Origin of the sequence: Rhodoplanes tepidamans (genome assembly GCF_030813915.1) — a bacterium.
GTDB classification, from domain to species: Bacteria; Pseudomonadota; Alphaproteobacteria; order Rhizobiales; family Xanthobacteraceae; genus Rhodoplanes; species Rhodoplanes tepidamans.
Map to the genome: position 1 here is coordinate 57,672 of NZ_JAUSUJ010000021.1, position 56,450 is coordinate 114,121.

Here is a 56,450-nt window from a genome sequence, read left to right on the forward strand (position 1 = left end):
GTGCGGCAAGGACCACGCCTTCATGCCGATCGCGGTGCGGGTGGTCAGCGAGCAGGCCTTCGCGGCCTGGGTCGAGGATACCAAGAAGAAATTCGCCATGGCCCCCGCGCCCGTGCCGGCGGCCGTCACGGTGGCCGCGACCGTCGAAGCCGACGTCCCCGCCGCCGACTGAGCCGGTCCGTCGCGCTCGGCTCGCGCGCGGCGGCAGCCAAGACCTTCTCGAGGATTCGGACCATGGACGCGACCGTAACGGCTCACGACGCTCACGATGCCCACGGCCACCCGACCGGCTGGCGGCGCTTCGTCTACTCGACGAACCACAAGGACATCGGGACCATGTACCTGGTGTTCGCCATGATGGCCGGCGTCATCGGGGCGGTGTTGTCGATCGGCATGCGGCTCGAGCTGCAGAGCCCCGGCATGCAGATCTTCGCCTCGGCCCACACCTTCAACGTGTTCACCACGGCGCACGGCCTCATCATGGTGTTCTTCATGGTGATGCCGGCGCTGATCGGCGGCTTCGGCAACTGGCTGGTGCCGCTGATGATCGGGGCGCCCGACATGGCGTTCCCGCGGATGAACAACATCTCGTTCTGGCTGCTGCCGGCGGCCTTCACGCTGCTCCTGATGTCGCTGTTCGTCGAAGGCGAGCCGGGCGGCATGGGGGCCGGCTCGGGCTGGACCATATACGCGCCGCTCTCCACCATCGGCCATCCGGGGCCGGCGATCGACTTCGCCATCCTGTCGCTGCATCTGGCCGGCGCCTCGTCGATCCTCGGCGCCATCAACTTCATCACCACCATCCTGAACATGCGCGCGCCCGGCATGACGCTGCACAAGATGCCGCTGTTCGTGTGGTCCGTGCTGGTGACCGCGTTCCTGCTGCTGCTGGCGCTCCCGGTGCTGGCCGGCGCCATCACGATGCTGCTCACCGACCGCAACTTCGGGACGACCTTCTTCGCGCCCGACGGCGGCGGCGATCCGGTGCTGTTCCAGCACCTGTTCTGGTTCTTCGGCCACCCCGAAGTCTACATCATGATCCTGCCGGGCTTCGGCATCATCAGCCAGATCGTCGCCACCTTCTCGCGCAAGCCGGTGTTCGGCTATCTCGGCATGGCCTACGCCATGGTGGCGATCGGCTTCATCGGCTTCATCGTGTGGGCCCACCACATGTACGTGGTCGGCCTCTCGACCGGGACGCAGGCCTATTTCGTCGCCGCCACGATGGTGATCGCGGTGCCGACCGGCATCAAGATCTTCTCCTGGATCGCCACCATGTGGGGCGGCTCGATCGAGTTCCGCACCCCGATGCTGTGGACCTTCGGCTTCATCTTCCTGTTCGTCATCGGTGGCGTCACCGGCGTCGTGCTGGCGAACGCCTCGGTCGACCGCGCCCTGCACGATACCTACTACGTCGTCGCGCACTTCCACTACGTGCTGTCGCTCGGCGCCGTCTTCACCATCTTCGCCGGCTGGTACTACTGGTTCCCGAAGTTCACCGGCTACATGTACGAGGAGTGGCTCGGCAAGCTGCACTTCTGGGTCACCTTCGTCGGCGTCAACATGGTGTTCTTCCCGCAGCACTTCCTCGGGCTGGCCGGGATGCCCCGCCGCATCGCCGACTATCCGGACGCCTTCGCTGGTTGGAACATGGTGTCGTCGGTCGGCTCCTACATCTCCGGCTTCGCGCTGCTGATCTTCTTCTACGGCATCTTCCGCGCCTTCCAGCGCAAGGAGCACGCGGCCGCGAACCCGTGGGGCGCCGGCGCGACGACCCTCGAATGGACCTTGTCGTCGCCTCCGCCGTTCCATCAGTTCGAGGTGCTGCCGCGGATCCGCTGACCGGGATCCCCCGCACGGGGCGGCGGCGCATCGCCGCTCCGTCTGCCCGGGCGCGGTTCGCGCGGGCGACGTTCGCCGATCAACCGACCGCCGCGGCCCCCCGGCACGGCGACCAAGAGGTTTACGAATGTCCCTCGCCACCGACGGTGCCGACCTGTCGCGTCCTCTGCCGGTGCCGGTGCGCGCCGCGGTAGAGCCGAGCCTCGCCGAGGTCAAGGACTACGTCGCGTTGATGAAGCCGCGCGTGATGTCGCTCGTCGTGTTCACGGCGCTGGTCGGCATGCTGGTCGCTCCCGACCGGCTGCATCCGGTGATCGGGTTCGCGGCGCTGCTGTGCATCGCGGTCGGCGCGGGCGCCGCCGGCGCCCTCAACATGTGGTGGGACGCCGACATCGACCGGGTGATGACGCGCACGGCGCGGCGCCCGATCCCGGCCGGCCGGGTGACGGGCGGTGAGGCGCTGGCGTTCGGCACCACGCTCGGGGTCGGCTCGGTCGCGGTGCTCGGTCTGGTCGCCGGCTGGCTCGCCGCCGGGCTGCTCGCCTTCACGATCCTGTTCTACGCCGTCGTCTACTCGATGTGGCTGAAGCGCGCGACCTCGCAGAACATCGTCATCGGCGGCGCGGCCGGCGCGGTGCCGCCGATGATCGGCTGGGCCGCGGCCACGGGCGGCTTGGCGGTCGAGCCGGTGCTCCTGTTCCTGATCATTTTCTTCTGGACGCCCCCGCACTTCTGGGCGCTGTCGCTGTGGCGCAGCGAGGATTATGCCCGCGCCGGCATCCCGATGCTGCCGGTGGTCTCGGGCGTGGCCGAGACCAAGCGGCAGATCCTGCTGCACGCGATGCTTCTCGCGCCGATCGGCGTCACGCCCTGGCTGTTCGGCGGCGCCGGCCCGCTCTACGGTCTGGTGGCGTGCTACGCCGGCGCCCGCATCCTCTGGCTGTCGTTCCGCCTGTGGCGTGCGGCCGATGCGCAAGCGACCGACCGTCTGGCCAAGCGGCTGTTCGGCTTCTCGCTGTACTACCTGTTCGCCCTCTTCGCCGTGCTGCTGGTCGATCATTGGGTTGCGCCGTTCGTCGCCGCAGGCCTCGATGCGATCGGGCTCGGAGGCGTCGACCTGGCCGGCTTCGGCCTGGGAGGTGCGGCATGAGCGGCCGGCCGCTGCAGCACGACGATGGGGTCGTCCTCACCCCGGAGCAGCGGCGGCGCCAGCGCGCCCGCTCGGTCGCCATCGCCCTGGTGCTCGCCGCCCTGGTGGTGCTGTTCTACGCCGTCACGCTGGTCAAGCTCGGCCCGGGCGTGATGAACCGGCCGCTGTGAGGATCCCGTGACCACGGCGACGCCCCCGATCCTTCCCGAGCCGAAGCCGGCGCCTTCCACGGCCTCGGTCGCCGGTGCGACGCGCCGGCGCGACATCGGCGTGGCGCTCGCCTGCGGCGCCTTCGTCGGCCTGATGGTCGGCGCGGCCTACGCGGCCGTGCCGCTCTACGACTGGTTCTGCCGCGTCACCGGGTTCGGCGGCACCACCCAGATCGCCGCCGCCGCGCCGGCCGAGATCCTCGACCGCCGCATCACGGTGCGGTTCGACGCCAACATCGCGCGCGGGCTGCCGTGGCGGTTCGAACCGGAGCAGACCAAGGTCGAGGTGAAGCTCGGCGAGGTGGTGACGGTCTACTATGCCGTCACCAATCTGGCGGCGCGCGAGACCGTCGGAACCGCGTCCTACAACGTCGCACCGACGACGACGGGAGCCTACTTCTCGAAGATCAACTGCTTCTGCTTCACCGAGCAGCGGATGAAGCCGGGCGAGCGGCGCGAGATGGCGGTGGTGTTCTTCGTCGATCCCAAGCTCGCCGGCGACCGCGACCAGGACGACCTCGACACCATCACGCTGTCCTACACGTTCTACCCGACCCGCGAGCCGGCGACGGCGCGCGCGAGCGGCTCCTGACCGCACATCGAGGCGGCGGCGCCGCGATCCCGAACGAGACGACCGGAACCCGAGACGACCGGAACACGGAGACGAGCATGGCCGAGGCCCACGTCAAGCAGCACGACTACCATCTGGTCGATCCGAGCCCGTGGCCGGCGGTCGGCTCGCTCGCCGCCTTCGTCATGGCGGTCGGCGCCATCTTCTGGATGCACAACTCGTTTGCCGCGGCACCGTGGATCTTCGCACTCGGCGCCGCCGGGGTGCTGTTCACCATGGCGGGCTGGTGGCGCGACGTCATCAAGGAGGCGGAGCACGGCGGCTTCCACTCCAAGGTCGTGCAGATCTCGCACCGCTACGGCATGATCCTGTTCATCGCCTCGGAGGTGATGTTCTTCGTCGCGTGGTTCTGGGCCTACTTCAACTCGGCCCTGTTCCCCGACGCGGCCAACATGACCGCCCGCACCGAGCTGTTCGGCGGCGTGTGGCCGCCCAAGGGCATCGAGACCTTCGATCCGTGGCACCTGCCGCTGCTCAACACGCTGATCCTGCTCACCTCCGGCACCACCGTCACCTGGGCCCATCACGCCCTGCTGCACGGCGATCGCGAGGGCCTGAAGTGGGGCCTGATCTGCACGATCGCGCTCGGCCTCACCTTCTCGATGGTCCAGGGCTTCGAGTATGCCCATGCCCATTTCGCCTTCTCGGGCAACATCTACGGTGCCACCTTCTTCATGGCGACCGGGTTCCACGGCGCCCACGTCATCATCGGCACCATATTCCTGATCGTCTGCCTCGGCCGGACCTATGCCGGTCACTTCACCCCCACCCAGCATCTCGGCTTCGAGTTCGCGGCGTGGTACTGGCATTTCGTCGACGTCGTGTGGCTGTTCCTGTTCGCCTGCATCTATGTGTGGGGATCGGGCGGCGCCGGCGCGCATTGATCCGCATGGACGAGCGCACCGACCATCCGGCCCACCCGGCCGTGTCGAATCCGCTGGCGGCGGGCCTTCGGGGCCGCTGCCCGCGATGCGGACAGGGGCGACTGTTCTCCGGATTCCTGACGGTGCGGCCCACATGCGAGGTCTGCGGGCTCGACTTCGCCTTCATCGATTCCGGTGACGGGCCGGCCTTCTTCGTGATGTCCTTCTCGGGCTTCGTCGTGGTCGCCGCGGCGCTGATCACCGAGATCATGGTTCAGCCGCCGTTCTGGGTTCACGCGGCGCTGTGGCTGCCGCTGATCCTGATCACCACGCTGGCGCCGTTGCGGCCGTCGAAGGGCCTGATGATCGCGCTGCAGTACCGCCACAAGGCGGAGGAGGGCCGCTTCGGCCCCGGGGACATGCCGTGACGGTCCGCTCCGCGTCGCTCGCCGCGCCATCCCCGCTGCGCCGCCTGGTCGTGCCGGCGCTCGTCTCGCTGGTCGGCGTCGCCATCCTGATCGGGCTCGGCGTCTGGCAGCTCGAGCGCATGGCCTGGAAGCGCGCCCTGATCGCCACCCTGACCGAGCGCCTGGCGGCCGAGCCGGTGGCATTGCCCCCCGCCGCAGCCTGGCCGGGGCTGTCGCGCGAGGCGAACGAGTTCCGCCGCATCCGGGTCAGCGGCGATTTCCTCCACGACAAGGAGGCGCTGGTCTACGCGATCGGCTCGGGCTCTCGCACCGCGCCGAGCGGACTCGGCTACCGGGTGTTCACCCCGCTGCGGCTCGCCGGCGGCGCCACCGTGCTGGTCGACCGCGGCTTCGTGCCGGACGCCGACAAGGCGCCCGAGGCCCGCGCCGCCGGTCAGGTGAGCGGGCCGGTCGAGATCGTCGCCCTGATGCGCTGGCCGGAAAGCCGGCCGATGTTCGCGCCCGCCGACGATCCCGACCGCAATGTCTGGTTCGCCCGCGATCCGGCCGCCATCGCCGTGACCAAGGGGCTGACCATCCCGGCCTTCTATCTCGATCTCGAGCAGCCGGCGCCGCCGGGGGGCCTGCCGCGCCCGGTGCTGCTGCGGCCGAACCTGCCGGACAACCACCTGCAGTACGCGATCACCTGGTTCAGCCTCGCGCTGGCGCTCGCCGCCATCTTCGTGGTGTGGGCGTTCGGCCGACGGAAGGACACCGCGTAGGTCGCGGAACCGCGTAGGTCGCGGAAGCGGGGCAGGGGTTCGGAAGTGCATGCTTCATTGCGCGCAATTATTTGCGTTTTATCCGTCTGGTTGTGAGTCGCCTAATGCCTTGGGGCGATACTGCGCGCCGAGAGGTGCCGCATGTCCGGACTGTTCATCCGATTTCTCGACGATCTTCGGGCCGCGACGGCGATCGAGTACGGCCTGATGGCCGGCCTGATCGCCCTCGCCATCATCGCAGCCGTCGGCACCACGGGCGAGCAGCTGCTGGCCGCCCTGCACGTGCTTCTGGACTATTTCGTCAGCCTGGGATTCTGACGCCGCCGAGCGCCGCCGGGGCGATCGTCCATCCTCCGCCCGACCGAGTTGCATTATGTTGACTGAGTCACGTATGTTGAGGCTGTCGGCATCGATATGCGGGCGTTGAGACATGAGCACCACGGGCCCCGGGGATGAACGAGCCAATGTCGCGGTGGTCGGACTCGGCGGAATCGGCGGGGTGGTGGCCGGCCTGCTCGGCCGGGCGGGGCGGCACGACATCGTTGCTTGCGTACGCCGGCCGTTGGACCGCCTCACCGTCGAGCACCCGGACGGAGCCTTCGACGTCGCGCTGCGTGGTCTCGTCGAGCCTGCAGCGGCGAACCCGGTCGACTGGGTGATCTTGTGCACGAAGGCGCACGAGACTGCTTCGGCCGCGCCGTGGCTCGCCCGCCTCTGCGCCACGCGGACCCGAATCGCCGTCCTCCAGAACGGCATCCATCCGGTCCGCCGGGTGGGACCGTTCGCCGGACCCGCCCGGGTGGTGCCCACCGTCGTTTATTACAACGGCGAGCGCCTGGCGTCCGCCGGGGTGCGGATGCGTCGCGCCGGCCCGTGGGACCTCGCGATCGGCGACGACGGCGACGGTCGTGCGCTGGCGGCACTGCTCGACGGCACGGGGCTGCGGCTGCTGATCACGCCCGACCTCGCGACGCTGGCCTGGAAGAAGCTTCTCCTCAACGTGACGGCCAACCCGATCACGGCCCTGACGATGCAACGTCAGTCGGTGTTGCGGCGGGACGATGTCCGGGCGCTGTGTCTGGCCGTGCTCGAGGAGGCCGCCGCGGTCGGCCGCGCCGACGGCGCCGATCTCGCCGCCGACGAGCCGGTGCGCGCCTTCGCGTATCTGATGAACTATCCGCCCGAAGCGGGAACCTCGATGTACTACGACCGATTGGCCGGGCGCGGTTTCGAGGTCGACGCGCTCACCGGCGCGGTGGTCGCCGCGGGCGAACGCCATGGAGTCCCGACGCCGCTCAACCGGGCCTTCCTCGCCCTGCTGCGGGCGATCAGCGACGCGGCTTCGAACGCCGGCGTGACGCGGGCGGCGGGGTGAGCTCGGTGCGTTCGGCTTAGATCCGCGTGCCTCAGAAATCCTTCAGCAGGCGCTCGATGTAGTCGAGCTCGAGCTGCGGGCGCAGCGGGTCGGCGAAGCGGCGGCGCAGCTCCTCGAGGATTCTCCGGGCCCGCTGGACGTCGATCTCGCCCGGCACCTTGACGGTGGTGTCGTCGCCGTAGTCGCGGCCGCGCAACGGGCGGCCGAGGGGATCGGTGTCTTGCTGGGCGCGCATCTGGCCGCGCCCCGGCCGGCCCGGGCCGGGGCCCTGGCCCATCTGCTGCTGGAGCTGCTGGGCGAGGCCCTGGGCGCCCTTGCGGAGCGCGTCGAGCGCCCGGCCCTGGCTGTCGACCGCGCCGTCCGAATTGCCCTGGCCGAGCTCGCCGGCGGCGTCGCCCATCGATTCCTCGGCGCGGCCGAACTGGTCGCCGCCCGGCTGCTCGCCCTGGCCGTCCTGCGGCTGGCCGAGGCCCTTCTGGCGAAGCTGCTCCATCAGCTTCTTGAGCTGGTCGCGGAGCGCCTGCTGGTTCTGCTGGAGCTGGCTGTAGTCGCCCGGGTCGCCCGGCTGCTCGCCCTCCGGCGGCTGGCCGCGGCGGCCGCGCTGGCCCCGCTGCCCGCGCTGGTCCTGCCCCTGCTGGAAGGTGCGGTCGCGGAGCTGCTGCTGCTTGCGGATCATGTCGCCGAGCTCGTCGAGCGCCGACATCATGTCGTCGTCCATGTCGCCCTGCTGGCCGGGACGGGCCATCTGCAGGTTCTCCATCATGGACTGGAGCTGGTCGAGGAGGGCGCGGGCGGCGTCGCGGGCGCCGGAGCGGGCGAGCTGCTCCAGCCGGTCCAGCATGCTCTGCAGATCCTGCGAACGCAGCTCCCGCGCGTTGCGGTCGAGCGGCCGCGCCATCTGCGGGTTCTTGCGGAGTTCCTCGGCGAGCGCCTGCATGAACTGCTGCATGGCGGCCCGCAGTTCCTCCATCAGCTTCTTGAGCTCCTCGTCGCTGGCGCCGCGCTCCAGCGCCTGGCGCAGCGCCTCCTGGGCATTGCGCAGACGCTGCTCGGCGTCGGCGACGTTGCCGTCCTCGAGCTGGACCGCCATCGCCCACAGCTCGTTGACCACCTCGCGCAGGTCGTCGTCGGTCTTCGCGCGGGCGAGCGTGTAGAAGATCGAGCGCAGGCCGACATAGGTGCCGGCCTCGGGAGTGAAGCGGTCGGGCGCGATGGCCAGGGCATCGAGCGCCACCGCGACGGTGTCGCGGCTGTCGGCGTCGAGCGCCAGATTGCGGCGCTGCTCGATCAGGGCGCGGGCCAGCGGCTTGACGAACAGGCGCTCGGGCAGGCGCAGCTCGACGGGCTCGCTGCGGCCTTCGTTGCCGCCCTCGTCCTTGCCGGTCAGCGTCAGGGTGACCTCGGCACCGGCCCAGGGGTTCTCGGTGAGATCCTTGGTGGTCTGGCCGACGCCGTTGCGGGTGCGGGCCTGCGGCAGCGTCAGGGCGAAGTCGGGCGGATCGAACAACGGCCGTGCGGCAGCGCCCGGCTTGGCGGTGACGGCGGCCCGCGCCTCGACCACCCCGTAGTCGTCTTCGAGTCTATAGCTGAGCTGGAGCGACCCCCGCGCCTGCGGCTCGGGATCCTTGGTGAGCGCGATCGTCGGGGCCCGGTCCGGGGTGGCGACGAAGCTCCAGGCGAGGTCGTGGCCGGTGCCGCGCACCGTCGCGGTGCCGCGCTCCTTGATGGTGAAGCGGCGCTCCTCGGCGCCGGCGGGCGCCTTGGTGGCGGGGTCGGGGGCAGCCTCGACGAGGCCACCCGTGGTCGAGACGTCGAGGCCCGCCTGGCCGCTCGCCCGGATCACCAGCACGCTGCCGGCCGGCACGGTCACGGAGGCCGGAATGCCGGCCTGGGCGGTTTCGCCGGGGCGGACGCCGGGCAGGATCACGGGCGGACGGCCCGTGTAAACGGGGGGCGACACCCAGGCGTCGAGCCGGAAGTTGCTGGGCACCACGGCGCTCTGCCAGTCGAACGCCGCGGCGAACCGCCGCGTGCGGTCGCCGCCGGCCGAGACGAAGGATACGGCGACCAGCAGCAGCACCAGCATGCGGACCGCGAAGGGGTCGCGGCCCATCAGCCGCGGCGCCGGCACGCCGACCTTGAAGGCCCGGGCGGCGGCGAGCGAACGCTCCACATGGGCGCGCCAGAGAGCGAGTGCCCACGGGTCCTCGGCCGGGGTGGCGATGGTATCGGCGGCGGCCGTCGCCGGCCGGTGGGCGAGGCCCGATTCTCGGTCGAGGCGGGCGAGGCCGACGGTCCGATCCGGAAACCGCAGCCGCGCCAGCGGCACCAGCGCCGCGATCAGCAGCCCCACGAAGCCGAGCAGGCCGATCGCCCGGCCGACCGGCGGCAGCCACAGCCACAGCCCGAGCCAGGAGGCGGCCAGGAAGGCGCCGACCACGGTGGCGAGCAGCGCGACCGCGGGCCACAGCCGCTCCCACAGCAACGCCCAGCGGGCGCGGGCCAGCGCCGCGCCGAGCGTGTCGGCGGTGCGGTCGGGCGTGGACGCGGCGGGCGTGTCGGCGGCTTGCTTGTCGGGGGCTGGGGTCTGATCGCTCAAACGGCTCTCCGGGGGTGTCGCCTCTCGGCTATAACACGCGACAATCCAGGCTGGCATGCGGGCGCGGCCGAAATGCGTCGGATCACGGCATTGTCAGGCCTTGCCCAGCGAGTGGTCAGGCAAGTTACGGGCCGGGCAGAGGCAGCACCCGCATCCGTGCTCTCGCCGGGTCGATGGACGGGAGCGCGCCGCGCACGAGATCGGGCTCGGCTTTTCGGAGCGCTGCCAGGATCATTGCACCGATGGCACCCGGCGTGAGCAGGTCGCTGCGGACCTGGACGACGCTGGGACGTCGTCGCCCAGATCCGGCCAGCACGGCTCCGAAATCCAGATCGCTGGTCAGCAGGACGTGGTCGTGATCGGCCGCCCATTGCAGCACCTCCTCGTCCGGTGCCTTCCCGGGCCCGATCTCGGACCAGTGCTGCGCTGGATACCCGGCCTTCTGGAGGAACCGCGTCCAGGCCGGCGAGAGATTCATGTCGACCAGGAATCTCATCGGCTGGCGGTCAGGTCGACCTCGCGCTCCTCGGCCCGCCACGCGGCATAACGAAGCGCTTCGAGTACGTCCTCGCGCTGGAGATACGGATAATCCGTGAGGATCTGATCGATGCTCTGGCCGGCAGCGATCTGCCCGACGATCGTGCCGACCGTGACCCGGAGGCCGCGGATGCAGGGCTTGCCGCCCATGACGGCGGGATCGCGCGTGATGCGGGTGAGCTGATCCATCGTGGGTTCCGTGCGCTCGCCGGACCTGCCGCGAAGATTAGCTCAAACCCTCGTCCGCCGCATCCCGCTCGCGAAATCCTCTACAGCCAACCCGGCAGCGTGTCGCGGGCGATGATCTCCTCGACCGCGAGGCGCGGGCGGACGACGGCCCAGTCGGCCTCGTTCACCAGCACCTCGGGGACGAGCGGGCGGGTGTTGTAGGTGCCGGCCTGCACGGCCCCGTAGGCGCCGGCCGTCATCACGGCGATCAGGTCGCCCGGCTTCGGCTCCGGCATGTCGCGGTCGAGCGCCAGGAAGTCGCCCGACTCGCAGACCGGGCCGACCACGTCGGCGACGAGGCTCGGCGTGCCGGCTGCAGGCGCGACCACCGGCCGCAGGGCGTGAAAGGCGTCGTAGAGGGTCGGGCGGACGAGGTCGTTCATGGCGGCGTCGACGATCACGAAGGTCTTGGCCTCGCCGCGCTTCACGTAGATCACCCGGGTCACCAGGATGCCGGCATTGCCGACCAGCAGCCGGCCCGGCTCGAACAGCAGCCGGCAGCCGAGATCGCGCGTCGCCTCCTTGACCACGGCCGCGTAGGCCTCCGGGTGCGGCGGCTCGTCCTCGCTCTCGTCGTAGGGAATGCCCAGACCGCCCCCGAAATCGATGTGCGAGATGGCGTGGCCGTCGGCCCGCAGGGTGCGGACGAAGTCGGCCAGCAGCGCGAAGGCGTCGCGGAACGGGCCGAGCGCCGTGATCTGGCTTCCGATATGCATGTCGACGCCCTCGACCCGTACGCCGGGGAGGCGGGCCGCCCGGGCGTAGACGTCGCGGGCGCGAGAAATCGGGATGCCGAACTTGTTCTCGGCCTTGCCGGTCGAGATCTTCTCGTGGGTGCCGGCATCGACGTCCGGGTTGACCCGCAGCGAGATGCCGGCGCGCCGGTCCTTCTGCGCCGCGATCGCGGACAGCAGGTCCAGCTCCGGCTCGGACTCGACGTTCACGCACAGAATGCCGGTGTCGACCGCGAGCGCCAGCTCGTCGGCGGTCTTGCCGACGCCGGAGAACATGATCCGCTCGGGCGGGATGCCGGCCGCGAGCGCCCGCTTCAGCTCGCCGCCCGACACCACGTCGGCGCCGGCGCCGAGCTTTGCGAGCGTGCGGATCACGGCCTGGTTGGAGTTCGCCTTCATGGCGTAGCAGATCGTCGCCGGGACGTCGGCGAAGGCCTCGGCGAACACCCGGTAGTGCCGGGTCAGGGTGGCGGTCGAGTAGCAGTAGAACGGTGTCCCGACCGCCTCGGCGATCCGGACGAGATCGACCGCCTCGGCGTGCAGCACGCCGTCGCGATACTGGAAATGGTGCATGGGCGCCTCGGGCGGGAGCGGTGTCGGCGCGGCATCATGGCGGGCGCGCCCCGGCCGGGGCCGGGACGGGTGTCGCGACGTGCAGGCGCGTGCCAGCGTTTAGTTCAAAGCCGCTCAGTTGAGAAGCGGATCGAGCGGGAAGCTGCGCTGACGGGCCGGCGGCAGGGTCATCTGCTGCTGTTGCGGCGTCATGTCGGGCACCAGCGTCGGTGAGCGCCAGCCCTGCTGCTCGGCGGCCGGCGGCGGCGGGGCCGCCTGGGCGGAGGGCGGTGGGTCGAGCGAACTCTTGCGGCCGCAGCCGGCGAGACCGAGCGCGCCAGCCAAGGCGACGATCGTCAGCACCCTGATCATGTGCGTCCGGCTCACGACCCTGTCGCCCCCACCTGTCGCCCCCATGGGTCCCCACTCCGTGCGGCGAAACGCCCGCCGCCACGCAGGAGAAACTGCGGCGGTCGGTCACCATTGCCGACCCTACAGCATCTGGACGCGAAATTCGGGCCTTTTCAGGAGGCCGAGGGCGTTTTCGCCGCGACCGTGTGATCCGTGCATCAGCTCTCCCGACGCATCTGACGCCGGAACCGCATCTCCCGGGTGCGGTTGTCCCAGCGCAACCGCTTCGAAGCTGTAAGCCATTGAGGAGGCATCGGAATGCCGTCGACCACCAACCTGATCCGCGCCGGGGTTCTGGCCCTGGGCGTGACCGCTCTCGCCGCTCCCGCGCTCGCCCAGACCGGCAATCCCAACAATCCGACCGGCTCCGAGGTGCCGAACAACGTGCCGCCGAAGGGCAACATCGGCACCAGCGGCTCGACCGGCGGCGTCGGCCAGCCGGGGGTGGCCCCCCGTGCCCCGATGGGCACCACCGGGGCAGGGTCGGGGACCAATTCGCTCGGCGATTCGCAGCGTCCGAGCACGATGCCGCCGGCGGCGACCGGTGCTCCGGCCGAGAACCTCGGTGCGCGCGGTTCGAACGCTCCGAGCAACGTGCCGAACCCCGGCCCGAAGGGCAATATCGGCGGCAACTGATCGACTTCGCCGCTGTTCGAGCGCGAGCCGAACGGCAGGGCCGGCCCCGGGCAACCGGGCGTCGGCCTTGGCGTGTCCGGGGCCCTCAGGTCTCGGCGGCGAGCCGGTCGAGCCAGCCTTGCGCCTGCGCCCGGACATTGTCGGGGGCGGTGCCGCCATAGCTGGCGCGGCTCTTCACGGCGCTGTCGACGGTCAGCACATCGAATACCGCGGCCGTGATGCGCGGCTCCACGGCCTGCATGGCGTCGAGCGGAAGCTCCGCGATGTCGAGGCCGGCCTTCTCGGCGGCCTGGACGATGCGGCCCGTGACGTGGTGGGCGTCGCGGAACGGCATGCCGAGCACCCGAACGAGCCAGTCGGCCAGGTCCGTCGCGGTGGCGTAGCCGGCCCCGGCGGCGGCGCGCATGCGCGCGGCGTCGGGCGTCATGTCGCGCACCATCCCGGCCATGGCGACGAGCGACAGTTCGAGCGCCGCGAGGGCGTCCATGGCGCCTTCCTTGTCCTCCTGCATGTCCTTCTGGTAGGCGAGCGGCAGCCCCTTCATCACCATCAGCAGCGCGGTCAGCGACCCGCAGATGCGGCCGGTCTTGGCCCGCACCAGCTCGGCCGCGTCCGGATTGCGCTTCTGGGGCATGATCGACGAGCCGGTCGTGAACGCGTCGGTCAGCTTCAGGAAGCCGACCAGCGGCGACGTCCAGATCACGATCTCTTCGGCGAAGCGCGACAGGTGAACCGAGGCGATCGCCGCGGCCGCGAGCGTCTCGAGGACGAAGTCGCGATCCGAGACGGCATCGAGCGAGTTCGCGGTGGGACGAGAAAAGCCGAGCGCCGCCGCGGTCTTGTGGCGGTCGAGCGGGAACGAGGTGCCGGCCAGCGCGGCCGAGCCGAGCGGGCACTCGTTGAGCCGCGCCCGAGCGTCGGCGAAGCGGCCGCGGTCGCGGCCCGCCATCTCGACATAGGCGAGCAGGTGGTGGCCGAACGTCACCGGCTGGGCGGTCTGCAGATGCGTGAAGCCCGGCATCACGGTGTCGGCGTTCGCCAGCGCCTTCTCGGCGAGGGCCTGCTGGTAGTCGGCCAAGAGCGCGTCGATGCCGTCGATGGCGTCGCGCACGAACAGCTTGAAGTCGGTCGCCACCTGGTCGTTGCGCGACCTGGCCGTGTGCAGCCGGCCGGCCGGCTCGCCGATCAGCGTCTTGAGCCGCGATTCCACGTTCATGTGGATGTCTTCGAGGGCGCGGCTGAATTCGAAGCTGCCGGCCTCGATCTCGGCCAGGACGGCGTCGAGCCCCTTGGCGATCGCCTCCGCGTCGGCCGCCGAAATGATGCCCTGATCGGCGAGCATGCCGGCATGCGCCTTGCTCGCAGCGATGTCCTGCCTGTACAGCTTGCGGTCGAAATCGATCGAGGCATTGATCTCGGCCATGATCGCGGCGGGCTCGCTTTCGAACCGGCCGCCCCACATCTTGTTGCTCATTCCGCGTTCCTAGCAGTGTCCGCCCATGGCCGATGATCCCGTGACGACGTCCGAGACCCCGGAGACCGCGCCGCCGCCGCCGCGCCGGCCGCGAAAAGCCCTGCTGGTCGGGCTCGCGCTCGGCGTCGCCGTCGCGGTCGGCGCCGGGGCGGTATACGGCCTGTCGGGTTTCGGGCGCAATCCGCAGCCTGTCGCCTGCGCCCCCGCGCTCGATCTCGCCAAGCGCGTCGCGCCGCTCGCCCGCGGCGAGGTGGCGGCCGTGGCCGTCGCCGACACGCCGAGATCCCTGCAGCACCTCGCCTTTGTGGACGGGACCGGGACCCCGCGGACGCTCGCCGACTGGAAGGGGCGCACCGTGCTCCTCAACCTGTGGGCGACGTGGTGCGTGCCGTGCCGCAAGGAGATGCCGGCGCTCGACGCCCTCCAACGCCAGGCGGGAAGCGAGCGGTTCGAGGTGGTCGCCGTGAACGTGGACACCCGCAATCCCGACAAGCCGCGGGTGTGGCTGAAGGAGGTCGGGATCGACGGGCTCGCCTACTACGCGGATCCGAGCGGCAAGGTCCTGCGCGAGCTCGGCGCCTTCGGGTTGCCGACCACCGTGCTGGTCGACCCGTCGGGCTGCACGGTGGCGACGCTGGCCGGGCCGGCCGAATGGGCGAGCCCGGATGCGCTCGCTCTGGTGAGGGCGGCGCTGGCCCGCTGACGGGCCCGTGGCGTCGCCCGTGGTCAGTAGACCAGGACGGGCGCCTTCCCGATCAGCGACCGGTCGCCGATCTGGCCGACGAGGAAATCGGCCACGTCCTCCCGCGAGACGAGCCCGTTGCGCCACTGCTTCTTCTCGACCAGGACGCGGTACTCCCGCGTTCGATGGCCGTTGGTCAGCACCCCGGGGCGGGCGATCGTCCAGTCCAGCCCGCTCTCCTTGATCAGCCTCTCCTGGCGGCTCTTGTCGTCGTAGGCGCGGCCGAAGACCAGGACGAACGGCCCGTACTGGATCAGGTTGATGCTGCTGCGGCTTTCTCCCGCCCCGAACCCGGTGACGCTGATCAGGCGCCGGACGCGATGCGTCTCCATCGCGGCGATCAGGTGCTTCGTCGATTCGGAGAAGAGGCGGACCGGCCCGATCATGTCCGCGAGGCCGATGCCCAGCGCCTGGATCACGACGTCCATGCCCTGGACCGCCGCCGCCACGTCGTCGCGCTTCAACGCATTGCCCCGCACGATCTCCAGCCCGGGGGCGGGCTTGATTCTCGGCGCCGACCGGGCGAAGGCGCGGACCTCGTGCCCGGCAGCCAGCGCCTGAATCATGGTTTCGAATCCGATGCCCTTGGACGCACCGACGATCAGGACACGGGCCATTCCGGGATCCTTCGACTGGACGCAGCGGATCGTGCCGGACGCCGCGAGGCGGCGCCTACGGACACCCTGCTGTAATGACGTAGGCGGCCGGTCGGATCACCGCCTGCGCGCCGGACTCCGATCAATTTCACCCGATGCCGGAACCGGCCGAGGACGTTCCTCCGGCATGCCGGCGGCCTGTGTGCTTCACCGCCTTCGAGAACAAGCGATCCGGTGCGAGCGCACGTCATGCATCGCTCGGGTCCGTTCGAACACGATGCGTTCTCGAAGAGCCTGACCGCTCCACCGCGGCCAGCGGCGAGCCGGACGCAAGCGCCGGCGGCCGGCCGTCGGCATGGACGCTAGACGGTAATGTCGAGCGCGCGGCCGACGCCGGCGGCGACGTTGGCGAGCCGCTGCCCGTTCTCGGCGGCGGCCTCGACCAGCTTGGCGATGTCGGCTTCCTGCTGGGCGTTCATCTTCATCATCTTGGCCGCGACGCCGATCTGGGCCTCGCCGGTCCTGGCGCCGATCGCCGCTCCCGCAACTGCCGTGGTGTCCATCGCGTCCCTGCCTTGTTCTGGGCGGCGGCGGCGGCGAGGCCGCGCCGGAGAATGAGAATCGTCGCGACCGTCAGGCCGACATGTCGAGCTGCGTCTTGGCGATCTTGGCCTGCAGCTCCGCCTGGACGCGCACCGCGGCGCGCTTCGCCGCGATCTCGCCCATGCCCGTGCCGAGCGTGGTCGCCGTGTCGGCGAACGTGTAGCTGACCGCAGCCAGGTTGGCCGCGACGTTGCTGTTGAACGCCTTCTGCTTGGCGCGCCAGTTCGTCACCTGCGAATACGCGGTCGGCGTCGACACCCAGTTGAACTGTGACGAGACGATTCCCATCGGTCCGCTCCTCGGCCGGAATCCTAGGCGTCCGGCCGTTAACGAACCGTCACCAGGCGCGAGAAGACCGCGGGGCAGCCCTGCTATTTCACCACGCCCGAAACGCAGCACGGGCGCTTGCGGGGCGCCGGAATGCGGCTCTTGAGGTAGCAGCGCGGGGCCGGGCCGACATAGCCGGCGCGCAGGAATGTCCACGCCCGGCAGCGGCTCTCGCCCTCGCAGGCGGCCTTGCAGGTCTGCCAGGAGGCGTCGGCGGTGAGGTCGAGGGTCTGGTAGTCGCCGCCGGCCCGGTCGATGCCGATCTCGGCGCCGCCGTCGTTCGATTCGATCACTCCGGCGCCCTTGACGCCGGAGGCGCAGCAGGGGTCGGCGACCCGGGGCTGCACCTGGGCCTTGAGCCGGCAGACGGCGCCGTGCTCGGCGGTCGGATAGGCGAAGCTCCAGGCCCGGCAGCGGCCGTCGCGCTCGCAGCGGGCGGCGCAGACGGCCGGATCGGCGTTGCGGACTGCGAAGGTCGAATAGTCGCTGCCCGGCCGGTCCCAGCCGACCTGGGCGCCGGCGGGACGGTCGGCCCACGCCAGCAGGGCGAGAGCGACGGCGGCGGCGAGACCGAGAAGACCGCAGCGGCGGGCGGACAGACGGGAAACGGCCGACACTGTGCCTCGCGTCATCGTCGGTCGCCCCGCTCGAAGGCCATGACTCGCCCGGCTGCTCCGGGTCGAGATCTAGCGCAAATGCCGTCGGCCGAACAGGCGGCCCGGCCGCGGGAGGCGGGGCGCCGCCGTGCCGCTCAGGCGGTCAGCGGCACCACCGTGGCGCCGAGCGCGCCGACGAGATCGGCCGGCTTCATCTCGACCTGCAGGCCGCGGCGGCCCCCGTTCAGCACCACGGTCGGATGTTCGAGGGCCGTCTGCTCGACGAAAACGCGAACACGTTTCTTCTGGCCGAAGGGCGAGATGCCGCCGACGTGGTAGCCGGTGATCCGCTCGGCCTCGGCGGGCGGCAGCATGTCGGCGTGCTTCGCCCCGGCCGCGGCCGCGAGCTTCTTGAGGCTGACCTCGTGGTCGGACGGCAGGACGACGCAGACCGGCTCGCGATCGGCCCGCGCCATCAGCGTCTTGAGGACCCGGGCCGGATCCAGGCCGAGCGCCTCGGCCGCCTGCAGACCGATGCGCGGGGCGTCCGGATCGTAGTCGTACTCGCGCAGCGAGAAGGCGATTCCCGCTTTCTCCAGGGCCTGGGTGGCCGGCGTTCCCTTCGCCATGCTGTCCCCCGACGAGATGCGTGCGTCAGTAGGCGTACTCGTTGAACACCGGGTCGACCGAGCCGCCCCAGGCGCCGTGGAACTTGTCCAGCAGTTCCTCGGCCGGGGTGCGGCCGCGCTCGGCGATCTGCTCGAGCGGCGCCAGGTAGCGTGTCTCGTCGCGCCCCATCCAGTCCTGCCGGTTCCGCCGCGCCAGACCGGCACGGGCGAGCGCCAGGGCTTCGCGTGCCAGCGCGAGCACGCTGCGGCCGGCGATCGTCGCGGCGAAGCCGAGCCGCGGCACCTCGTCGCGAAGCATCTGGCGCTCCTCGGCGGTCCAGCCCTTCACGATCTCCCAGGCTGCGTCCAGATTGGCGTCGTCGTAGAGCAGGCCGACCCAGAAGGCCGGCAGCGACGGTAGGCTCCGCCACGGCACCGCGTCGGATCCGCGCATCTCGAGGTATCGCTTGAGCCGCACCTCGGGAAAGATCGTCGAGATATGGTTCGCCCAGTCCGACAGGGTGGGGCGCTCGCCCGGCAGCTCGGCCAGCTTGCCGTCCAGGAGGTCACGGAAGGAGCGTCCCGCGACGTCGATGTAGCGGTCGCCGCGCTTGACGAAGTACATCGGCACGTCGAGCGCGTAGTCGACCCAGCGCTCGTAGCCCATGCCGGGTTCGAACGCCCAGGGCAGCATGCCGGAGCGGTCGGCGTCGGTGTCGCGCCAGATCTCGGAGCGGAACGAGAGAAAGCCGTTCGGCTTGCCCTCGGTGAACGGCGAGTTGGCGAACAGGGCGGTCGCTATCGGCTGCAGCGCCAGAGAGACGCGCAGCTTCTTCACCATGTCGGCTTCCGACGAGAAGTCGAGATTGGTCTGCACCGTGCACGTCCGGTACATCATGTCGAGGCCGAGCCTGCCGACCTTCGGCATGTAGCTCGTCATGATGCGGTAGCGGCCCTTCGGCATCACCGCCATCTCGGTGCGGGTCCAGGTCGGCGCCATGCCGAGGCCGAGGAACCCGATGCCGAGCGGCGCCGCCACCTCGCGCAGCTGGGCGAGATGCGCCTGCAGCTCCGAGCAGGTCTGGTGGATGGTCTCCTCGGGCGCGCCGGAGAGCTCGAACTGGCCGCCGGGCTCGAGCGAGATCGCGCCGCCCTTGGTGACGTCGACGAGCCCGATGATGTGGCCCGCCTCCATGATCGGCTCCCAGCCGAGAATCATCTGCATGCCCTCGAGCAGGGCACGGATGCCGCGCGGGCCCTCGTAGGGCAGCGGCTCGTGGCGGGCGATCGTGAACGGGAACTTTTCGTGCTCGGTGCCGATCCGGAACCGGTCCTTCGGCTTCTCGCCGGCTGCGAACCACGCGACCAGCTCGTCACGCGACTGGAGCGGCGTCATATCGATCACGTCACGAGCCATGGAACGTCCCGGTGGGCAGAGGCGCGGCGACCTTACACACCCCGGACGAAAGAGCAACGTGCCGGAGCTGCACCCTTTTTCGGGGTTGCATGCCGGCCGGACCGCCCACCTCGCGGCGCGGCCCGGCCGGGCGCCGCAAGGTAACCGCATTTCCGGGAAAAATTTTTCCGGCCCGAAACTTGTGCTAGACGGGACCGATCGAGACCGGATGAAGCGGAGCAGCGAGCCGATCGTGACGCGTGCGAGACAGGACCGGCCTGTGTCCCGCCCGGCGGCGGCGCGCCGCCGTGCGCCGTGCGTATCGGCGGTCGTTCTGCTGGCCGGCGCCCTGCTCGGCGGATGCGCCCAGAATCTCGACCTCGGCATCCTCTACGCGGCACCCGGCAAGTACGACTATCTCCGCTGCCAGGATCTGCCCGCCCGGCTCGCCGGCGCGGTCGCCCGCGAGAAGCAGCTCAACGACCTCATCGCCCGCGCCAACCAGGAGCCGGGCGGCCAGGTGGTCAGCACCGCCGCCTACTCGGCCGACCTCGCCCAGGCCCGCGCCGAGCAGAAGATGCTGCGCCAGACCGCCGTGGACAAGAACTGCGGCTCGATCGAGCCCGGCGCCCCGGCGCCGGCGGGAGCAGCGGCACCGGCACCCGCGCCTGCCGCCGTGCAGCAGCGGCGGTGAGATCGAGGCCCGTCTTCCGGGCTCGCCGCTGCGCGGCACCCCGGAAGGGCCGCGGTCAGGGCTTGCGGCTCAGCAGGAACACCGCCTGCTCGCCGAACAGGTTCCAGAACCACCAGGGGGCGTCGATCTTCAGGGCCGTGCCCCACGGGTCGAGCGCGACGGCGCGCTCCATGCGGGCGCCGACCAGCGCGCACATGTCGTTGAAGTCCTTGATGGTGCAGAAGTGGATGTTGGGCGTGTCGTACCACGTCTCGGGCAGGTTCGCGGTGCGCGGCATGCGGCCGTAGAACAGGAGCTGCAGGCGGATGCGCCAGTGGCCGAAGTTCGGGAACGACACGATGGCGTGCCGGCCGATCCGCAGCATGTGCTCGATCACGTCACGCGGCCGCCGCGTCGCCTGCAGGGTCTGTGACAGGATCACATAGTCGAAGGCGTCGTCCGGATAGCTGGCGAGATCGGTGTCGGCGTCGCCCTGCACGACGGCGAGACCCTTGGCGACGCACTCGTTGACGCCCTCGCGCGACAATTCGATGCCCCGCCCGTCGACCCCACGCGCCTCCAGGAGGCGCAGGAGCTCGCCGTCGCCACAGCCGACGTCGAGGACGCGGGAGCCCGGCTCGACCATCTCCGACACCTGGAGCAGGTCGACGCGGGCGCCGCCCGGGCCGCGGACGGTCTCGGCCATGGTGAGGTCGCGCGGCGCGCGGGACAGCATCACGGCGACATCCTCACGATACGATCCTCACAGCGATCTCTCCTCACCTGACGATGCCCCGGGCGCGGCCGGCCGAATCGAGGAAGCCGCGCACGATCCCGAGCAGCTCCGGCTCGTCGAGCAGGAAGGCGTCGTGGCCCTTGTCGGTCTCGATCTCGGCGAACGAGACACGGGCCCCACCGGCGTTCAGCGCGTGCACCACGGCGCGCGACTCCGAGGTCGGGAACAGCCAGTCGCTGGTGAAGGAGATCACGCAGAAGCGCGTGCGGGTGCCCTTGAAGGCCTTGGCCAGCACGCCGCCGTGATCGGCGGCGAGATCGAAGTAGTCCATGGCCCGGGTGAGATAGAGATAGCTGTTGGCGTCGAAGCGCTCGACGAAGGTCGAGCCCTGGTGGCGGAGATAGCTCTCCACCTCGAAATCGGCCTCGAACGAGAAGGTCGGGTTCTCGCGGTCCTGGAACCGGCGGCCGAACTTCCGGTGCAGCGCCGTGTCGGACAGATAGGTGATGTGGGCGCCCATGCGGGCCACCGAAAGGCCGCGCCGCGGGCTGGTGCCTTCGACGAAATAACGGCCGTTCCGCCATTCCGGGTCGGCCATCACGGCCTGCCGGCCGACCTCGTGGAAGGCGATGTTCTGGGCCGAATGGCGCGTCGCGGTGGCGATCGGCAGCGCCGAGAAGACACGCTCCGGATAGCTCGAGCACCATTCGAGAACCTGCATGCCGCCCATCGACCCGCCGACCACGGCGAACAGCGAGTCGATGCCGAGATGGTCGAGCAGCATGGTCTGGGCCCGCACCATGTCCTTGATGGTGATGACCGGGAAGTCGAGCCCGTAGGGTTCGCCGGTCAGCGGGTTGGTCGAGGAGGGCCCCGACGTGCCCATGCAGCCGCCGACCACGTTCGAGCAGATGACGAAGTAGCGGTCGGTGTCGATCGGCCGCCCGGGGCCGACCATGATGTCCCACCAGCCGCCCTTGCCGGTCACCGGATGAACGTTGGCGACGTGCTGGTCGCCGGTCAGCGCGTGGCAGATCAGGACGGCGTTGCTCTTCTCGGCGTCGAGGCTGCCATAGGTCTGGTAGGCGATCTGGAACGGCGAGAACGCCACGCCGCAATCGAGCTGCAGCGGCTTGCGATGGTCGAACACGGCGAGCTGCGAGCGCGGATGGTCGGCTTCGCGCACGAGAACCGGCAGCTTGGTCTCGGCCTTCTTCGTCTCGGCCTTGGCGGGGGTCGTGCTCATCGCGGTGGGGACGGGCCTCCCGAGGATGTCGCACCCGAGGGGTGCCCGCCCGGGTGTCGCAACTGGTCGAGCCGGCCATGGTCGGCGGAAACCGGGGTTTCGGCAACCGGATTCCGCCGCCGCGCGGCGCCCGGACGCGACACGGGCCGGGCTTAAATAGGGCGGAGCGGCGTCCTGTCAATGTTTTCTTTGCGTTCGCACCGGCAGCAAATTATCAACCACCTCCGTGAGATGGGCGGAAAGCCCGCGCCCGGAGACCGCCATGGAAGCGAAAGCCCCCGTCCCCTCGCTCGCCGCCCTGCGGGCCGAGATCGACCGCATCGACGAGGCCATGCACCGCCTGCTGATGGAGCGCGGCGACATCATCGCCCGGCTGATCGAGGTGAAGCGCACGGCCGAGACCGGCTCGGCGTTCCGGCCGGCCCGCGAGGCCGAGATGATGCGCCGCCTGGTCGAGCGCCACCGCGGAATTCTGCCGCTCGACACGGCCGAGAGCATCCTTCGCGTGATCATCGCGACGTTCACCTACGTGCAGGCGCCGTACCGCGTGCACGCCGACCTCTCGACCGGCGAGGCGGCGATGCGCGACAGCGCCCGCTTCCATTTCGGCTTCACGGTGCCGTTCGAGGGGCATCTCGGCGCCGCCGGCGTGATCCGGGCGCTCGACGGCGCCCATGGCGACCTCGGCCTGGTGCCGGCGGCCGGAACGGCAGCCGGGGCCTGGTGGGCCGCCCTGGAGGCGGCGGACGCTCCGAAGATCATCGCCCGGCTGCCGTTCGTCGAGCGCGCCGACCACCCGGCCGGCCTGCCGGTCTTCGCCATCGCGCGGCCGCACCCGGACGCGCTGGTCACCGAGGTGCGGCTGCACAGCGTCCGCGTCTCGGGCTGGAGCCTGAAGGCTGCGCAGGCGGCCGGAATGCTCGCAGAGGTTGTTTCTGCGCCGGACGGCGCCTTCGATGGGGCAGCGCTCCTCGTATCGGTCCCGGCCGGCCGCACCATCGACGAGGTCGTGGCGGCCCTGATCGGGGCGGGGGCCTCGGTACGCTCGCAGACCCTCGTCGGCGGCCACGCGACCCGCTATACCGTCTCGGCGGAAGGCGCCCTGGTTCCGACCGGGCACTGACCGACCGCGCCATCCGAGTCGCCGTGCCCGCCTGGGCGGGCATCCACGCGCCTTCCTCCTCCGCGGGACCGAAGTCGTGGATGGCCGGGACGAGCCCGGCCATGACGGCCGCCAGAACGACCGCATTCTGCTGAAGGTCCTTTGTGATGTCCCTGTCCCGTCCGCAGCCGCGTCCCGGCGTCCTGTCGATTTCCGCCTACGTGCCCGGCAAGAGCGGCGCCCCCGGCGTCGCCAAGGTGTTCAAGCTGTCGTCGAACGAGTCGCCGATCGGCCCCAGCCCGCGCGCCCTCGAGGCCTACAAGGGCGTCGCCGCGCATCTCGAGGACTATCCGGACGGAGCGGCGACCCGGCTGCGCGAGGCGATCGCCGGCGTGTACGGGCTCGATCCCGACCGCATCGTCTGCGGGGCCGGCTCCGACGACCTCCTCAACCTGATCGCCCGGGCCTATCTGGCCGACGGCGACGAGGCGATCCACTCGCAATACGGCTTCCTGGTCTATCCGATCGCCACGATGGGGACCGGCGCCAAGCCGGTCTCGGTGCCCGAGAAGGACCTCACCACGGACGTGGACGGCATCCTCGCCGCCGTCACGCCGCGCACCAAGGTCATCTTCCTCGCCAACCCCAACAACCCGACCGGCACCTACATCCCATACGACGAGGTGAAGCGGCTGCATCGCGGCCTGCGCCCGGACATCCTCCTGGTGCTCGACGCCGCCTATGCGGAATATGTCGGCCGCAACGACTACTCGACCGGGCTCGAGCTCGTCGCCGAGAGCGAGAACGTCGTGATGTGCCGGACCTTCTCGAAGATCCACGCGCTCGCGGCGCTGCGGCTCGGCTGGATGGTCGGCCCGGCCCACGTGGTCGACGCCGTCAACCGGGTGCGCGGGCCGTTCAACGTCAATGCCCCGGCGATCGAGGCCGGGATCGCCGCCGTCCAGGACGCCGAGCACATCGAGCGCTCGCGCGCCCACAACGATCGATGGCTGCCCTGGCTGACCGAGGAGATCGGCAAGCTCGGCCTGACCGTCACGCCGAGCGTCGCCAACTTCCTGCTGATCCACTTCCCGGGCACCAACGGCAAGACTGCGCAGGCCGCCGATGCGTTCCTCACCACGCGCGGCTTGGTCCTGCGCGCGGTGGCGAGCTACGGGCTGCCCGGGGCGCTGCGCATGAGCATCGGCACCGAGGAGGCCAACCGCCTCGTGGTGCAGGCGCTCGGCGAGTTCATGGCCGCATGAGGCTTCGGCTGGATCGGACACGCGGCCGCTGAAACAGCTCCGTCGTGCCCGGCCTCGTGCCGGGCACCCACGTCTTTCGGACGTGGTTTCGACAAGATCGTGGATGGCCGGGACGAGCCCGGCCATGACGAAGGTTGAGCGAGAATGACCACACCCCTCTTCAATCGCATGGCGCTGATCGGCGTCGGGCTGATCGGCTCCTCGATCGCGCGGGCGGCGCGCGCCCAGGGGGTCGTGCGCAGCATCGTCGCGACGGCCCGTTCCGGGCCGACGCGCGCCCGTGTCGCCGAGCTCGGCATCGCCGACCGGGTGGTCGACACCAACGCCGCCGCCGTCGACGGCGCCGACCTCGTCATCCTGTGCATTCCGGTCGGCCAGTGCGGCGCCGTCGCCGCCGAGATCGCGCCGCGCCTCGCGCCGGGCGCGATCGTCTCGGACGTCGGCTCGGTGAAGGCGGCGGTCGTGAAGGACGTGGCGCCGCATATCCCGGCCGGGGTCCATTTCGTGCCGGCCCATCCGGTCGCCGGCACCGAGAACTCGGGGCCCGACGCCGGCTTTCCCGAACTGTTCATCGACCGCTGGTGCATCCTCACGCCGCCCGAGGGCACCGATCCGGCCGCGACCGACAAGCTCGCCACCTTCTGGAGCGCCATCGGCGCCAATGTCGAGACGATGACGCCCGAGCACCACGACCTGGTGCTCGCCATCACCAGCCACCTGCCGCACCTGATCGCCTACACGATCGTCGGCACGGCCGACGAGCTCGGCCGCGTCACCCGCTCCGAGGTGCTCAAGTTCTCGGCTGGCGGCTTCCGCGATTTCACCCGCATCGCGGCGTCCGACCCGACCATGTGGCGCGACATCTTCCTCGCCAACCGCGACGCCGTGCTGGAGATGCTCGGCACCTTCGGCGAGGATCTCTCGAAGCTCACCCGCGCGATCCGGCGCGGCGACGGCGACACGCTGTTCGACCTGTTCACCCGCACGCGGGCGATCCGCCGCGGCATCGTCCAGATCGGCCAGGACTCCGATGCGCCCGACTTCGGCCGTCCGCATCAGCGGAAGCTGCCGCCGCTGCCGCGGCCCTACATGGCGGAAGGGGAGTAGCCGCTGTCGTCGAGCTTGGCCGTTCGCGGTCCGGCCGTCACCAGGAGTATCGGAGGCCGGCCGTGCCCGCGAAGGTGCGGCTGTGGCCGGCGACCTCGCCGTCGAACTTCGCCATGAGCGCGAAGCCGTTGGCGAAGCGCATCTCGGCGCCGGCCGAGACCAGGGCGAGGTCGCGCGCCGGCGTGGCGCCTTCAACCACGAAGCCGGCGCCGGGGAGCGCCTGGAACGCGACCGCGAGGGTGGGATCGCTCACCCGGTCGTGCGCCCAGGCGAGCTTGCCGCGCAGCGCCAGCGCGGCGTCGGGCGTCACCGCCACCACGGTCTCCAGCCGCGCGCCGGCCTCGGTGCGCAGCGCCGTCGCGGTGCGGTCCGCGTAAGCGAGGCCGAAGCCGTCGCCGCTCGGATCGCTCTCGCCGACGCCGGGCATCACGAAGGCCTGGGCCTGCACGGCCGCGTAGGGGGTGACGCCGGCGCCGAGCCATCCGAGCCGCCAGCCGGCCTCGGCGCGGCCGCCCCAGCTCTGCGCCTCGTAGCGGCCGGTGAGCCGGCTGCCGCCGAACGTCGTGCGGTCGGTCGACACCCAGTGCTCCGCGAAGGCCAGCGAGGTCGCCAGATAGGCGGGACCGGACGTGGAGGTGCCGTAGACGCCGGCCTGGACCGCATCGCTGCTGCCGCCGCCGAGCCCCTGGGCGAGGCTCCAGCTCGTGCCGCCGCCGCCGAGCGCGAAGCCCAGCGTGGTGAACGGCGTCACCCGGTAGTCGCCGCCCGCCGCGAAGCCGGCGGCGCGGGCCGACAGGTCGTGGCTGCCGACCATCGCGTCGCCCTCGATCCGGCCGGAGCCGCCATAGGCCGAGCCCCAGACGCTCCAGCGCGGTCCGCTCGAACCCGCGGCCGGCGCCTTCGCCAGCGCCGCGAAGGCCGCCGTGGCGGGCGAGCGCGGCGCGTCGGCGGCGGCGTAGCCGAGCGCGCCGCCCTGGCTCGCGCCGATGCCGGTCCCGGCCCGGCCGTCGACGAACGGGTCGGTCATCAGGCCCAGGAAGGCCGTCATCATCTGGAACGCGCCCTGCGGCGCGCCGGTCGCGGCCTCGCCGGAGAGCTGGGTCAGAGCCTGGGCGAGAGGCTGACCGGTGAGGCCGACCACGGAGACGAAGCCGGGCGGCAGCGCGCCGCCGGAGTTGAAGTACCGGCTGAGCGATGCTGCGACGGCCGCCTGGTTGCGCGACAGGCCGGTGGCGCTGTCGAGCCCGAGCATGAGATCGAGCGACACGCTGTTCGGCGCCGAATAGTCCAGCGCGGCGATGAAGCCTGCCGGAAGATTGCTGGTCACCAGACTGTCGAACGTGCCGCTGCGGCTGCCGGCGGTGAGGATCGTGTAGCTCTTCGTCACGTAGCTGCCGGCGGCGAAATAGGCCTGCACGGTGCCGGCCAGCGTCGCCGCGCCGCTGACCACGGCCTGCGACGCCGAGGTCGGGTCGAGCGCGACCTGATAGATCGCGCCCGCCGTGAAGCCGAGATTGCCGGCGACCGTCATGGTGGTGCCGGCGGTTCCGGTGCCGGGCGCGAAGACGCCGCCGCTGTTCACCGTGACACTGCCGGCCGTGCCGGTGCCGGCCAGCGTGCCGCCGGCGTTCACGCTGGTGGCCGAGCCCGTGATGACGCCGCCGGATCCGAGGTACAACACGCCGCCGTCGATCGTGGTGGCACCCGTGTAGGTGCTGGCGCCGGTCAGCATCTCGACGCCGGCCGCGAGCGTCAGGCCACCCGAGCCGGTGAGATCGCCGGCGAACGTGGAGGACGCGTTCGACAGCGTCAGAGTCTTGCCGCCGAGATCGACGGTGCTGCCGGCGACGCCGGCCAGCGTCGTGATGGTGGCGCCGGCCGTGGTGGCGGAGATGTCGAAGGTGGCGCCGGCGGCGATGCCGACGCCGCTCGACGCCGCGATGCTGCCGGCCCCGCTCAGCGCCAGCGTGCCGGCGTTGATGACGGTCGCGCCCGTGTAGCCGTTGACGGCGGCGAGCGTCAGCGTGCCGGCGCCGGCCTTGGTGACGCTGCCGGTGCCGGTCAGGCCGGTCGCGAACGTGACGGTGTTGCTGTTGGTGTCGAAGGTGCCGCCGTTGGCGCCGATGGCAGCGAGGCGCGCCGAGATGTCGGTCGAGGTGCCGGTCGCCCATTGCAGGCCGCCACCGTCGAGCGTGATCGGGCCGGTGCCGAAATTGTTCGCGGCGCTGAAGTTGATCAGGCCGCCGAGGACCAGGGTGCCGCCCGTGTAGGTGTTGGTGCCGGTCAACGTCAGCGTGCCCAGCCCCGCCTTGGTCAGCATGCCGTTGTTGATGATCGTGCCGGACAGCGTCAGGTCGAAGCCGTTGGTGTCGACGACGCCGCCGAGCGCCAGCAGCGAGATCGTCTTCGCGGTGCTGAAAGAACCGTCGAGCTTGAGGGTGCCGCCGTTGAAGATGACGTACTGGTCGAGGCCGAGCGCCGTCAGCGCCGCGTCGCTGCCGGCCGACACGGCGCCGCCGGTCGCGACGATGATGTTGGGACCGATCCAGCCGGTGCCGACGTTGAGACCGGAGGTGATCGGCGTGCTCACTGTGCCGACGATGGTGTTGGTCACCGTGTCGAACACATAGGCACCGTTGCCGTTCGACACATAGATCCGCGAGCCGTCCGGCGCCGCCGTGACGCCGGTTGCGTTGGGAGCCGACACCGTGGCGACGATGGCATTGGTCGCCGTGTCGATGACAAAGAGCTGGTCTAACTGGTTGTTGACGTAGACGCGGGTGCCATCACGGGAGATGGTGACGCCCAAGGGTGCACCGCTGAGCGGGATGATGGCGACTACCGACTGAGTTGCGACGTCGATGACCGAGACAGAGCCGCCTTGGCTCGCGACGTAGATTTTGGTGCCGTCCGGCGACGACGCGATGCCGCTCGGGCTGCTGCCCACGGCAATCGTGGCGACGACGGTCCGGGTCGTCGTATCGACGACCGACACGCTGTTTGAGTTCAGGTTTGCCACATAAAGGCGGTTGCCACCCGACGAGACGGTGACGCCGTACGGGCCCGAGCCGACCGGGATCGGGGAGCCGACGACCTGGTTGGAGGCCGTGGAGATCACCGAGACCGAGTTGCTGTCCACGGCGGAGGCGTAGACATATTGTCCGTCGGGGCTGATTGCGATCCCATAGGGTCGAAGGCCCACCGATATCGTCGTGACGATCGCTCCCGCCGCCACGTCCAGGACCGTGACCGTGTTGGTCCCGGCGCTCACCAGATAGGCGTATCGGCCGTCCGGCGAGAACACGGCATTCTGCGGATAGCGTCCGACCGTGATGACCGAGCCGATGGTCGTGTTGGTCAGGGTGGAGAACGCGATGATTGCGCCAGGGTCGGTATTTATGCCGGTGAGCAGGCCGTAGGCGTCGATCCCGGCGCGGGCTGGGCTCGCCAGGATCAGACAGCCAAGCGGCACAAGAACGACCCCCAGCCGCCGGTGCGCGCGGCGCCGCGATCGTCCCGGGCTGCCGGCCGCGCGGGAGAGGCGGCGGTCGGCGAGGCCGAGACAGGCGGGACGTCGCGGGAGTCGGGGGGCCACGGTGCGGTCCTCTGCGGATGATCGAGCAACACAGCGTAACGAACCGGCGGAGGCGCGATGTGCCGAGCGTCTCAGCGACGGATTTGGTTTCCGCTTGTTGCCGGTCCGCCACAGCGGTCGGACGCGCGGTTCGATCCGGCGGCGTGACGATGCCGGCTCCACGATGCGGCTGCCGGCGCGGTCAAATTTCCGGACTGTTTCGCGCGTGATATGATGACGACACGAGTTGAAGTGCGACGAGGCCACGCGCCCCGGAACATGCCCGCGACCCAGACGAGAGTCCGCTTGGAAGAACCCCCGAAGAGCGAGTGCTTCCGTGGCGCTTCGGCGCTCGCCGCGATGCGCGATGCGACCGTCGAGCTGTGCGATGTCACGACCCTGACGGACCCGGAGGTCTTTCGGTTCTCTTCGCGGGCGATAGCGATCGGCCAAGCGCTGCTTCTCGACTCGGTCTCGACCGGCCTCCGCTATGTCCGCACGCCCGCCCACATCGCCCGCGGCGACATGGATCACTATCTCGTCTCCCTCTGCCTCGCGGGCGAGATGCAGTTCGCCTCCGGGCGCCGCCACGTCACGGTGCGGCCGGGCGACATCTGCCTCGTCGACATGGCCCAGCCGAACCGGACCTGGCTGACGGAGGCGGACCATGCGGGATCCCGGATCGCCACCGTCGTGCTGCCGCGCGCCGTGCTGGCGCCGCGGCTCGCGCATCCGGATTCGGCGACCGCGTCGGTGCTGCGGCACGACGACCGCCGGGCGCAGCTTCTGGCCGGCCAGATCGCGGCTCTGCGGCAGCACCCCGCGCCGCCGGCGGGCGACGTCTCGGACGCGGTCGAGGCGATGGCCGAGATGGTCGCGGCCGCGGTCGGCAGGGCCGCCGACACGGCCGAGGCGGCCGCGCGGGCCGACCGCCATCTGCTGCTCGCGGCGATCAAGCGCCGCATCGAGGCGCATCTCGAGACCGACGACCTGACCGCCGGGACGCTCGGTCGACAGTTCGGGCTATCCCGCGCCAGCCTCTACCGCCTGTTCGAAGGCGACGGCGGGCTGACCCGGTACGTGCAGGACCGGCGCCTCGCGCGCGCCTTGAAGCTCCTGGTCGCGCCGGACATGCGCCACGAGCGCCTGATCGATCTCGCCATCGATCTCCGGTTCAGCAGCGACACCACCTTCGTGCGGGCGTTCCGCCGGCAATTCGGCGTGACGCCGGGCGAGATCCGAGAGATCTCGCGCGCCTGGCTTCGCGACGCCGGCAGGGCGCCCAAGCCCGCCGAGGTGCTCCGCAAGCTGGGCCGGGCCTGAGCCCGGCCGCGACCCGCGGGCCGACCACTCTCGAGCCGGCCACGCCGATGCCGCAACCCTGACCAAAGAAGCCGGGAAACCGGGCGGGACTCATGCTACAGCGCGGGCGACGGGTCGCGCCGGGCGAGCGTGGCGACGATCGGGAGAGAGGCGACATGACAGACGGCGGCTCGGCCCTGGAAACCCTCCGCCGCACCGACTTCGATGATCTCGGCGAGCGCATCGAGGGCAAGGTGCGCGACATCTACGTGCAGCCGGACCGCCTGGTGCTGGTCACCACCGATCGCCATTCCTCGTTCGACCGCATCGTCGCCCACATCCCGGGCAAGGGCGAGGTGCTGAACCGCACCGCCGCCTTCTGGTGCGAGGAGACGCGTGACATCCTGCCGAACCACGTGATCGCGCTGCCCGATCCCAACGTCACGGTGGCGCGCCGCTGCACGCCGCTGAGGATCGAGATCGTCATGCGCGGCTACCTGACCGGGGTCACGTCGACGTCGATCTGGACCCACTACCAGGCCGGCCGGCGCGATTTCGGCTCCTTCGTGCTGCCCGACGGCATGCGCAAGAACGAGCGGCTGCCCGTGCCGGTCTTCACGCCCTCCACCAAGGAGGCGACGCACGACGAGACAATCACGCCGGCGCAGGTGCTGGAGCGCGGCCTGCTGTCGAAGGACCTGCTCGAGCAGGTCGAGGACGCGGCCCAGAAGCTGTTCCGCCGCGGCCAGGAGATCGCGCTGTCCCGCGGCCTGATCCTGGTCGACACGAAGTACGAGATGGGGCTCGACGCCGACAGCCGCCTCATTTTGATCGACGAGATCCACACGCCGGATTCGTCGCGCTGGTGGATGGCCGACAGCTACGAGGCGCGCTTCGCGGCGGGGCAGGAGCCCGAATACTTCGACAAGGAGTTTTTGAGGCGCTGGTTCGTCGACCACTGCGATCCTTACAAGGACGCCGTGATCCCCGCGGCGCCGGCCGAGCTCGTCGCCGAGCTGTCGGCCCGCTATCAGCAGATCTTCCACCGCCTCACCGGCCAGACGCTGACGCCGCGTGAAAGTGGACGCCCGCTCGCGGAGCGCATCGCCGACAATCTGGCGGCCTATCGGATCTGATCCGCGCGGGGCTTGCTCTTTGGTCGTTCCGGGGCGCACCGAAGCTGCGAACCCGGAATCCAGCGGCAAACTCTGTGTCCTCGGCTGGATTCCGGGTTCGGCGCTGCGCGCCGCCCCGGAATGACTCAGACGAGAGAAGGCGATGCCGTATGACGGCGCGGTGCTTCTTTACGCTTCGTTAACCATGTCGGCTTGATTATTTCTTTAGAAACAATCAAGCCGAGGCTCCCATGTCGGCCTTGACCGGTCTGACGGGCGCGTTGTCGAGCTACACGACGGGCTCCTACGGACAGAAGGCCGGCACCGCGCCGACCCAATCCACCGCATCGAGCGGCACCGGAACGACCTCCACCTCGACCCGGTCCGGCGACTCGGCCACCGTGCTGACGCTGTCGGAGGAGGCCAAGGCCTATCTGGCGGCCATGACGGCGGCCGGCAAGGGCGCGGCGTCGGGCTCGGCGATGGCGCGCGCCCAGGCGGCGCGGGCCTGGCTCGATCAGGAGTACAAGTCGCTCGGCATCGGCTCGGCCCTGGTCGACGGCCAGGTGGCGGTCGATTTCACGGCACAGGACCGGGCGACGCTCGCGGTCGTCGCCGCCGGCACCGGCGATCTCTTCACGGCCGACGAGAAGACGGCCGCGGCGTCCGTGCTGCAGGCGCGTTTCGAGGATGCGCTCACCCCGCATGCGGTGATCGCCCGCCACACCGGCGACTATGCGGGTCTCTACGCCGCGGCCGCCGACTATCTGGACGCCGCGAGCCCGGAAGAGCGGGCGACGGCGGGCTGGGCGGCACGGCGCGAGGCGGTCACGCAGGGGCTCGCCGCGGCGCGCGCGGATTTCGGCAAGGCGCCCGACACCGGCGACGAGAACGATCCCGTCCGCGCCATGCTGGACGCGCCGGCGCCCGGCACGAGCTCGGGCGGCAAGACCGCGACGGCCGACACGCTCGCGGCCCGCGCCCGCGCCGCGCTCGACGCCCAGGCCGGCCGCGCCCGCGACGACGGCACCGAGCTGGTGTTCGACGGCACCCGCACCGGCCGGATGGTCGACTTCGAAGCCTTCGACAACCGCACGCTCGCGGTCGTCTCCCAGAACGCCGACGGCCAGTTCTCGGTCTCCGAGGCGCGCGCGGCCCGCAAGGCGCTCGAGCAGCGCACGCGGACGACGCTCCTCTCCGCCTTCACCGGTTCGGGCAGCGATCCGGCGGCCCGCAGCGTCGCCCTGATCCGGCAGTACTCGTCGATGAGCGCCGAGGAGCGGGCCGTGCTCGGCTTCGGCGAGAGCTTCACCGACAACGTCCTGAAGAACTACCGCACCGTGACCAGCATCCAGAACATGGTCGATGCGATGAACGCCTCGACCGGCTCGCTGCTCGGCGGGGGAAGCCTCTGAGGCGCGCCGGCTGACGTTTGACGTGCACGCTTTGCGTGTGCCGCGCCGGCTTGCGCGGCAGTCCGGGGCTGGCTAGAAGCAGCGGCAGCATCATGCCACCGCCGAGGGCCCCCGCCTCATGCCGTGACTGACCTTCGCCTATCTGCACCGTGGATGCCGCATCGCGCGTCCGCACATCCCCGACTTTCCCTCGAGCGTCCCACCCATCGATGTCCTCTGAAATTTCTGCTCCGCCGGTCGCGGAGGCCGTCGCGCCGTCGCGCGGGCGGACCTCGCGTGCCGTCCGCCTCGTCGCGCCCGCCGTCGCGCTCGTGATCGCGATCGTGCTCGTCGGCATGGTGCTGCTGCAGCTGCGCGCCCAGGACGCTGCCGACGCGCGCGACCGCGACATCCGCATGCGGCTCGTCGCCGCCACGCTGACCGGCGCCTTCGACAATGCCGGCAAGTTCGCGCTGTCGCTCGCCGAGGCGACGGCGCGGCGCCCCGATGTGACCGACGCGCTGGCGGTGCTCGACCGCTCCCGCCTGCAGGTGCTGTCGCAGGGGCCGTACGACTACCTGAATCGCCAGGCCGGCGTTCAGATCTACGGCTATCACACGATGGATCTCCGCTACCTGCTGCGCATGCACCGGCCGGATACGTTCGGCGACGACATCTCGGGCTTCCGGCCGATGATCGTCGCCGCCAACCGCAGCCGCCGTGCCCAGACCGGCGTGGAGCTTGGAATCGCCGGCCTCGGCATCCGCGGCGTCGCGCTGGTGGAGCGCACCGCGACCGGGGAGAGCGGCAAGCAGCCGGTCGGCACCATGGAGGTCGGGCTCGACATGCGGCCGATCCTCGATCTCGTGAAGGCGTCGACCAATGCCGACGTCGCCGTGGTGATCGCGCCGGCCATGGTCGGGGTCGCGCTTGATCCCAAGCTGCCGCGCTTCGGCGACCTCGTGCTGGCGCTGTCGACCGACGACGACCGCTTCGCCGCGTTGCTCAAGAGCACCCGCATGCGGGCGCTGCGCGACGTGCAGGTGGAGACGCGGGACATCGAGGGCCGGCCGTTCAGCGTGGTGTCGCAGCCGCTGGTCGACTTCTCGGGCCGGCTGGTCGGCATGACCATCGCGATCGAGGAGATTCCGAACGACCGCGGTCGCCTGCGCACCGAGCTCGTTGTCGCGGCGGTGTGCGGCGGCATTCTCGCCTGGATCGTCTTCGCGGTGCTGTTGCGCGCCGTGCTCGGGCGGGGGCGCCCGTGAGGCTGCTCCTGGCCGGCCTCGCGCTCGCGGTCCTGCTGATCGGCGCGGCCGCCGCGGACGAGCCCCGCACCGGCCTGCCGGCCGGGGTCGAGCTGCCGGTGCGGGTGCGGGTGGCGCTGCGCGTCCTCGACGTGCTCGACGTCAAGGAGACGGCCGGGGAGGGGCGCTTCTTCGTCGAGATCACCCAGCGCTGGCGCGACCCGCGGCTCGCCTTCGACGCGGTCGCGGTCGGCAGTGCGCGCGTCGACCGTGTCGCCGGCGAGGCGGACGCCTTCCTCGCCTCGATCTGGACGCCCGGTCTCGTCATCGACAACCAGGTCGGCGGGCGGGAGTCGCGCACCGTCGCGGTCGCCACCTACGCCAACGGCGAGGTGGTGTTGATCGAGCGGTTCGAGAGCGATTTCCGGTTCCGCATGAACATGGACGCGTTCCCGTTCGACCGACAGAACCTCGTGCTGTCGCTGTCGCTGCCGCGCTACGCCAAGCAGGAGGCGATCCTGATCACCACCGAGACGGACCGACTGCTGTCCGGCGTCGAGGAGTCCTCGCCGGTGGTCTGGCGGCCGGTGCGGCTGCGCTTCGCCAACGACGAGGTCATGGGCTGGAACGCGCGCAGCTACTCGCGGCTCGCCGCGACGGTCGAGCTGGCGCGCAAGTCGGACCGCTACATCCTGCGCATCTTCGTGCCGCTGTTCGCGGTGCTGTCGGTGTCGCTGTTCGTGCTCTGGTCGCCGGCGCTGCGCGAGCAGGAGAAGGACAAGGGCACCATGATCTTCTCCTCGCTGCTCGGCCTCGCGGCGCTGAGCTTCACGTTCGAGTCGAGCTTCCCGGGCGCGATCTCGCTCAACACGCCGGTCGCCCAGATGATCTCGCTCGGCTACCTGTACCTGGTGCTGGTGCTGATGATCGAGGTCGGGCTCACCGCCGCCTGCGCCGATCCGACCCGCCGCTTCCACGCCGCCTGCCTCGAGCTCCGCCGCCAGATCCGCTGGGGCCTGCCGGTGATGATGCTGGTCGTGTGCGTCGGCATCGCGGTGCGTGCCCTGCCGGGGTGACGACGGGGTGAGGCGGAGCGTCGCAGAAATACCTCCGGAGGTGCGGGAACGCCTCGCGGCCGGCCGCGGTTGACCCCGCGTGGCATCGAACCCCGGAGACAGATAATGCCGATCCTTTTGTGGTGGCTGGGCGTCCCGCTCAGCGTCGTTCTCGTGCTGTGGCTGGTGGGAGTGATCTGACGCCCGTCCTTGCCCTGTGCCGTGCAGCGGAGGGCATTGAACACGGTGGATTGCACAGTCCGCGGGACTGATGAACAAGTCCGCCGGGCCGACCGCGCCCGCCCGTATAAAGGGCAGCCGCTCCGCGACGGCGTCGGTGGGCCGCTGGTGTCCGCACGGCACGATCGTCGACCACCTGGGCGGCCGTTGGTCGAGGGGCGCAGCGTGGACGGGGTGACGAAGTACAATTTCGGGTGCGGGAACTCGCGCAAGGCGGGCTTCGTCAACGTCGACGTACGCGCCGACTCCGCCGCCGACGTGGTCGCCAATGCCTGGGAGACCGAGCGCTTTCCTCAGGGTACCGCCGCGCTCGTGTATTCGCGCCACATGCTCGAGCATCTCGATCCGGATGATGCACGCCTCGCGCTATGCGCTTGGCTGCGGCTGCTCCGACCTGGCGGACTCGTCAACGTGATCGTGCCGGACATCGCCTTTCATGCCCGCCAGGTGCTCGGGCTCTCCTCCAGCGTCTTCCCGAACCAGTACGACCATGCCTGCGCCGGCTTCTGGGGCTGGCGCGACGAGGTGCGCGGCGGCAGTCGCGAGGATGCCCACCGCTGGGGTTATGTCGAATCGTCACTGGCGCACGAGATGGCCGAGGCCGGGTTCGTCGACATCCAGCGCGTGAACGAGGGGCCCGACGTCGAGCCTTGGCACCTCAATATGCTGGCGCGCCGGCCGCTCTGACGGCGTCGACCGCACCGCATAAAGGTACCGTTCCGCGTCGGGGTGCGGCATCCGCGCCGGTCGACACAGCGCGGCCGCGGTTGAACTCGCCGGGGCGGCCCTATAAGCCTCCGGGCATGACCATCCCCGTCACCATCGCAGCCGCAGCCGCGAAGCCGCTCTTTTCCTGGCCCCGTCATCGTGCGTCCGGGAAGCCGGCGCCGTTCCTGCCGACCAGCCGCGCCGAGATGGATCGGCTCGGTTGGGACTCGTGCGACGTCGTGCTGGTGACCGGCGACGCCTATGTCGACCATCCGAGCTTCGGGATGGCGATCATCGGGCGGCTCCTGGAGGCGCAGGGATTCCGGGTGGGCATCATCGCCCAGCCGGACTGGCACTCGGCCGAGCCGTTCAAGGTGCTGGGGCGCCCCAACGTGTTCTTCGGCGTCACCGGCGGCAACATGGACTCGATGGTCAACCGCTACACGGCGGACCGCCGGCTGCGCCATGACGACGCCTACACGCCGGGCGGCGAGGGCGGCCGGCGGCCGGATCGCTGCACGCTGGTCTACGCCCAGCGCTGCCGCGAGGCGTTCAAGGACGTAGCCGTCGTGCTCGGCGGCATCGAGGCGTCGCTGCGCCGTATCGCCCATTACGACTACTGGTCCGACAAGGTGCGCCGCTCGGTGCTGGCCGACGCCAAGGCGGATCTGCTGCTCTACGGCAATGCCGAGCGCGCCGTCGTCGAGGTCGCGCATCGACTCGCCGCCGGCGAGGCGCCGCGCGATCTCGCCGATGTCCGCGGCGTCGCGCTGTTTCGCCGGGTCCCCGAACACTACACCGAGCTGCACGCCGACGATCTCGACTCGGCCGAGGAGGGCGCGAGCCGCCGGCCCGGCGACACCGTGATCCGGCTGCCGAGCTTCGAGCAGGTCGAGCAGGACAAGGACGCCTATGCCCGCGCCTCGCGGGTGCTGCACCGGGAGAGCAATCCGGGCAATGCGCGTCCGCTCGTCCAGCGGCACGGCGACCGCGACCTGTGGCTCAACCCGCCGCCGATTCCGCTGACCACCGAGGAGATGGACGCGGTCTACGATCTTCCCTACGCCCGGGCGCCGCATCCGATGTATGGAGAGGCGAAGATCCCGGCCTGGGACATGATCAAGTTCTCGGTGACGATCATGCGCGGCTGCTTCGGCGGCTGCACGTTTTGCTCGATCACCGAGCACGAGGGGCGGATCATCCAGAACCGCTCCGAGGGCTCGATCCTGCGCGAGATCGAGCGGATCCGCGACCGGACCCCGGGTTTCACCGGCGTCATCTCCGACATCGGCGGGCCGACCGCCAACATGTACCGGATGGCCTGCAAGGATCCGAAGATCGAGGCGGCGTGCCGGCGGCCGTCCTGCGTGTTCCCCGACATCTGCCCGAACCTGAACACCTCGCACGACGACCTGATCAGGCTGTATCGCAAGGTCCGCGAGACCAAGGGCGTCAAGAAGGTGATGGTCGCCTCGGGCGTGCGCTACGACCTCGCCGTGAAGAGCCCGGAATACGTCGAGGAGCTCGTCACGCACCACGTCGGCGGCTATCTCAAGATCGCGCCGGAGCATACCGAGCGCGGCCCGCTCGACAAGATGATGAAGCCGGGCATCGGCGCCTACGACCGCTTCAAGGCGATGTTCGAGGCGGCGGCGAAACAGGCTGGCAAGCAGTACTTCCTCATCCCGTACTTCATCGCGGCGCATCCAGGCACCACCGACGAGGACATGATGAACCTCGCGCTGTGGCTCAAGAAGAACCGCTATCGCGCCGACCAGGTACAGACTTTCCTGCCGTCGCCGATGGCCACCGCCACGGCCATGTACCACACCGGCGTCAATCCGCTGCGCGGTGTCCGGCACGGCGCGAGCGACAAGGTCGAGGCGATCAAGGGCCTGCGCCAGCGCCGCCTGCACAAGGCGTTCCTGCGCTATCACGACCCCGACAACTGGCCGCTTCTGCGCGACGCCCTGAAGGAGATGGGCCGCGCCGACCTGATCGGCTCGCGCCCCGATCAGCTGGTGCCGGCCCACCAGCCGCCCGGAACCGGAAAAGCCGCCGGCACCCGCCGCCCGGTCCGCGCCGGCACGCCGAAGACGCAGCGTTTCACCACCAAGGGCGTGCGGATGCGGTAGGCAGGCGATCGCCACCGACCAGTCGAAGACAGTCCGGCGCAGTTTTCGCCATCGTTCAGCCATAGCTTTCACAGTATTCTGTCGCCGCGCTTTCATGGAAACAGGGGGATTCCATGGTTCCGGCACGTCGGCTCGCTGCCGCCGCGACGGCCGCCTCGGTGGTCGCTGTCGCCTGTTCGGGACTGGCCGTCTCCGGCACAGGCGTAAGCGCCCAGGGCGCGCCCGCCTGCGAGGAGGCCGCCGGCATCGCGGTCCTGCCGTCCCCGGTGACGCCCTGGAAGGGCGCACCGCTGCGCGTGCTGTTCACGGCGGAGAAGCCGCTGCAGGGCGAGCTGACGCTCGTCGCGCCGAACGGCGCCGTCGCCGCCAGGACCCGCGCCCGGATGGGAGGCCCGCCGTATTTCTGGCTCGCCGAGGTGACGCAGCCGGCCGCCGGTACCTGGCGGGCGACGCTGGTGCGCGACGACGCGTCCTCCGAATGCGCGACCGTCACGCGCGAGATCGCCGTCAAGGCGACCCAGCCGCCGCGGCCGAAGACGCAGGCGGGCAGTGTCTGGCCGGTGCGGGCGAGCTGGAGCCGCGCCAACGAGAATTTCTACGCCGCCTGGGTGGAGAAGCTGTTCGACTCGCCGCTCGACGCGCCGCCGCCGTCGTGGAAGGCGCTGCACGAGGTGCTGCGCGATCGCTCGCGCAATCTGCTGTTCGATCACCTCGGCCTCGCCGAGGACCAGGCCGGGCTCGTGATCAGGCCCGACTGCGCCGATCTTCCGTATTTCCTGCGCGCCTATTTCGCCTTCAAGATGGGGCTTCCCTACGGCTATGCGAAGTGCACGCGCGGCGGCGGCGGGCAGCCGCCCCGGTGTCCGGCCTGGTGGAACATCCAGAAGGAGGAGCCGCGCGCGGCACCACCCCCGGAGGAGCTCGTCGCCTCGGCCGATCCCGCGGTGCCGCCGTCGTCGCCCGGGCTGTTCGGGTTCCTGGGCCAGCAGCAGCGGACCGCCGCTCCCGAGCCGCCGGTGCCGGCGGCCGCGGCCGCCAAGCCCGCGGCAAAGCCATGGTCGCCACCGCCCCGTCCGGCCGGTCTCGTCCCCGGCTTCGGCCACTATCTCAAGTGGTCGATCGGCGACGGCGTCCATTCCGGCTCGGGCCGCACGGCGCTCGCCGACGACAACACCGACTATTACCCGGTGGCGCTCTCCCAGGAGACGCTGCGGCCCGGCACCCTCTATGCCGATCCCTACGGCCATCTCCTGGTGATCGCCAAGCGCGTGCCGCAGACCGCCGACAGCGCCGGCATTCTGCTCGCCGTCGACGCGCAGCCGGACGGCACGGTGGCGATCAAGCGCTTCTGGCGCGGCAACTTCCTGTTCGCCGACGATCCGGCCCTCGGCGGCCCCGGCTTCAAGCGCTTCCGCCCGGTCGTGGCCGAGAATGGCGGGATGCGGCGGCTGACCAACCGGGAGATCGCCCGCAACCCGAACTATGGCGACGTCTCGCTCGACCAGGCGAAGATGTCGGTCGAGGCCTTCTACGATCGCATGGAGGACGTGATCTCGCCGTCGCAGCTCGATCCGATGCGGGCCATGAAGGAGGTGATCCAGGCGCTCGACGAGCAGGTGCGGGCCCGCATCACCTCGGTCGAGAATGGTCGCAAGTATCAAATCACCGGCCGCACCGCCGAGATGCCGGACGGTGCCGCGATCTTCGAGACGACGGGGGCGTGGGAGGACTTCGCGACCCCGTCGCGCGACCTTCGCCTGCTGATCGCCATCGACGTCGTGCGCGGCTTCCCGGACCGGGTGGAACGACGGCCCGAGCGCTACGCCATGCCGGCGGGCCAGAGCGTCGCCGCCGTGAAGGCCGAGCTCGAGAGCGTGCTGGCGGCGGAGCTGTCGTCGCGCAAGTTCAGCTATCCACGCACCGACGGCTCGCCCTGGACGCTCACGGTCAAGGACGTGGTCGATCGCGTCAAGGCGCTGGAGATGGCCTACAACGTCAACGACTGCGTCGAGCTGCGCTGGGGCGCCCCGGACGGCAGCGCGGAGGCCGCCACCTGCAAGGGCAGGGCGTCGTCGTCACAGCGTTCCAAGATGGCCGACTACCGCGCCTGGTTCGCCGAGCGCCGCCGCCCGCCGCGGGGATAGGGCGCATGCGTCGGCGCGACGTCCTCGCCCTGCTGTCGGGCGCCGCGCTGCTGCCGTTCGCTGCGCGGGCACAGTCGTCCGGTCTCGATCCGCGGCTCACGCCGGCGCGACCCGACCTCGCGGCGAAGTCGCTGGAAGGCCGCGTTCCGGTGGCACGATACGTCGAGGGACGGCTGCAGGAGATCGTCGTCGGTCAGGCGGGCGTGCGGAAGGCGCCGGCCGGCGATGCCGAGCTCCTCACCGAGGCGCTCGCCGGCGAGCGCGTCACCGTCTACGAGCTCGGCGAGGAGGGCTTCGCCTGGGGCCAGCTCGAGACCGACGGGTATGTCGGCTACGTCCCTGTCGGGGCGCTCGGACCGCCGGGACCGCCGTCGACCCACCGCGTGACGGCGCTGCGCACTCATATGCTGCCGGCGCCGTCGGTGCGGCGGCCGCCGGTCGCCTCGCTGCCGTTCGGCAGCCGCGTCGCGATCGCCCGCACCGAGGGCGACTTCGCCGTCACGACCTCCGGCGGCTACGTGCCGGTGGCCCATCTGGCGCCCGTGGAGACGATCGAGAGCGACCCGGTCGCGGTCGCCGAGAGATTTCTCGGAGCACCTTATCTGTGGGGCGGCAAGACCGGCGCCGGGTTCGACTGCTCGGGTCTCGTCCAGGTCGTGCTGAACGCCTGCGGCATCGCGTGTCCGCGCGACACCGACATGCAGGAGAAGGCGCTCGGCGCGCCACGCGAGGCTCCCTCCGATCCGGCGGCGCTCCGGCGCGGCGACTTGGTGTTCTGGAGGGGCCATGTCGCCCTCGTGCGCGATGCGGCGACGCTCCTGCACGCCAATGCCCATGCGATGGCGGTGGTGGTCGAGCCCATCGCCGCGGCCGTCGGCCGCATCGCCGAGACGGGCGGCGGCGCGGTCACCGGCGTGGGCCGTCCCGGATGAGGCGATCGGCATTGCCACGTAGGGGAATCGCCCGACAGACGATAGTCTTAGGGGCATGATCCGCGGCGTGCGCCGCAGGGCGCAGACGGCCCGGAACCGCCGGCAGTTCAAGGCTTTTTCCGGTGTCCGGATCTGATCACGACGGCGCGCATCCCGGGGGCTCGCCCAGGACGTGTCCGTAGTTGTGCTGGCTTCTGGCGGCTTTGGAGATCAAGTTAGCATTCTTGCGTCGCGTGCCCGAGGGGAGCGCGCGGCGTCAGGCCCGCACCCGTGTTCGTGTCGCGGCCGCCGTCCTATTTTTGGACCGCGACCACGCTGCTCGTGTGGTCGTCACGGAACTGTCGAGTGAGTGCGCGATAGCACGACGAATCTCGTCGTCGATCGTCGGTTGGTCGTTTTTCTATTCGAACCGGAGAGGAGGTCAGGTGGATATTTTCTCGCTTATGATGTCGCCGCTGCGCGATGGTCACGCGGTCGTGGGAAGCACCGAAACGGAGGCCGGCACCGTGTTGCTCGCGGTGACGCCGGCGGGCGACGGCCGCTTCTGGGTCACGGTCGGTGTTCCGACAGCCGGCCACGGCACCGTCTGGCGTGGACCGACCACCGCAGTGCCCCGTTCCATGGTCGCCTCCGTCGTGGTGCAGTGCGCGCCCGGGACGGACTGGGGCCAGGCCAGGTGGAGTGCCGAGCCGTGCCCCCCGAAGGCCGAGCCGGGCCCTCTCTGGCACGCGGATCCGCGCGCCCTGGCGGATTTCTGGAAGGCGATCGCCAGGCTCCTGAACGGCGACGAGCGCCTGCGCGTCGCCTCGGCTGCGTAAGGCGCCGCGTCCGAGAGACCGATGCAGGAGGGCGGCGCGATCTCGCGCCGTTCTCACGCCTTGCCGCGTGATGCCAGGGCCTCGCCGACCGCGACCTTCAGCTCGGACAGCGTGAACGGCTTGGTGATCACGTCGTGGATCAGCGCCTCGAGCCCGTGGGCGCGCTCGCGCTGGTCCGCATAGGCGGTCATCAGCAGAATGATCAGATCCGGCCAGTCGCGCGCCGCCGACAGGGCCAGACCGATGCCGTCCATCAGCGGCATGCGGATGTCGGTGAGCAGGAGGTCGAAACGCCCCTGCTCGCGGCCCAGGATCTCGAGCGCCTCGGCGCCGTCGGCGGCGGCCATCACGTCGTGTCCGTCCTGGGTGAGGCCGCGCACCACCAGGGTGCGCAGCGTGTCCTCGTCTTCGGCGATCAGGATGCGGGCCACCGGGTCCTCGTCGACAGAAACGCGAAACAGCAGGAATAGATCAACGATCGCGCCGGGTGAAGAACCGGACGAACACCTCGCGGCTCTCGGATGGCGGCGACGCGAGCCGGGTGCGGAACGGCTGCGCTTCGCCCGGGGCGAGGCTCGGCCGCGTGGGCATCGCCGTCCAGGTGTGGATCTCGGCGCCGCTCGCGTCGCGCATCGAGAAGCGCAGCCGCGGCACGTCGATGCGCACCTTGGAGACGTTGAGGACGACGCCCTCGACCACCAGGACCGGCACGTTGTCGGACATGTCGGTCTCCACCTTCACGGCGTCGAAGGCGAGTCCGCGCAGGTTGACGGGCAGGCCGATCTTGGCGAACAGCGCGCCGGTCTGCGGCAGCGCCCGCACCACGTCGACCCGCCAGGCGAGCACGACTCCGATCACCACCATCAGCGAGAGCGCGACCGTCGCCCAGCTCGGCTTCGGCAGGGCGAGCCCGCGGCGCGTCTTCGGTCCGGCCTGCTCGCGGGCGAGGCGGCGCGCCTCGGCGGCTTCGAACTCGGCGTCCCAGTCGCGGGTCGGCCCGTCCGGCAGGGCGAAGGCATCGTGCTCCGGCACCACGGAGGGGGCGTCGGCGACGGCCGTGGTCGCGTCGGCTTCCGCGGTCGCGTCGGCGTCCGGCGGCGGATCCTTGGGGGGCGACAGGTCGTCGGGCCAGCCGTCGTCGTCGCCGGCCGCGCCCGCCGGCGCCGGGCCTGGACCAGGACCGCCGGCGCTTCCGGCATCGGCGGCCGCGAAGGCCGGCTCCGGCTCGGCCGCGAGCCGGGCGGCCTGCTCGCGGGCGGCCTCCTGCCGGGCCGCCTCCTGCCGGGCTGCGGCACGGCGGCGGGCGGCCTCCTCGGCCCGGATTGCGTCCTCGGCGGTCGCGGTCCACACGGTCCGGCATTCGACGCAACGCACCGTCCGGCCGCGTCCGACGGACGCCTCCGGCACCTCGTACCAAGCCTCGCACTGGGGACAGACGATCTTCATGACGTCGACACTGCATTCCCGAACCGCCCCCATTCTAACCCGCGTTTCGTTAATGACCCGGAAACCAAAGTGGTGGCGTTCTCCGATGGTGACCATGGTGCGTCGGCAACGGTGCGGACGTGCCGCCGGCCACGGCTTCGAGTAAAAGGGGACGAATCGCCTCCGGCCGGCGAAATTGTGCCGGGCGGACGGCGCGGAGGGCCCGGTCGAAAGGGGCGGCATCGGAGAACGGCTTGGTTCGGTTCGAGAACGTGGGTCTGCGATACGGTCTGGGTCCGGAGGTCCTTCGCGACCTCACCTTCCGCATCGAGCCGCATTCGTTTCAGTTCCTCACCGGCCCGTCCGGCGCCGGCAAGACGTCGCTGCTGCGGCTTCTGTTCCTCTCGCTCCGGCCGACCCGTGGCCTGATCACGCTGTTCGACCACGACGTCGCGACGCTCGACAAGGACTCGCTGGCGGTGCTGCGCCGGCGCATCGGCATCGTGTTCCAGGATTTCCGCCTGCTCGACCACATGACGACCTACGAGAACGTGGCGCTGCCGCTGCGGGTGCTCGGCCGCGAGGAGGAGACCTACCGGGACGAGGTGGAGGAGCTCCTGCACTGGGTCGGGCTCGGCGAGCGCATGGCGGCGCTGCCGCCGGTGCTGTCGGGCGGCGAGAAGCAGCGCGCCGCCATTGCCCGCGCCGTGATCGCTCGCCCGCAGCTGCTGCTCGCCGACGAGCCGACCGGCAACGTCGACCCCAATCTCGCCAAGCGCCTGCTGCGGCTGTTCATCGAGCTCAACAAGTCGGGGACCTCGGTGGTCATCGCCACCCACGATATCGGGCTGATGGACCAGTACGACGCGCGCCGGCTGGTGCTGCACGAGGGGCGGATCCATGTCTATGACTGACCCCGGCCCGGCCGCCGGGACGTCCCGGCTGGCCTCCCTCTTCGCGCTCGTCCGCCGCCGGCCGCGCGAAACGCCCATCGTGCCGCGCACCTCGATCGCGGCGAGCGCCCTGATCGCCGTCGTGGCGATCATGACGTTCCTGGCTTCGCTCACCACCGGGGCCGTGGTGCTGGTGCGCGGGGCGGCGTCGGACTGGCAGTCCGACGTCTCCCGCGAGGTGACGATCCAGGTCCGGCCGATGGCGGGGCGCGACCTCGAGGTCGACGTGGTGCGGGCGGTCGAGATCGCCCGGTCCGCCCCCGGGGTCACCGCGGTGCGGGCCCAGGACAAGGCCGAGTCGGCGCGGCTGCTGGAGCCGTGGCTCGGCTCCGGCCTGTCGCTCGACAGCCTGCCGGTCCCCCGCCTGATCGTCATCCAGGTGACGCCGGGCCGGCCGCCCGACTTCGCCGCCCTGAGGGCCCGGCTCGCCGCCGAGGTGCCGAGCGCGAGCCTCGACGATCACCGGGGATTCTCGCGCCGGCTGCGCGCGATGGCCGACACGGTGGTCGGGATCGGCCTCGCCATCCTGGCTCTGGTGATGGCCGCGACCGTGCTGTCGGTCGTCTTCGCGACCCGCGGCGCCATGGCGACCAACCGGCCGACCGTCGAGGTGCTGCACTTCATCGGTGCCAAGGACGCCTACGTGGCCGGCCAGTTCATGCGGCATTTCCTGTTCCTCGGCCTGCAGGGCGGGGCCATCGGCGGCGGCGCCGCCGTGCTGATGTTCCTGGTCCTCGGCCTGATCGGCGGCCGTCTGTTCGGCCTCGGCGGTTCCGATGCGGCAGCCCTGTTCGGCGGCGTCTCGCTGGGGATCGGCGGCTACATGATCCTGCTCCTCCAGGTCGCCCTGGTCGGTGCCGTCACGGCGTTCACGTCGCGGCGGGTCGTCGCCGCGACCCTGAAGGCGGTGAGCTGAGGCGATCCGCCCGGTGCGGCGGGGACCGGGCGACGCCTTCCCCGCGCCGAATTTCCCGATATTCTCGACCGCGGGACGTGAGCAGATGGCAGTCGAGGACGGACGAACCACGCGTGACGTCGCGGGCGGCGCCCCGCCGGGGCCGTCCGCGTCCGGGCGCGCGTCCGCGCCGGCGCCCGCGCTCCGGCGACCGACGACGCTCCGCCGGTCGGTGCGGCGCCTGTTCCTCCTGGGGATCGGCCTCGGCGTCGTCGGCACGGCCGCCTTCCTGGCCGGCTTCGTGGTGTTCGCCTGGCGGGTGCCGCGCGAGGAGGTGGTGCTGAGCGGCACCGCCGACGGCATCGTGGCGCTGACCGGCGGCGCCTCCCGGGTCGTCGATGCCGTCGAGCTGCTGGCGTCCGGTCGCGGGCGCCGCCTGCTGATCACCGGGGTTCACCGCTCCACAAGCTCGAGCGAGCTCGCCCGCGGCGTGCCCGACTTCGAGCAGCTGTTCGACTGCTGCATCGACCTCGACCACGAGGCCCGAAATACCATCGGCAATGCCGTCGAGACCCGCCGCTGGACGCTGGGGCGCGGCTTTCGTTCGCTGGTCGTCGTCACCTCGAGCTACCACATGCCGCGCGCCATGGCCGAGCTCGGCCACCGCCTGCCCGGCGTCGCCCTGATCCCGTATCCGGTGGTCACCCGGGCGCGCGCCGAGCCGTGGTGGTCGAACGGCGCCAACGCCCGGCTTCTCATGACCGAATACGTGAAGTACATCGTCGCGCTGGCGCGCATCCGGATCGAGCCCGTGGTCGATCTCACCGAAGCCGCCCAACGCCGGCGTTCGCCGCCGGCCGTTCCGCCGGGACCCGCAACGTGATCGCCGTCCGTTCCCTTCTGTTCACCATCGCCTTCTACGCCACCACGGTCGTCTTCCTGCTCGCAGCGCTGCCGGCGCTGGCGCTGCCGCACCGCGCCATGATCGGGATGGCGAAGGCCTGGGGCCGCACCAGCGGTTGGCTCCTGCGAGTCATCTGCGACGTCTCGGTCGAGTGGCGCGGCCTCGACAAGCTGCCGCGCGGCGCCCTGCTGGTCGCCGCCAAACACCAGTCGGCCTGGGAAACCTTCGCCCTGCTCTCGCTGTTCGAGGACCCGAGCTTCATCATCAAGCGCGAGCTGACCTGGATCCCGCTCTACGGCTGGTACGCCCGGAAGGCCGGCATGATCCCGGTCGATCGCACCGCCGGCCGGGGGGCGCTCGTCAGGATGGCCCGGTCCGCCCGGTCGCTGCTCGACGCCGGTCGGCAGATCCTCATCTTCCCGGAGGGGACCCGCAGCCCCCCGGGCGCCGCCGCCGACTACAAGCCGGGCATCGCGCTGCTCTACGCCGAGCTCGGCGTGCCCTGCCTGCCGATCGCCCTCAACTCCGGACTGCACTGGCCGCGCCGCAGCTTTCTGCGGCCGCCCGGAACCATCCTGGTCGAGGTGCTCGATCCGATTCCGCCGGGTCTCGCCCGCCGCGCCTTCCTGCGGCACCTGCAGGAGGCCATCGAGGCGGCGACGGCCCGGCTGGTCGCCGAAGGGCAGGGGCGCCGCGCAGGCCCGGGTCCCGCCGCGGCGACCGCTCAGGTCGACGGGGCGTCGGCCGGGCCGTGAGGGGCGCGCGCCTCGGGCGCCGCCAGCCTGCGGGCGATGGCGTGGAGCTGCGCGTCGCGGCACCCCTGGGCCTCCAGCTCCCGCACCGTCGCGACGACATAGTCGCGATTCGGCCCCGACTGGCCGTGCCCCTGGCGGACCAGACGGAGCTGCTGCTCGAGGTCGAGGCGGCCGGCATACTGCGGATGGGAGCGGTCGACGACGTAGACCAGCGCCCGCACCCGGCGCTGCGCCGCCGCCGGACCGCCGCCGTCGAGCAGGACGATCGGGCGCAGCGTCTCCAGATAGACGTGGGTCACCTGTTCGCGGGCGCGCAGATAGGCGAGCGTCGCCGCCCGCTCCGCCCTCGCGACCCGGAAGGCGATGCCCCGGCAGGTGCCGCCGCGGTCGAGCCCGAGCACCAGTCCCGGCTTCTCCGGAGTGCCGCGATGCACGAACGAGAAGACACACAGGGCCCGGTGCAGCCCGACCAGTCGGGCCGGCACGCGCTCGACGAAGGCGAACCCCGGCCGCCACATCAGCGAGCCGTATCCAAATACCCACAGATCCTCGTCGGCGTGGTCTATCTCGGAGGTCGTCACCATTGTGTTCCGGGCGGCTGGAGGCCGGCGGTTCCGGCGGGTCGTCGCGCCGGGAGCCGGCGCTTCGGACGGGTTGACACCAGACTGCCACAAGGGTCGCCTAACAGCCGCCCCCGGCCCGCGGCAAGTCCGTCCGGGTCGGACGCCGGACGAAACCCGGACAACCGAAAGGATCAGCCGTGAGGTCGGTCGGACACGAGGCTCTGCCGGTGCGCCGTAAGCGCCGGCCCTGGCTGGTCGCGCTGCCGCTCGCCCTGGTGGTGGTCCTCGGGCTGGCCTGGACGGCCTTCTGGTTCCAGGCCGCCTCGGTCACCCGCACCGTGCTGGCCGGCTGGCAGGAGAACGAGGCCGCCCTCGGACGCACCTACAAATGCGCCGAACAGGATGTCGGCGGTTTCCCGTTCCGGTTCGAGCTCCGCTGCACCGATCCGATCGCCGAGCTGCGTTCCGCGACGCCGCCGGCGACACTCGCGGCCCGGGCCGCCGTGGTGGTCGCCCAGATCTGGCAGCCGACCCTGATCATCGCCGAGGCGACCGGTCCGCTGCAGATCGGCGACGTCGGCGCCGCCCCGGTCCTGTCGGTCAACTGGTCGCTCGCCCAGGCGAGCCTGCGCGGCCTGCCGACCGATCCGGAGCGGCTGTCCGTGGTGCTCGACCGGCCGATGGCGACCTCGCTCGACGGGTCGACGGCGGGCCTCCTCGGCCAGGCCGGCCGGGCCGAGTTCCACGCCCGCATCGCCGCCGGCTCGGCGCGCCAGAACCCGGTGCTCGACCTCGCCTTGTCGCTCGACGAGGCGATCGCGCCGGCGCTCGGTCGCTTCGGAGCGGTGCCCGTCGACCTCGACGCCGTCGGCGTGCTCCGCGGACTGCCGTCGCTCAGGCCGCGCTCGCTGAAGGAGACGCTGCGTGCCCTGCAGGCGGCCGGCGGCCGGCTGGAGGTCACCCGGGCTCGCCTGCAGCAGGGAGACGTGATCGCCACCGGCACCGGCACGCTCGGCCTGTCGCCGCGCGGGGCGCTGGACGGCGAGCTCCAGCTCGTCGTCGTCAATGCCGACAAGCTGCTGCCGCTGCTCGGCATCGACCAGCTCGTCAACCAGCTCCTCCCGCAGGCGACGCGCGAGCGGCTGGCGCCCGGCCTCGACCGGCTGCTTCCCGGCCTCGGCAATGTCCTGCGCGGCGGCGGAGGCGGCGGCGGGGTTGCGGCCGACGCACTGGGACCGGCGACCGAGCTCGAAGGCAAGCGCGCCGTGAGGGTGCCGCTGCGCTTCGCCGACGGCGCCGTGATGCTCGGTCCGTTCAAGGTCGGCCAGCTGGCGCCGCTGTATTGACACCCGTCGTTCCGGGGCACCTCGAAAGGCGCCAACCGGCTTCTTGACGGCCTCTACGCAGCGCTCGCCATGATGGCCTTCTCGGCGGCGGCGATCGCCTCCGGGGTGCCGACATGCATCCACACCCCCTCGAGCCGCAGGCCGTGAAGGCGGCCGGCCTCCTCGGCACGGTCGAACAGGGTGGTGAGGGCGAACGGTCCCGCCGGCGCATCGGCGAACAGGGCCGGCGACAGGACGGCGACGCCGGAATAGACGAACGGCACCACCTCGCGCTCGGCCCGGCGCTTGAGCCGGCCGTCCGGGGTCATGAGGTAGTCGCCGCGGCCGCTGTAGCCGACGCTGGTCGAGGTGGCGGCGAGCAGCAGCAGCGCGTCCATCCGGGCCGAGTCGAACATGTCGGCGAGGCGGACCAGATTGGTCTTCACCCCGTCGATCCAGAGCGTGTCGGCATTGACCAGGTAGAACGGCGCGTCGCCGAGGGTCGGCAGCGCCTTGACGATGCCGCCGCCGGTGCCGAGCAGCGCGGTCCGCTCGTCCGAGACGACGATGCGCGGCCTCGTCCGCCCGGCGAGGTGCTCCTCGATCTTGTTGGCGAAGAAATGCACGTTGACCACCACGGTCTCGGCGCCGGCAGCCCCGAGCCGGTCGAGCACGTGGTCGAGCAGCGGCTTGCCCCCGACCGGAACCAGCGGTTTCGGCAGGGTGTCGGTGAGCGGGCGCATGCGGGTGCCGAGGCCCGCGGCAAGGACCATGGCGGTGCGGGGGCGAACGGAAGCGACAGGCACGGACATCGGCGACCTCTCGGGGGCCCCCTCTTGCACACGATTCTGCGGCCGGGCTCAACAGCAACCGAATCGGTGCGACCGCATGCCCCCGGCGCCCGCACCGGAGGGTTGCGGCATCGCCCGTCGACGACCGGAACCCGTTTGGTGTCCGGTGCCGGCGCCCGGTTCACATCTCGAATTTCGGGCGCTTGCGCTCGCGGCGCACCTTCTGCTGCACGTTCTTGAGGAAACGCACGCCGATCTGGTCGCCGTTCAGCCACACCCGCTCGCAGCGTCGGTGGGCATGGCCCCAGTTGGAGAGGACCAGGAAGAACTCGTCCAGGTTGATCTCCTCGGTCGAGCCGAAAACGGTCAGCTTCGCCTCGCTGTCGGAGACATCCTCGAGCAGCACCTCGCGCTGCCAAGTGCCGTCGATGCCCATGATGCGGGCGGCGTAGCCGTGCTCGAATTCGACGCGGTCGCCCGCCTTGCGCTCGGTGTTCATCAACCCTGGTCCCGTTCCGGTGGCCAGGACCGACCTTAACCCGCCAAGCTTTCCAAGGCCTTACCACGCGCCGACCCGGTTCGGGGGCTCAACCGGGTCCGGCCGGCGGCGGCGGGACGTAGGCCGCGTACCAAGCGCGCAGCGGCGCCAGCGACGGATGCGCCAGGGCCCGCTGCAGGTAGGTCATCACCCGCGGCATGTGGCGGAGATACTGGGGCTTGCCGTCGCGCTTCTCCAGCCGGGCGAAGATGCCGAGGATCTTGGTGGCGCGCTGGGCCGCGACGGTCGCGTAGATCTGGGCGAACTGGCCGACGTCGAAGGCCGGCTCGTTGGCGCGGCGTGCCTTGGCGTAACGGCCCAGAAGCTCGATCTCCAGCTCCTCCGGCACGGTGACGCGGGCGTCCTGCAGCAGCGAGGCGAGATCGTAGGCGGCCGGCCCCATCACGGCGTCCTGGAAGTCGATCACGCCGACCCGCTCGATGCCGCGCCGCTCCGGCAGCCAGATCAGGTTGGGGGAGTGGAAGTCGCGCAGCACCCAGGTCGGCGGCTGGGCCAGCACCGGCTTCAGCGCGTCTCGCCAGAACGACAGGAAGGCGCTGCGCGCCGGCGTCGACGGCACGGCGGCGAGCCGCGGCAGGTACCAGTCGAGCAGCAGCTCGATCTCGATCAGGAACGCGTCGAGGTCGTAGTCGGGCAGACGCCAGGTCAGCTGCGGCGTCACCGGCAGCTCGCTCGGCAGGAGCATGTGGCCGTGCAGGGCGACCAGGAGGTCGACGGCCGCGCGGTAGCGCTCGGCGATGGGGGTGGGCGGGTCGCCCTCGACCACCCGGCCGTCGCCGAGATCCTCGAGGAGCACGAAACCCTCGGCCAGGTCCGCGCCGTAGATTTCCGGGGCCGAGAAGCCGAGCGTACGCAACGCGTCGGCCACCGCGACGAAGGCCCTCACGTCCTCGGCGAGATGCGCGATGGCGCTGTAGCTGCGGCCGTGGCGGACCGGCGGGCCGTCCGGCCGGCGCGGCGCGTTCATCAGCAGGATGGTCCGGTCGGCGAGCAGCACGCGCTCATAGGAGCGCGACGAAGCGTCGCCGGTGACGCGTTCGCGGCGCGCCTCGGCGACGCCGGCCTTCTCCAGGAACCGTCGCAGATGCAGCATCCGCTGAATGCGGGTCGCGAAGCTGCCGTGACCGGTGAGATGGACGATTCGGGCGTCCGGCCCCTCCTCGGGCGCGAGGCGGAGATCGATCGCCAGCCGCTCCGGGGCCGCGAGCCCGGGGGCGCGGTCCGGCCACTCGATCAGCACCACGGCGCCGGCCGGGATCTCGTCCAGCCCGAGCTCGGCAAGCTCGTCCTCGCCCTGCAGCCGGTAGAAGTCGGCGTGCATGAGCGTGAAGCGCGGCAGGTCGTAGCTCTGGACCAGGGTGAAGGTCGGGCTCGGGACGTCGAGCGTCGGGTCGTTGGCGAGATGGCGGATCAGGGCGCGGGCGAGCGTCGTCTTGCCGGCGCCGAGGTCGCCGGAGAGCATCACCACGTCGCCGGGATCGAGGGTGGCGGCGAGATCCACGGCGAGCCGCCGCGTCGCCTGCTCGTCGGCCAGCGTCAGCGTGATCGGCGTTCCGCCGGACCGGACGGGTTCCATGGGGACGGGGCAGTCTCTCGCGGTTCGGTCTCGCGGGCGGTCGTGCACCGGGTCGTCACGTACCGGGTCGTCACGTAACGGGTGGCACGCGCCGAGCGGTCACTCGGCGGCCGTGCGGGCGGCCGCCGTCACGAGAGGGAAAATACACACCACCGTGGTGCCCTGTCCAATCGTGCTCTCGATCCGCACCGTGCCGCCGTGCAGCTCGACGAAGGAGCGCACGATCGAGAGGCCGAGACCGGCTCCGCGATGGCCGGAGCCGCGCGGATCGCTCTCGAACCAGTCGAACACCTTGTCGGTCAGCTCCGGCGGGATGCCGGGGCCCTGGTCGCTGACCGAGAACACCACCGCCTCGGGGCTGCGCTCGACCGCCAGAACCACCCGGCCGCCGGGCGGCGAGAAGCCGATCGCGTTGGACAGCAGGTTGAAGAGGATCTGGCGCAGCCGCCGGCCGTCCGCCGTGAAGGCGCCGATGCCGGGCGCGGCGCGCAGCTCCAGCATCAGGTCGTTCTGCACGATCCGGTCCTGCACGCCCTCGGCCGCCGCCTCCATGGTGGCGCGGATGTCGACCGCGCCGAGATTGAGCGTCATGGCGCCGGCGTCGATGGTCGCGAGGTCTAGGATGTTGTTGATGATGGCGAGCAGCGCGTTGGTGGAGACCGTGATGTAGCCGAGATACTCGGCCTGCTTGTCGTTGAGCGGGCCGGTCGACTGGTCGCCGAGGAAGTGCGCGAAGCCGATGATGTTGGTGAGCGGCGAGCGCAGCTCGTAGGAGACGTGGTGGACGAAGTCGAGCTTCAGCTCGTCGGCGGCGATCAGCGCCTCGTTGCGCTCGAGCAGGGCCCGCTCGACGTTCACCGAGTCGGTCACGTCGTGGAAGGTGACGAGCGTCGCACCGTCCGGAAGCGGCACGGTGGCGAAGTCCATGACGCAGCCGTCGCTGCGCTCGATGCGGCCGCTGCCGGCGTCGCGCTTGTCGAGCCCGGTGACGGCGGCGCGCAGCGCCTGCCAGGTCGCCTCGTCGCGATAGAGCGGCCGGCACAGGTCGATCACCTGCTCGATGTGGGGACGGCCGGACAGCACGTCGGGCGCGAGCTTCCAGCTCTTGGCGAAGGCCGGGTTGAACAGGCGCAGCCGGCCGTCGCTGCCGTACACCGAGACGGCCTCGGCGAGATTGTCGAGTGTCTCGCCCTGCACCCGGGTCAGCGCGTCGGCCCGGCGCTCGAGCTCCAGCCGCTCGGTGATGTCGGTGAACAGATAGGTGACGCCGCCCTCCGGGTTCGGCGTGGTGACCACCCGCATGGTGCGGCGGTCGGGCAGATGCCACTCGTAGGTCTCGCTCTCGGTCGAGACGTAGGCCCGGTGCAGGTTGGTCTTCCACTGGCGGAAGTCCTGCTGCTCGGGCAGCCGGCGGGCGGCGCGCAGGCGGTCGAGCACGGCCGAGTCGCTCGGCGCCTCGGCCAGGAACTCGGGATCGAGATCCCACAGCGTGCGGTAGGCCGTGTTGTAGAAGGACAGGCGCCGGTCGGCGCCGAACACCGCGACGCCGGTGGCGAGGTGGTCGAGAGTGCGGCGGTGCGCCGCCCGGATGTGATCGAGCTCGGTGCGCAGGCGCTCCGCCTCGGTGACGTCGATGGCGACGCCGACCCGGCCTTGGGCGACCGGCAGCTCGAGCACGTCGAGGCTGCGGCGGGCGCCGGCCATGATGGCGGTCAGGCGGCCGGCATAGCCGCTGCCGGTGTCGAGCGTGCGGGCGATCGCCTCGCGCTCGCCGCGGCCGAGCAGCTCGATGCGCTTGGCAACCGCGGTGGTCGGATCGGCGGCCTCGACGGCGCGGGCATAGGCCGGATTGACGAGGGCGAGCTGGCCCGTCGGATCGCGCATCCACACCGGGGCGGGCAGCATCTCGACGAGGCTCTTCAGCGCGTCGGCGTCGCTCTGCAGCCTCTGGCAACGCACGCTCGACTCCGCGAGGTCGCGCTTGATGCCGGTGACGTTGCGCAGCTTCATCACGGCGAACCCGCCGATCGGGCGTCCCTCCGCCTCGACGTGCCGGCCCTGGATGGTGGTGAGCAGCAGCGCGAAAGCCTCGCCCTTGACGCGCAGCCGCTCGATCGCGTCGCCGAGCGCGCGGCCGAGCTCCGGGCTCAGCCACTGCTCGCAGGTGAGGATGTCGTGCGGCGCGAGCGTCGGGGCGATGAACGACACCTCGCCGATCACCTCGGGCTCGCCGAAGCCGGCCGTCCACACGACCAGCACCTGCGGCTCCGACATCAGCAGCGCGGCGAGGCGGTCGACGTCGGAGTGGAGCGACGCGATGGTGGCGTCCGCCCGCTGGCGGTCGACGGCGGCACGGTTGCGGGTGCGCACCAGGGCGATCGCCGTGACCACCGCGAAGGCGAGAACGCCGATCAGCACCACGAGCGTGGTCAGCTCCTGGGTGCCGAGCCGGGTGACGGCGTCGATATAGGGCGTGCCGAACGGGACCTCGGCGGCGGCCGGCGACGCCGCGCCGAAGCTGGCCACCGAGACCAGGAGGAGCGGGCGCTCCCGTCCGAGGTGTCGCGGCGGACGACGGTCTCCGCTTCTCGTCGCGCCCTCGTCCCGCATCGTGCTCTCACCTCTTCGTTCCGGTCCGGAATCGGCCGGCCCGGCCCGATCGAACTCGTGAATGCTCGGCGCACGCCCGAGCGGACGTGCTGCCAGATCGAATCTAGACGCGGAAAACTTCACCCCCCGGCGCCGGGCGATACGCCCCGCCGCCGTCCCCGCGATTCGCCACTCGTGGAGCAGCGTCGCGAATCGCCAGTCAATGTGCCTCAAGCCGAGTCGCGCCGGAAGAGTCCAGAGAGTGAACGTGGAGTCGGCGTACTGAAAATCCGCCATGCCGGAACGGCGGGAGTGGAGAAAACTGTACACACGGCCGTCGCGTCCTGCGGACAGGCTAAGCCGGTGCCGGGCGCACCGCTGTCAGCGCGTGCCGGCGAGCCCGGTCGAGCCGAAGCCGCCGGCGCCGCGCAGCGTCTCGTCGAGCGTTTCGGACTCGCGGACCGAGACCTGGAGGACCGGTGCGATCACCAGCTGCGCGATGCGGGTGCCGCGTGTCACGGCGAACGCTGCGTCGCCGAAGTTCGCGAGCACGACCTGCACCTCGCCGCGATAGTCGGCGTCGATCGTGCCGGGCGTATTGAGCACCGTGACGCCGTGCCGCGCCGCGAGTCCCGAGCGCGGCCGCACCTGGCCTTCGGTGCCGGGCGGCAGCGCGAGGACGAGGCCGGTCGGGACGAGGGCGCGACCGCCGGGCGCGATCGTCACGGGCGCGTCGGCGGGCACGGCGGCGAGAAGATCGAGCCCGGCCGCGGCGTCGCTCTGATAGGCCGGCAGCGGCAGGCCGGCGCCGTGCGGCAGCCGCATCACGCGGAGTTCGGGGATGCTCATGTCCGCTCCTTCAGGGCCGCGGCGATGCGGGCGACGAGCGCGCGGGCGACCTCTTCCTTGGACTGGGCCGGCCAGGAGTCGACGCCGTCCGCCGTCACCACGTGGACGCTGTTGCTGTCGCCGCCCATCACGCCGCCGGCGATTCCGCTGTCGGCCGAGACGTCGTTGGCGACGATCCAGTCGCAGCCCTTCCGCGCCAGTTTTTCACGCGCGTTGGTGACGACGTTCTGGGTCTCGGCCGCGAAGCCGACGACGAGGGGCGGGCGGCCCGCGGTGCGTTTGGACACCGTCGCCAGGATGTCCGGATTCTCGACCAGGGCGAGCTGCGGCGCGCCGGCGGCGCCCTTCTTGATCTTCTGGTCGCCGGCGCTGGCGACCCGCCAGTCGGCGACGGCGGCCGCGAACACCGCGACGTCCACGGGCAGCGCCGCCTCGACGGCGGCCAGCATCTCGCGGGCGCTCTCCACGTGCACGACCGACACACCGGGCGGATCGGGCAGCGTCACCGGGCCGGAGACCAGGGTGACGGCGGCACCCGCCGCGGCGGCGGCGCGGGCGATGGCGTGCCCCTGCTTGCCGGACGAGCGGTTGGCGATGTAGCGCACCGGATCGATCGGCTCGTGGGTCGGGCCCGAGGTGACCAGCATCGTGCGGCCGGCGAGGGGCCGGCCGGCCGGATCGCGGGTGGCGAGCAGCGCCTCGGCGGCGGCGACGATCTCCAGCGGCTCGGCCATGCGGCCGACGCCCGCCTCGTTCCGCTCCGCCATCTCGCCCGCGTTCGGCCCGACCATGGTGACGCCGTCCGCGGCGAGGCGGGCGACGTTGCGCTGCGTCGCCGGCGCGGCCCACATCACCGGGTTCATGGCCGGCGCGACCAGGACCGGCCTGTCGGTGGCGAGCAGCACCGTGGAGGCGAGGTCGTCGGCGTGGCCGCCCGCCATCCTGGCCATCAGGTTGGCGGTCGCCGGCGCGACGACGACGAGGTCGCACTCGCGCGCGAGCCGGATGTGGCCGACGTCGAACTCGGTCTTGGCGTCGAACAGGTCCGTATAGGCCGGCTCGCCGGCGAGCGCGCCGGCCGACAGCGGCGTCACGAACTCGGTCGCCGACCGGGTCATCACCACCCGCACGGAGGCGCCGCGCTCGCGGAAGCGGCGGATCAGGTCGAGCGCCTT

The 56,450-nt window shown here is 71.0% G+C and carries 55 protein-coding genes (2 of these 55 cut by a window edge); 31 read left to right on the forward strand and 24 right to left on the reverse strand.

All coding sequences use genetic code 11. The features are described from left to right. The 10 genes from coxB to J2S22_RS22375 all read left to right on the forward strand — a co-directional run. Window positions 1-172 carry the end of a cytochrome c oxidase subunit II gene (coxB, locus tag J2S22_RS22330; RefSeq protein WP_272777405.1) on the forward strand. It extends 713 nt beyond the left edge of the window, so the window shows 172 of its 885 coding nt (coding positions 714-885); the start codon falls outside the window, past its left edge; the stop codon is at window positions 170-172. A gap of 62 nt (window positions 173-234) precedes the next feature. Next, window positions 235-1,842 carry a cytochrome c oxidase subunit I gene (gene ctaD / locus J2S22_RS22335; RefSeq protein ID WP_272777404.1) on the forward strand — a complete coding sequence of 536 codons (1,608 nt, stop codon included), beginning with the start codon at window positions 235-237 and terminating at the stop codon, window positions 1,840-1,842. A 127-nt stretch (window positions 1,843-1,969) separates the two neighbouring features. After that, window positions 1,970-2,992 carry a heme o synthase gene (locus J2S22_RS22340; RefSeq protein WP_272777403.1) on the forward strand — a complete coding sequence of 341 codons (1,023 nt, stop codon included), beginning with the start codon at window positions 1,970-1,972 and terminating at the stop codon, window positions 2,990-2,992. Then, window positions 2,989-3,162 carry a cytochrome c oxidase system small membrane protein gene (locus tag J2S22_RS22345; RefSeq protein ID WP_272777402.1) on the forward strand — a complete coding sequence of 58 codons (174 nt, stop codon included), beginning with the start codon at window positions 2,989-2,991 and terminating at the stop codon, window positions 3,160-3,162. The genes J2S22_RS22340 and J2S22_RS22345 overlap by 4 nt, the downstream gene beginning before the upstream one ends. A gap of 28 nt (window positions 3,163-3,190) precedes the next feature. Then, window positions 3,191-3,793 (forward strand): cytochrome c oxidase assembly protein, encoded by a 603-nt coding sequence (locus J2S22_RS22350; protein WP_272777450.1) that lies wholly within the window; start codon window positions 3,191-3,193, stop codon window positions 3,791-3,793. Between the two features lie 77 nt (window positions 3,794-3,870). Next, window positions 3,871-4,716, forward strand: coding sequence for a cytochrome c oxidase subunit 3 (locus J2S22_RS22355; protein WP_272777401.1), 846 nt, complete (start codon window positions 3,871-3,873; stop codon window positions 4,714-4,716). A 5-nt stretch (window positions 4,717-4,721) separates the two neighbouring features. Further along, on the forward strand, window positions 4,722-5,123 hold the full coding sequence (locus J2S22_RS22360; protein ID WP_272777400.1) for a DUF983 domain-containing protein: 402 nt from the start codon (window positions 4,722-4,724) through the stop codon (window positions 5,121-5,123). Then, window positions 5,120-5,884 carry an SURF1 family protein gene (locus J2S22_RS22365; protein ID WP_272777399.1) on the forward strand — a complete coding sequence of 255 codons (765 nt, stop codon included), beginning with the start codon at window positions 5,120-5,122 and terminating at the stop codon, window positions 5,882-5,884. Before J2S22_RS22360 ends, J2S22_RS22365 begins: the two co-directional genes overlap by 4 nt. A gap of 141 nt (window positions 5,885-6,025) precedes the next feature. Further along, complete coding sequence (locus tag J2S22_RS22370; protein ID WP_272777398.1) at window positions 6,026-6,202, forward strand: Flp family type IVb pilin; 177 nt, start codon at window positions 6,026-6,028, stop codon at window positions 6,200-6,202. Window positions 6,203-6,314: 112 nt separating this feature from the next. Further along, complete coding sequence (locus tag J2S22_RS22375; protein ID WP_272777397.1) at window positions 6,315-7,259, forward strand: 2-dehydropantoate 2-reductase; 945 nt, start codon at window positions 6,315-6,317, stop codon at window positions 7,257-7,259. Window positions 7,260-7,290: 31 nt separating this feature from the next. Here J2S22_RS22375 and J2S22_RS22380 read toward each other — a convergent pair whose 3' ends face one another. The 5 genes from J2S22_RS22380 to lptM all read right to left on the reverse strand — a co-directional run bounded on the left by J2S22_RS22380 (window position 7,291) and on the right by lptM (window position 12,296). After that, the gene (locus J2S22_RS22380; RefSeq protein WP_272777396.1) at window positions 7,291-9,858 is read right to left on the reverse strand and encodes a TIGR02302 family protein; all 2,568 of its coding nucleotides are present in this window, start codon (window positions 9,856-9,858) and stop codon (window positions 7,291-7,293) included. Window positions 9,859-9,982: 124 nt separating this feature from the next. Further along, entirely contained in the window at window positions 9,983-10,336 is a 354-nt protein-coding gene (locus J2S22_RS22385; protein ID WP_272777395.1) for a DUF5615 family PIN-like protein, read from the reverse strand. A gap of 14 nt (window positions 10,337-10,350) precedes the next feature. Next, complete coding sequence (locus J2S22_RS22390; protein WP_272777394.1) at window positions 10,351-10,584, reverse strand: DUF433 domain-containing protein; 234 nt, start codon at window positions 10,582-10,584, stop codon at window positions 10,351-10,353. A gap of 80 nt (window positions 10,585-10,664) precedes the next feature. Then, window positions 10,665-11,930, reverse strand: a complete 1,266-nt coding sequence (gene lysA / locus J2S22_RS22395) for a diaminopimelate decarboxylase (protein WP_272777393.1) — start codon at window positions 11,928-11,930, stop codon at window positions 10,665-10,667. A gap of 114 nt (window positions 11,931-12,044) precedes the next feature. Continuing rightward, a complete protein-coding gene (gene lptM / locus J2S22_RS22400; RefSeq protein WP_272777392.1) occupies window positions 12,045-12,296 on the reverse strand; it encodes an LPS translocon maturation chaperone LptM in 252 nt (83 codons plus the stop codon). Window positions 12,297-12,578: 282 nt separating this feature from the next. Between lptM and J2S22_RS22405 the strand changes: the two genes are divergently transcribed. After that, window positions 12,579-12,956, forward strand: a complete 378-nt coding sequence (locus tag J2S22_RS22405; RefSeq protein WP_272777391.1) for a hypothetical protein — start codon at window positions 12,579-12,581, stop codon at window positions 12,954-12,956. A gap of 85 nt (window positions 12,957-13,041) precedes the next feature. Here J2S22_RS22405 and argH read toward each other — a convergent pair whose 3' ends face one another. Next, entirely contained in the window at window positions 13,042-14,430 is a 1,389-nt protein-coding gene (gene argH, locus J2S22_RS22410) for an argininosuccinate lyase (RefSeq protein WP_272777390.1), read from the reverse strand. 25 nt (window positions 14,431-14,455) lie between these two features. On the opposite strand from argH, the gene tlpA reads away from it, so the two are divergent. Next, window positions 14,456-15,133 carry a thiol:disulfide interchange protein TlpA gene (gene tlpA, locus J2S22_RS22415; protein WP_272777389.1) on the forward strand — a complete coding sequence of 226 codons (678 nt, stop codon included), beginning with the start codon at window positions 14,456-14,458 and terminating at the stop codon, window positions 15,131-15,133. Window positions 15,134-15,156: 23 nt separating this feature from the next. Here the strand turns inward: tlpA and J2S22_RS22420 are convergent, their stop codons facing one another. The 6 genes from J2S22_RS22420 to J2S22_RS22445 form a co-directional block, all read right to left on the reverse strand. After that, a complete protein-coding gene (locus tag J2S22_RS22420; RefSeq protein WP_272777388.1) occupies window positions 15,157-15,789 on the reverse strand; it encodes an NAD(P)-dependent oxidoreductase in 633 nt (210 codons plus the stop codon). 341 nt (window positions 15,790-16,130) lie between these two features. After that, window positions 16,131-16,331: a hypothetical protein gene (locus tag J2S22_RS22425; protein WP_272777387.1), complete on the reverse strand. Its 201-nt coding sequence runs from the start codon at window positions 16,329-16,331 to the stop codon at window positions 16,131-16,133. A 70-nt stretch (window positions 16,332-16,401) separates the two neighbouring features. Then, on the reverse strand, window positions 16,402-16,659 hold the full coding sequence (locus J2S22_RS22430; RefSeq protein WP_272777386.1) for a hypothetical protein: 258 nt from the start codon (window positions 16,657-16,659) through the stop codon (window positions 16,402-16,404). Between the two features lie 83 nt (window positions 16,660-16,742). Continuing rightward, the gene (locus tag J2S22_RS22435; protein WP_272777385.1) at window positions 16,743-17,315 is read right to left on the reverse strand and encodes a PAN domain-containing protein; all 573 of its coding nucleotides are present in this window, start codon (window positions 17,313-17,315) and stop codon (window positions 16,743-16,745) included. Window positions 17,316-17,449: 134 nt separating this feature from the next. Beyond that, a complete protein-coding gene (gene ybaK / locus J2S22_RS22440; protein ID WP_272777384.1) occupies window positions 17,450-17,923 on the reverse strand; it encodes a Cys-tRNA(Pro) deacylase in 474 nt (157 codons plus the stop codon). Window positions 17,924-17,948: 25 nt separating this feature from the next. Next, complete coding sequence (locus tag J2S22_RS22445) at window positions 17,949-19,319, reverse strand: glutamate--cysteine ligase (RefSeq protein ID WP_272777383.1); 1,371 nt, start codon at window positions 19,317-19,319, stop codon at window positions 17,949-17,951. A 259-nt stretch (window positions 19,320-19,578) separates the two neighbouring features. Here J2S22_RS22445 and J2S22_RS22450 point away from each other — a divergent pair, with 259 nt between their 5' ends. After that, the gene (locus tag J2S22_RS22450; RefSeq protein ID WP_272777382.1) at window positions 19,579-19,992 is read left to right on the forward strand and encodes a hypothetical protein; all 414 of its coding nucleotides are present in this window, start codon (window positions 19,579-19,581) and stop codon (window positions 19,990-19,992) included. Between the two features lie 55 nt (window positions 19,993-20,047). Here the strand turns inward: J2S22_RS22450 and metW are convergent, their stop codons facing one another. Beyond that, a complete protein-coding gene (gene metW / locus J2S22_RS22455) occupies window positions 20,048-20,677 on the reverse strand; it encodes a methionine biosynthesis protein MetW (protein ID WP_272777449.1) in 630 nt (209 codons plus the stop codon). Between the two features lie 73 nt (window positions 20,678-20,750). Further along, complete coding sequence (gene metX, locus J2S22_RS22460) at window positions 20,751-21,953, reverse strand: homoserine O-acetyltransferase MetX (RefSeq protein WP_272777381.1); 1,203 nt, start codon at window positions 21,951-21,953, stop codon at window positions 20,751-20,753. Window positions 21,954-22,215: 262 nt separating this feature from the next. On the opposite strand from metX, the gene J2S22_RS22465 reads away from it, so the two are divergent. The 3 genes from J2S22_RS22465 to J2S22_RS22475 all read left to right on the forward strand — a co-directional run bounded on the left by J2S22_RS22465 (window position 22,216) and on the right by J2S22_RS22475 (window position 25,427). Further along, a complete protein-coding gene (locus J2S22_RS22465; RefSeq protein ID WP_272777380.1) occupies window positions 22,216-23,076 on the forward strand; it encodes a chorismate mutase in 861 nt (286 codons plus the stop codon). A gap of 152 nt (window positions 23,077-23,228) precedes the next feature. Beyond that, window positions 23,229-24,320 (forward strand): histidinol-phosphate transaminase, encoded by a 1,092-nt coding sequence (gene hisC, locus J2S22_RS22470; RefSeq protein WP_272777448.1) that lies wholly within the window; start codon window positions 23,229-23,231, stop codon window positions 24,318-24,320. Between the two features lie 144 nt (window positions 24,321-24,464). Then, window positions 24,465-25,427: a prephenate/arogenate dehydrogenase family protein gene (locus J2S22_RS22475; protein ID WP_272777379.1), complete on the forward strand. Its 963-nt coding sequence runs from the start codon at window positions 24,465-24,467 to the stop codon at window positions 25,425-25,427. A gap of 37 nt (window positions 25,428-25,464) precedes the next feature. On the opposite strand, the gene J2S22_RS22480 is transcribed toward J2S22_RS22475, so the two are convergent. Continuing rightward, window positions 25,465-28,899: an autotransporter domain-containing protein gene (locus tag J2S22_RS22480; RefSeq protein ID WP_272777378.1), complete on the reverse strand. Its 3,435-nt coding sequence runs from the start codon at window positions 28,897-28,899 to the stop codon at window positions 25,465-25,467. 408 nt (window positions 28,900-29,307) lie between these two features. Between J2S22_RS22480 and J2S22_RS22485 the strand changes: the two genes are divergently transcribed. The 10 genes from J2S22_RS22485 (at window position 29,308) to J2S22_RS22530 (ending at window position 42,091) form a co-directional block, all read left to right on the forward strand. Further along, window positions 29,308-30,324: an AraC-like ligand-binding domain-containing protein gene (locus J2S22_RS22485; RefSeq protein ID WP_272777377.1), complete on the forward strand. Its 1,017-nt coding sequence runs from the start codon at window positions 29,308-29,310 to the stop codon at window positions 30,322-30,324. A 176-nt stretch (window positions 30,325-30,500) separates the two neighbouring features. Continuing rightward, window positions 30,501-31,439: a phosphoribosylaminoimidazolesuccinocarboxamide synthase gene (locus J2S22_RS22490; protein ID WP_370878241.1), complete on the forward strand. Its 939-nt coding sequence runs from the start codon at window positions 30,501-30,503 to the stop codon at window positions 31,437-31,439. 230 nt (window positions 31,440-31,669) lie between these two features. Then, window positions 31,670-32,833 carry a hypothetical protein gene (locus J2S22_RS22495; RefSeq protein ID WP_272777375.1) on the forward strand — a complete coding sequence of 388 codons (1,164 nt, stop codon included), beginning with the start codon at window positions 31,670-31,672 and terminating at the stop codon, window positions 32,831-32,833. A 311-nt stretch (window positions 32,834-33,144) separates the two neighbouring features. Further along, window positions 33,145-34,080, forward strand: a complete 936-nt coding sequence (locus tag J2S22_RS22500; RefSeq protein WP_272840327.1) for a cache domain-containing protein — start codon at window positions 33,145-33,147, stop codon at window positions 34,078-34,080. Further along, a complete protein-coding gene (locus J2S22_RS22505; protein ID WP_272777373.1) occupies window positions 34,077-35,135 on the forward strand; it encodes a ligand-gated ion channel in 1,059 nt (352 codons plus the stop codon). Before J2S22_RS22500 ends, J2S22_RS22505 begins: the two co-directional genes overlap by 4 nt. A gap of 384 nt (window positions 35,136-35,519) precedes the next feature. After that, window positions 35,520-36,041: a class I SAM-dependent methyltransferase gene (locus tag J2S22_RS22510; protein ID WP_272777372.1), complete on the forward strand. Its 522-nt coding sequence runs from the start codon at window positions 35,520-35,522 to the stop codon at window positions 36,039-36,041. 116 nt (window positions 36,042-36,157) lie between these two features. Further along, on the forward strand, window positions 36,158-38,197 hold the full coding sequence (locus tag J2S22_RS22515; protein WP_272777371.1) for a YgiQ family radical SAM protein: 2,040 nt from the start codon (window positions 36,158-36,160) through the stop codon (window positions 38,195-38,197). A 113-nt stretch (window positions 38,198-38,310) separates the two neighbouring features. Next, window positions 38,311-40,341, forward strand: a complete 2,031-nt coding sequence (locus tag J2S22_RS22520; RefSeq protein ID WP_272777370.1) for a hypothetical protein — start codon at window positions 38,311-38,313, stop codon at window positions 40,339-40,341. Between the two features lie 5 nt (window positions 40,342-40,346). Then, window positions 40,347-41,273: a C40 family peptidase gene (locus tag J2S22_RS22525; protein ID WP_272777369.1), complete on the forward strand. Its 927-nt coding sequence runs from the start codon at window positions 40,347-40,349 to the stop codon at window positions 41,271-41,273. A 182-nt stretch (window positions 41,274-41,455) separates the two neighbouring features. After that, window positions 41,456-42,091, forward strand: a complete 636-nt coding sequence (locus J2S22_RS22530; RefSeq protein WP_272777368.1) for a hypothetical protein — start codon at window positions 41,456-41,458, stop codon at window positions 42,089-42,091. 53 nt (window positions 42,092-42,144) lie between these two features. On the opposite strand, the gene J2S22_RS22535 is transcribed toward J2S22_RS22530, so the two are convergent. Then, on the reverse strand, window positions 42,145-42,522 hold the full coding sequence (locus J2S22_RS22535) for a response regulator (protein ID WP_272777367.1): 378 nt from the start codon (window positions 42,520-42,522) through the stop codon (window positions 42,145-42,147). 40 nt (window positions 42,523-42,562) lie between these two features. Then, window positions 42,563-43,537: an MJ0042-type zinc finger domain-containing protein gene (locus J2S22_RS22540; RefSeq protein ID WP_272777366.1), complete on the reverse strand. Its 975-nt coding sequence runs from the start codon at window positions 43,535-43,537 to the stop codon at window positions 42,563-42,565. A 233-nt stretch (window positions 43,538-43,770) separates the two neighbouring features. Between J2S22_RS22540 and ftsE the strand changes: the two genes are divergently transcribed. From ftsE to J2S22_RS22560, 4 genes are all read left to right on the forward strand, one after another. Further along, window positions 43,771-44,430 carry a cell division ATP-binding protein FtsE gene (gene ftsE, locus J2S22_RS22545; protein WP_272777365.1) on the forward strand — a complete coding sequence of 220 codons (660 nt, stop codon included), beginning with the start codon at window positions 43,771-43,773 and terminating at the stop codon, window positions 44,428-44,430. Continuing rightward, window positions 44,417-45,385 (forward strand): cell division protein FtsX, encoded by a 969-nt coding sequence (locus J2S22_RS22550; protein WP_272777364.1) that lies wholly within the window; start codon window positions 44,417-44,419, stop codon window positions 45,383-45,385. Before ftsE ends, J2S22_RS22550 begins: the two co-directional genes overlap by 14 nt. A 211-nt stretch (window positions 45,386-45,596) precedes the next feature. Further along, window positions 45,597-46,247: a YdcF family protein gene (locus tag J2S22_RS22555; protein ID WP_272777363.1), complete on the forward strand. Its 651-nt coding sequence runs from the start codon at window positions 45,597-45,599 to the stop codon at window positions 46,245-46,247. Further along, window positions 46,244-47,023: a lysophospholipid acyltransferase family protein gene (locus J2S22_RS22560; RefSeq protein WP_272777362.1), complete on the forward strand. Its 780-nt coding sequence runs from the start codon at window positions 46,244-46,246 to the stop codon at window positions 47,021-47,023. The genes J2S22_RS22555 and J2S22_RS22560 overlap by 4 nt, the downstream gene beginning before the upstream one ends. Here the strand turns inward: J2S22_RS22560 and J2S22_RS22565 are convergent. Beyond that, the gene (locus tag J2S22_RS22565; protein WP_272777361.1) at window positions 46,993-47,607 is read right to left on the reverse strand and encodes a gamma-glutamylcyclotransferase; all 615 of its coding nucleotides are present in this window, start codon (window positions 47,605-47,607) and stop codon (window positions 46,993-46,995) included. The two genes, J2S22_RS22560 and J2S22_RS22565, sit on opposite strands and share 31 nt — an antisense overlap. Window positions 47,608-47,813: 206 nt before the next feature. Between J2S22_RS22565 and J2S22_RS22570 the strand changes: the two genes are divergently transcribed. Then, complete coding sequence (locus J2S22_RS22570) at window positions 47,814-48,932, forward strand: DUF2125 domain-containing protein (RefSeq protein ID WP_272777360.1); 1,119 nt, start codon at window positions 47,814-47,816, stop codon at window positions 48,930-48,932. Between the two features lie 53 nt (window positions 48,933-48,985). Here J2S22_RS22570 and J2S22_RS22575 read toward each other — a convergent pair whose 3' ends face one another. The 6 genes from J2S22_RS22575 to coaBC form a co-directional block, all read right to left on the reverse strand. Further along, complete coding sequence (locus J2S22_RS22575; protein ID WP_272777359.1) at window positions 48,986-49,723, reverse strand: nucleotidyltransferase family protein; 738 nt, start codon at window positions 49,721-49,723, stop codon at window positions 48,986-48,988. A 160-nt stretch (window positions 49,724-49,883) separates the two neighbouring features. Continuing rightward, window positions 49,884-50,201, reverse strand: coding sequence for a PilZ domain-containing protein (locus tag J2S22_RS22580; protein ID WP_272777358.1), 318 nt, complete (start codon window positions 50,199-50,201; stop codon window positions 49,884-49,886). Between the two features lie 88 nt (window positions 50,202-50,289). Then, window positions 50,290-51,837: a tRNA (adenosine(37)-N6)-threonylcarbamoyltransferase complex ATPase subunit type 1 TsaE gene (gene tsaE / locus J2S22_RS22585; protein WP_272777357.1), complete on the reverse strand. Its 1,548-nt coding sequence runs from the start codon at window positions 51,835-51,837 to the stop codon at window positions 50,290-50,292. Between the two features lie 99 nt (window positions 51,838-51,936). Next, the gene (locus tag J2S22_RS22590; protein WP_272777356.1) at window positions 51,937-54,363 is read right to left on the reverse strand and encodes a PAS domain-containing sensor histidine kinase; all 2,427 of its coding nucleotides are present in this window, start codon (window positions 54,361-54,363) and stop codon (window positions 51,937-51,939) included. 444 nt (window positions 54,364-54,807) lie between these two features. Then, on the reverse strand, window positions 54,808-55,275 hold the full coding sequence (gene dut, locus J2S22_RS22595; RefSeq protein WP_272777355.1) for a dUTP diphosphatase: 468 nt from the start codon (window positions 55,273-55,275) through the stop codon (window positions 54,808-54,810). Then, window positions 55,272-56,450, reverse strand: partial view of a bifunctional phosphopantothenoylcysteine decarboxylase/phosphopantothenate--cysteine ligase CoaBC gene (gene coaBC / locus J2S22_RS22600; protein ID WP_272777354.1) — the 3' portion only. Its footprint extends 57 nt past the window's final position; the window shows 1,179 of its 1,236 coding nt (coding positions 58-1,236); the start codon falls outside the window, past its right edge — the gene reads right to left on this strand; its stop codon occupies window positions 55,272-55,274. The genes dut and coaBC overlap by 4 nt, the downstream gene beginning before the upstream one ends.

Bases quoted from the DNA above. Each gene is read 5' to 3' on its own strand.
- J2S22_RS22370 (WP_272777398.1), top strand. From the start codon at position 6,026: ATGTCCGGACTGTTCATCCGATTTCTCGACGATCTTCGGGCCGCGACG.
- J2S22_RS22360 (WP_272777400.1), top strand. From the start codon at position 4,722: ATGGACGAGCGCACCGACCATCCGGCCCACCCGGCCGTGTCGAATCCG.
- ctaD (WP_272777404.1), top strand. From the start codon at position 235: ATGGACGCGACCGTAACGGCTCACGACGCTCACGATGCCCACGGCCAC.
- J2S22_RS22525 (WP_272777369.1), top strand. From the start codon at position 40,347: ATGCGTCGGCGCGACGTCCTCGCCCTGCTGTCGGGCGCCGCGCTGCTG.
- J2S22_RS22430 (WP_272777386.1), bottom strand. From the start codon at position 16,659: ATGGGAATCGTCTCGTCACAGTTCAACTGGGTGTCGACGCCGACCGCG.
- tsaE (WP_272777357.1), bottom strand. From the start codon at position 51,837: ATGGAACCCGTCCGGTCCGGCGGAACGCCGATCACGCTGACGCTGGCC.
- J2S22_RS22340 (WP_272777403.1), top strand. From the start codon at position 1,970: ATGTCCCTCGCCACCGACGGTGCCGACCTGTCGCGTCCTCTGCCGGTG.
- J2S22_RS22520 (WP_272777370.1), top strand. From the start codon at position 38,311: ATGGTTCCGGCACGTCGGCTCGCTGCCGCCGCGACGGCCGCCTCGGTG.
- J2S22_RS22575 (WP_272777359.1), bottom strand. From the start codon at position 49,723: ATGTCCGTGCCTGTCGCTTCCGTTCGCCCCCGCACCGCCATGGTCCTT.
- J2S22_RS22550 (WP_272777364.1), top strand. From the start codon at position 44,417: ATGTCTATGACTGACCCCGGCCCGGCCGCCGGGACGTCCCGGCTGGCC.
- J2S22_RS22540 (WP_272777366.1), bottom strand. From the start codon at position 43,537: ATGAAGATCGTCTGTCCCCAGTGCGAGGCTTGGTACGAGGTGCCGGAG.
- ybaK (WP_272777384.1), bottom strand. From the start codon at position 17,923: ATGGCGAAGGGAACGCCGGCCACCCAGGCCCTGGAGAAAGCGGGAATC.
- J2S22_RS22445 (WP_272777383.1), bottom strand. From the start codon at position 19,319: ATGGCTCGTGACGTGATCGATATGACGCCGCTCCAGTCGCGTGACGAG.
- argH (WP_272777390.1), bottom strand. From the start codon at position 14,430: ATGAGCAACAAGATGTGGGGCGGCCGGTTCGAAAGCGAGCCCGCCGCG.
- metW (WP_272777449.1), bottom strand. From the start codon at position 20,677: ATGGCCGAGACCGTCCGCGGCCCGGGCGGCGCCCGCGTCGACCTGCTC.
- lysA (WP_272777393.1), bottom strand. From the start codon at position 11,930: ATGCACCATTTCCAGTATCGCGACGGCGTGCTGCACGCCGAGGCGGTC.
- J2S22_RS22405 (WP_272777391.1), top strand. From the start codon at position 12,579: ATGCCGTCGACCACCAACCTGATCCGCGCCGGGGTTCTGGCCCTGGGC.
- J2S22_RS22495 (WP_272777375.1), top strand. From the start codon at position 31,670: ATGTCGGCCTTGACCGGTCTGACGGGCGCGTTGTCGAGCTACACGACG.
- J2S22_RS22385 (WP_272777395.1), bottom strand. From the start codon at position 10,336: ATGAATCTCTCGCCGGCCTGGACGCGGTTCCTCCAGAAGGCCGGGTAT.
- J2S22_RS22375 (WP_272777397.1), top strand. From the start codon at position 6,315: ATGAGCACCACGGGCCCCGGGGATGAACGAGCCAATGTCGCGGTGGTC.
- J2S22_RS22355 (WP_272777401.1), top strand. From the start codon at position 3,871: ATGGCCGAGGCCCACGTCAAGCAGCACGACTACCATCTGGTCGATCCG.
- tlpA (WP_272777389.1), top strand. From the start codon at position 14,456: ATGGCCGATGATCCCGTGACGACGTCCGAGACCCCGGAGACCGCGCCG.
- J2S22_RS22515 (WP_272777371.1), top strand. From the start codon at position 36,158: ATGACCATCCCCGTCACCATCGCAGCCGCAGCCGCGAAGCCGCTCTTT.
- J2S22_RS22580 (WP_272777358.1), bottom strand. From the start codon at position 50,201: ATGAACACCGAGCGCAAGGCGGGCGACCGCGTCGAATTCGAGCACGGC.
- dut (WP_272777355.1), bottom strand. From the start codon at position 55,275: ATGAGCATCCCCGAACTCCGCGTGATGCGGCTGCCGCACGGCGCCGGC.
- metX (WP_272777381.1), bottom strand. From the start codon at position 21,953: ATGAGCACGACCCCCGCCAAGGCCGAGACGAAGAAGGCCGAGACCAAG.
- J2S22_RS22465 (WP_272777380.1), top strand. From the start codon at position 22,216: ATGGAAGCGAAAGCCCCCGTCCCCTCGCTCGCCGCCCTGCGGGCCGAG.
- J2S22_RS22425 (WP_272777387.1), bottom strand. From the start codon at position 16,331: ATGGACACCACGGCAGTTGCGGGAGCGGCGATCGGCGCCAGGACCGGC.
- J2S22_RS22345 (WP_272777402.1), top strand. From the start codon at position 2,989: ATGAGCGGCCGGCCGCTGCAGCACGACGATGGGGTCGTCCTCACCCCG.
- J2S22_RS22565 (WP_272777361.1), bottom strand. From the start codon at position 47,607: ATGGTGACGACCTCCGAGATAGACCACGCCGACGAGGATCTGTGGGTA.
- J2S22_RS22420 (WP_272777388.1), bottom strand. From the start codon at position 15,789: ATGGCCCGTGTCCTGATCGTCGGTGCGTCCAAGGGCATCGGATTCGAA.
- J2S22_RS22475 (WP_272777379.1), top strand. From the start codon at position 24,465: ATGACCACACCCCTCTTCAATCGCATGGCGCTGATCGGCGTCGGGCTG.
- J2S22_RS22390 (WP_272777394.1), bottom strand. From the start codon at position 10,584: ATGGATCAGCTCACCCGCATCACGCGCGATCCCGCCGTCATGGGCGGC.